Genomic DNA, 57671 nt, shown 5'->3' on the forward strand with positions numbered 1-57671 from the left:
GCGCCTCGATCAGAAATCGACTCGAGTACGCGACAAAAGATCCGTCGCGACGGATCTGCTGATCGAGTTCCCGGAGCCGGTCCAGATACTGCGCGACGGTGAATCCCGGAACCATCCAGATCACCTTGCGTAAGAAGTAGACAACGGCGCCGATATCGAAGAATTCCATGCGCAGACGCTCGAAACGAAGGTCGACGACGGTGAGCCCGGCCGAAATCGCGTCGGCGCTTTCGTCCTCGTAGTGCCGTCCGCGACGAGCCTGCGGCTGAGGACCGAGGAAGAACTCGACGAGTTCGAACACGCTGGCGTGACCGACATGTTGAGCGAAGTACGTTCCTCCCGGTTCGAGTACCCGAGCGATCTCGGCCCACCACACCGTCGCAGGGTGTCGACTGGTCACCAGATCGAAAGCCGAATCGGCAAACGGTAGCGGTGGCTCGTCCGGATCCGCGACCACCACCACACCTCGGGGACGCAGAAGCGCGGTGGCCTTGGTTACGTTCGGTGGCCAGGATTCGGTTGCCGCCATCACCGGCGGGAGTGTCGGTGCAGCGGCGAGGACTTCGCCGCCGCCGGTCTGGATGTCCAGCGCAGCGCCGGCACCACCGAGACGTTCACCCATCAACCTCTGATACCCCCACGACGGACGCTGCTCCGTGGCGCGCCCGTCGAGCCACGAGAAGTCCCACCCGTCGACGGAGGCGGATTCGGCTTCGGCGACAAGTTCCTCGAAACTTCGTGACGTCCTCTCAGGCGTTCCTTGCGACATCACATCATCATCGTCGCGGAGCGTCGACGGTGCCAGTTTTTTACGGCTACTTCGGGGTGGCACCGAGCATCGGTGCGAGTTGTGTGGCAATCGGGTTCAGGTTGAGCTTGTCCGGGTCCACCTTGGGCTTGCTGTCCCACGGTTGCGAGGTGTTCGGGTCGGCGAACGCGATGCGGTTGGCGCTCCGAACTCCCGTTTCGCTGCCCTGGGGTGCCTGGCAGTTGGCGGCTGTGTTCAACGGGAAGTTCTGCGTCGTGTCGTCGAAGTTCGGGTCCTTGCGCTTCATCTCGTCGAGGATCGCCATGGTCCCTTCGTAACCGACGGTGCACGAGAGCGGGTTGTTGGTCTCGAGTACCAAGCCCAGATGTACTGTGCCGTCTCCCGGTGCAACGGTGGGCGCCGCCCCGGCGAGGGCAGGCAGGAAGAGCAGGAAGGGCTGCAGCGAGGGCAGTGTCGGGGCGGCTGCCGCTGCAACGGCGGAGAGGTTGGAGAGGTTGGTCGTGAGCGCGGGGCCGGCTTCGGTGACGAGAGAGCCGACTTGTTCGCTGGCCGGTATGCCGTTGTCGATCACGCGTCGGATGTCGGGGTCGCTGGTGCGCAATTGCGCAGTCAGTGCGTCGAGGTCGGTGCTGAACTGCTTGATCGCCGACGATTGATCGGACTGGGTCGTGAGTACCGTCTGGCTGTCGCGGATCAGTCCGAGGGTCTGGGGAAGGGTGTCGAGGCCCGACTGGGAAATCCCCGACAGCGAGTCGGCAAGTACCTGCAGATCTTCGCCCTTGCCGTTGAATGCCGCGCCGAGTTCCTTCGCGACGGTGTGGAGTGCGTCGACCGGAACGGAGTGCACCAGACCGTTCGCGCTGGTCAAGACGTTCTCGATGGGGATCGGCGTGGTGGTGTCGCCCACGGCGATCACCGAGCCGTCTTCGAGGAACGGGCCCTGGTCGGTATCGGGCTGAAGGTCGACGTACTGTTCACCGATGGCTGAGCGATTGGCCACCACGGCTCGCGCGGATGCGGGAATCTGTGGAGCATTGCTGTCGATCAACAGGTCGACTTCGATTCCGTCGGACGTGAGCGACATGTCGCCGACGCGTCCGACGGGTACACCGCGATAGGTCACTTCGGCGTTGGTGAAGATGCCACCGGACGTCGCCAGTTCGGTTTTGACCGTGTATTGGCCGAATCCCAGAAGATTGTCCAGCCGTACGTATTTCGCTCCGACGTAGATCAAACCCAGGAGTGCAACCACGACGAGTGCGACCAGCTGCCACTTGGCGAGCTTCGACATCACCATGTGGGGACGGCCCTGAACTGATGCGGTGTGTTCATGGTTCGACTCCCGAATGACTAGCCGGGTACGGCTGGTGTTGAGCGAATTGTGTTCACCCGCGAGCATTCTCGGGCGAACCGGAAACTTCCGGCAATTCGTTGTTGGCGATAACTATAAACAAGTCGTCACAGATAGAAAGTCGGCGCTGAGATTTCCGCAGGTCGTCGAAACGTAAGTGGCACAGCTCACTTCAAATGCGTCGATGTGACGTACGTAGCTTTGCGTCCGAATCGGGCTTGACTTCGCCAAACATATCCATAAAAGTAGATGCGTTCCGGTTGGCGAGGAGAAGGGGTGCGGTCCATGGATGCTTTGGCGATCTTCAAGGCGCTGTCCAACCCGACTCGTCTGCAGATCTTGGAGTGGCTCGCGCATCCGGCGAAGTATTTCGACGAGGACTCGTACACGCAACAGGATCTCGGGTTTCATATCGGAGTCTGTGTCGGTGATATTCAGGGGCGGTCGGGACTTGCCCAGTCGGTGATCTCGGGGTACCTGCAGGGCATGAAAGATGTAGGTCTGCTCGAGTCCGAGCGCATCGGGAAGTGGACGTACTACCGACGAAACGAAACCGTGATCGGCGAGTTCAGGGAATTCGTTCGCGAAAAGTTGTAGCGGTCGGATTGCCCTCGACGGCCGGTTTTGCTCAATCAAACATATCTATATATCTAGATATGTATCTGTCTTGTGTGGCGTAGTAGTAAGGAGTGTGTCGTGAAGTCGAAATTGTTGATACCGGTTCTGGCGTTGGGTGTATTCGGAATCATCACTACGGAGATGGGCATTATCGGGGTTCTGCCTCAGGTCAGCGAAAAGTTCGGTATCACCGCGTCCACTGCCGGATGGTTGGTCGGTGTGTTTGCGCTCGTCGTGGCGGTGACCGGTCCGTTCACGACGCTGATCACCTCGGGAATCAACAGGAAAACCGTTCTGTTGGTGGCGATTGCAGTCTTTGCGGTCTCCAACATGGTGTACGCGAGCACGTCGAGTTTCGAGGTGATGTTTGTATTTCGGATCATTCCCGCCGTGGTTCACCCGGTCTTCTTCGCGCTCGCACTCGCGAGTGCAGTTCGACTGGTGCCACCGGAGGAAGCAACTGCAGCTGTGACGAAAGTATTTGCGGGTGTCACAGTAGGATTCGCATTCGGTGTACCGCTGACGTCGTATCTGGCCGAGAACTTCTCGGTGTCCACGGCTTTCGTTTTCGGTGCCGTGGTCAACGTTCTCGCGTTTCTCGGGATTGTCGTACTTCTGCCCTCGGCTCCGGTGACACAACGCCTGTCGTACGGCGCACAGGTCGGGATCCTTCGCCGGCCGCGCGTGTGGTTGACCATCCTTTCCGTCACCTTCGTCTTCGCAGCCATGTTCTCGGTGTACGGATACTTCGCCGAATACCTCGGCGGAGTGACGGGCATGAGCGGATCGTGGATCAGCGCGATGCTCTTGGCTTTCGGTGTCGTGATGATCTTCGGCAACTTCGTCTTCGGGGCGGTGCTCGCCAAGAGTGTGGTGCGCACGGTTGTGGCTTTTCCCTTGCTGTACATCGTCGTCTACGTGATGCTCTATCTGGCAGGCCCGTACTTCGGTGCGATGGTTGTAGCCGTGTTGGTTTGGGGTGTAGTGCATTCCGGTGGTCTGGTGGTTTCGCAGAGTTGGATGGGGCGAGACGCAGTCGACGCGCCTGAATTCGGCAACAGCCTTTTCATCTCGTTCTCCAACTTGGGGATCACGCTCGGAACTGCGGTCGGTGGACTGTTTCTCGCGCATTTCGAAACCCGCCAATTAGTCTGGGCCGGAGTATTGTTCTCGGTCCTGGCACTGGTGACGATCGGTGCTCGACTCTCGCTCGGGCACGTTCACAGCGAGAACGGTGTCAGTGTGCCGGTGTAGATTTTGGGCAGTGGCCGTGTGAACTCGCCGCGCGCACTGGTCGACAGTCCGAGGGTGACCAACGATTGAACCATCGTGACCCCAGCGGCAACGCCGTCGACTACCGGGACACCGAGTTCGTCGGACAAGTCCTGGCACAGGTCCGCCATGCCGGCGCAACCCAGCACGAGGACGTCCGAGTCGTCTTGCTCCAATGCGTCGAAACAGGCTTCCAAGATCACCTTTCGCGCGTCGGGATTACGATCGAGTTCCAGAACCGGAATCTCGCAGGAGTGGATACCCCGGCACCGAGCCTGCATGCCGTACCGGTCCACCAGATCGGCTGCGCGGCCGCGGGTTCGACCGAGGGTGGTCACGATGCTGAATCCGCGTCCCAGGAAACTTGCGTAATTCATTGCCGTTTCGGCAACAGCTACGACGGGGCCCTTGGCCAGCTCTCTGGCTGCATCTAGGCCTGGGTCACCGAAGCAAGCAATGACGTAGCCGTCGACTTCGTTCTTTTCTCCGGCGGCGATCTCGGCCAGGATTCCGGGGATGCTGAGAGCTTCGTCGTAGTGGCTTTCGATCGACGCGGGACCCATCGCAGGGCTGACGGCCTCGACGAATGTGCCCGAGCCCGCGACGGCCCGGGCACATTCCTCGATCTTGGCGGTCATCGCCCACGTGGTGTTGGGGTTGATCACCTTGATTCTCATGACGATCAGTCGACCGTCACAGTGTCGGGAGAAGAAGCATTCCGGACAGCCAGGGAAGTGCGCGTGGCGAGTAGGTAGTAGACGGCAAATCCGAGCCCGCAACCGATGAACCAGCTGTACTGCGCTGCGGTGTACATCCCGGTGAGGTCCTTGCCCAGGACCGGGACCATTGCGACGACGGCTCCCACCACGGTGGCGATCACTGCAGCAGGATTGTATCCCTTGCTGTACCAGTAGGTTCCGGTCGGCGACATGCTGAACAGTTCGTCGACGATCACCTTCTGCTTGCGCACGAGGTAGTAGTCGGCAATCAGGATTCCGAACAGCGGACCGATGAAGGCTCCGAGGGTTTCGAGCGTGTAGTGGATGACGTCGGGATTGTTGTAGAGGTTCCACGGGGTGATGAGGATCGAGCCGATCGCCGCGATCATCCCGCCGGCGCGCCAGCTGATCTTCTGCGGGCTCACGTTGGAGAAGTCGAAGGCGGGGGAAATGAAGTTGGCCACGATGTTGATGCCGATCGTGGCGATGGTGAAGGTGAGTGCGCCGAGGACGATGGCGAAGGTGCTGTCGATTCGTGCCACTGTTGCGACGGGATCGGTGATCAGTTCGCCGTACACCGGCAGTGTCAACGACGCCGTGACGACGACCAACACCGAGAATACGAGGAAGTTCAACGGCAAACCGAGGAAGTTGCCCTTCTTGACTGCAGCGAACGACTTCCCGTAGCGGGAGAAGTCACCGAAGTTGAGCATCGGTCCGGAGAAGTACGAGACAACCAGAGCGATCGCACCGAGCATGACCGGCACGGCGTCGAAACCGGAGTACTTGACGTCGCCGAGTGTGAGATCGACAGCGCTCCAGCCTGCCTGGTAGATGAGGTACCCGCACAGCATGAACATCACGACATACACAGCCGGCCCGCAGAAGTCGATGAAGCGGCGGATCGATTCCATGCCTCGCCAGAAGACGCAGGCCTGAAGTACCCACAGGAGCATGAAACTTCCCCAGCCCAGTGCGGAGAGTCCGGCGAATCCGTAGTCTTCGACGACGGCATACGGTGCGAGTGACGGAAAGAGTTTGATCAGTACGACATCGAGGGCTGCCGAAGCGAGAAATGTTTGAATCCCGTACCAGGCCACGGCAATCAGGCCACGAATGATTGCCGGGATGTTCGCGCCGAGGACACCGAACACGCTGCGGCAGATCACCGGATACGGTACGCCGGTAACTTGGCTGGGCTTGGCGACGAGATTGCAGAAGAAGTAAACGATCGTGATACCGACCAGCAGGGCGACGAGTACTTGCCAGCTGGCCAATCCCAGTGCGAAAAGACTACCGGCAGTGACATATCCGCCGACGCTGTGTACGTCGGACATCCAGAAGGCGAAGATGTTGTACGACGACCAGGTCTGCTTGCGAAGCGGCGCCAGATCCTCGTTGGTCAAGCGAGGGTCGTAGCCCGGTTTGATCAGTCCGCCGCCGACCGGGTGGCCCGCGGCTTCGACGAGGTCGGCCGAGCCGGTTTCCTTTGGGGGAGTTGGGGTAGTGGTCGTTCGGGACGGAAGAATGTCGGTCATGACAGCTCCTGTGCATCAGTGCAGGAAATCAGCGGACAGTGCACGAGCTCTCAGCGTCAGTGATGAAAACTGTGTTGAGAGAAAGGTATCGACGCTGTGTTGCACAGCTATTGCGCAATCGGTATATCTTTCTCGGCCAGTAGGCCGGTGTCTGTCGGCAGAGTCGCGATCACGGTGTTGAGTCGGCGATGATGGATTTCGGAAGCACTCAGAAGAGCGGCTGCGTCCCGACGCAGGAATGCGTCCAGCATCGCGGTGTGATCGGAGTGCAGAACCTGGCGATCGACGCCGGCAACATGGACCATCGGCTGTACAGGTTCGGTGATGTTCCAGGCAGCTTCGAACATGTGCAGAAGTCGAAGCATTTGCGACGGTCGGGTCAGTGCGAGGTGAAAGTTTCGGCTCTCACAGTGATAGGACTGAGAGTCGTCGTAGCGCAACGCGATCTCCAGACGGGAATTCACCTCGACGGCGTGTTCGTGATCCTCTTCGGTGGCCTGCTCGACGGCGACGGCCAATGCAGCTGATTCGAGAGTTTCGCGGACGATGTACATCTCGCGCAGTTCTGCCGGCGTCAACTGAGCAACGGTGTAGCCGAATTGGTGGCGGTGGTCGACCAACGACTCTCCGACCAGGGTCTTCAGCGATTCCCGCACTGGTATTCGGCTGACCCCGAACACATCAGCCACGTCGCCGAGAGGGATCGGGGTACCCGGAGGCGCCGAACCCGACAGAATCACTCGGCGCAGTTCGTCGAGGATCGTTTGTTGTGGACTGCCGGGAGCATCGATTACCAGTTGCGTCAGTAGTACCGATCTACGGCGCGGTGGCATGTCGGTCTCCCTTCTCGTCGCTGCCAGGGTAGAAATCCGTTGTTTCGGGCGCGTGACACCGGCATGGCCGTCGTGAATCGCATCTGTGAGGGGCCGTCATTTCGACTGCGATGACGAAGCACAAGTGAGCGCTGCTCAGGGCGACGAACACGGGGGTAGCGTTGATTTGTAGTGGTTGGCAGAAAGCGAGTCGGTCGATGGCATCCGTTGTGCGATCAGAAGCCGACCAGCGAGTTGTCGGCAACTTGCCCTTGGAGCTGACGAGTTTTGTCGGCCGACGGCGTGAGTTGGCCGAAGCCAGAAGATTGTTCGAGTCGTCCCGTTTATTGACGCTCACCGGTATCGGAGGTGTCGGCAAGACGCGGCTCGCGATCCGGCTTGCGAGTGCGCTCCAGCGGGTGTTCCGAGACGGCGCGTGGTTGGTGGAGTTGGGGGAGCAGACGGATCCAGAACTCCTCGAGGATTACGTCGCCGTGATTTTGGGGGTGCGGCCGGTGTCCTCGTCGGACCCGCTGCACACTGTGATCGACTACTGCTCCGATCGCAGTCTGCTGTTGGTACTCGACAACTGCGAACATCTGGTCGATGCCGTCGCTCTGTTTGCCGGTGCGATCCTACGGCGATGTGCCGGGGTCAAGATCTTGGCGACGAGCAGAGAATCGCTGGGAATGGGCGGTGAGGTGACGATGCGCGTTCCCTCGCTCACCACGCCGCAGCAACAGCCGCGCGAATTCGAGGGACTTGCCCAGTACGAATCCGTGTCGTTGTTCACCGAGCGTGCGGCTTTAGTCGTCCCCGGTTTCACCCTCACTGAGGAGAACAAGCGCGCCGTTGCTCATATCTGTCACGACCTGGATGGACTCCCGCTTCCGATCGAGTTGGCGGCCGCTCGCCTGCGCGGTATGTCGGCGGAGCAGATCATGGATCGGCTCTCGGATCGTTACCGCCTTTTGACTTCTGGTGGACGCGACGTACCGAGTCGTCAGCAGACTCTCCGATTGTCGATCGATTGGAGTTACGACTTGTGCTCGCCTCCGGAGCAGCAGCTGTGGGGTCGGCTGACCGTGTTTTCCGGCGGGTTCGAGCTTGACGCAGCCGAGGGAGTGTGCGGGCAGGATTCGAGTTCGACGGAAGTGCTCGATCTCGTCACTGCGTTGGTCGAGAAGTCCATCCTCATTCGTGAGGAGATCGACGGCACCGTTCGCTATCACCTGCTCGACCTCCTGCGGGAGTACGGACGAGAGAAGGCCGAGTTCTCGAACGACTACGTGGAACTTCGACGGCGCCAACGTGATTGGTTCGAAGCGCTGGTTGCTCGTGCGGAAGCCGAGTGGATCAGTGACCGGCAAGCAGCGTGGATCGCACGGCTGGGTCGTGAACAGCACAACGTCTACGACGCGCTGGAGTTTTCGATTTCCACTGCCGGGGAGGCGCGATCTGCAACGCGAATGGTCGGTGCGTTGTACAGATTCTGGCTTTCTGGTGGATTGCTTGTGCAGGCACGGTATTGGACGGATCGAGCTCTGAATACAGAGGATCGGGAGCTCGACCCGTTCCGCGTTGATGTCTTGGCCATCGACGCTGTGAATCACGCGATGCAGGGGGAACTCGAACGGGCACAAGCGCTGGTCGACGAGAGTTGGCTCCTGGCGAATGCCTTGGCGGACGTACGCTCACGCGGTCTGGCGGCATGGGGTGACGGATACGTCGATACCTTCAGAGGCAACTTCGATACCGCAACGGCCAAGTTGGAATCCGCGTTGACGTTGTTTCGATTGGACGAAAATCTGCTGCATGTGGTGATCGGCCTGGACACCCTGGGGATTGCGTACTTTCTTTCCGGGGCCCTCGATCGCTCGGTGGAGTGCAACGAAGAGACTCTCGCTATCACCGTGCCCGCCAACGAAGTGATGTTCCAGGCTTTTGCGTTGGGAACCCTCGGGCTGGTGGGCTGGCTCCGAGGTGAACTAGATGACGCACGTGATTATTTGACGCGGAGTCTGAGAATTCTCGATGCCCCGATGAACTCGGCGTGGTGTATCGAACCACTGGCGTGGATTGCTGCAGCGCAACGTGATTGGAAGAATTCCGCGGTTCTGCTCGGCGCGGCAGCCATGTATTGGCAGAAGGTCGGGGGTCGGCTGGCGGGCCTGCCGGGTTTGTCGCCTCATCACGACACTGCGGCAGAGACTGCTCGTAGGGCTATGGGTAAGAGTGCTTTCGACAAGTCGTTTCGCAACGGATTTGTGATGTCCGAGGGTGAAGCTGTCGCGTATGCGCTCGACGAGCGCCGCAGTGTTCCGGGTTCATCGTCAACTGAGGCACCTCACCTCACCCGTCGTGAGCAGCAAGTTGCGGAACTCGTTGCGCGGGGCCTGACCAATCGCGCTATCGCGGAACATCTCGTGATCTCGCTTCGCACGGCTCAGGGGCATGTGGAGCATGTGCTGACCAAATTGGGTTTCACCTCCAGAGCGCAGATCGCGGCGTGGTTCGTGTCGACCGAGCAGGAGACCGACTCCCGAGGCTGAGATCGCGGGCAGTGGTGAGCGCTTCTCGGGTGCAGTTCGCGGGGGTAGCGTTGCTTTTGGAGTGGAATCGCAGAAAGCGAGTCGGTCGATGGCATCCGCTGTGCGTGCAGAAGCCGATCATCGGGTTGTCGGCAACTTGCCGTTGGAGTTGACGAGTTTTGTCGGTCGGCGGCGTGAGTTGGCCGATGCCAGAAGATTGTTCGAGTCGTCCCGTTTGTTGACGCTGACCGGCGTTGGGGGCGTGGGCAAGACGCGTCTGGCGATCCGGCTTGCGGGTGCGCTGCAGCGGGTGTTCAGCGACGGTACCTGGTTGGTGGAGTTGGGGGAGTTGTCGGATCCGGATCTGCTCGCGGATTATGTCGCCGTGACTTTGGGGGTGCGGCCGGTTTCGTCGTCTGATCCGCTGCGCGCTTTGATCGACTTTTGTGCCGATCGGAGTCTGCTGTTGGTGTTCGACAACTGTGAACACCTGGTGGATTCGGTTGCCCGGCTTGCCGGGGCGATCTTGCGTCGGTGTGCCGGTGTGAAGATTCTGGCGACGTCGCGAGAGTCTCTGGGTGTGGGCGGTGAGGTGGTGATGCGGGTTCCTTCTCTCACTACGCCGGAACTGCGGGGGCCGCGCGCTTTCGACGGGCTGGCTCGGTACGAGTCTGTTTTGTTGTTCGCAGAAAGAGCTGCGACTGTGGTGCCGGGTTTCGTGTTGACCGAAGGGAACCGGAATGCCGTTGCTCGTATCTGCCACGATCTGGACGGATTGCCGTTGCCGATCGAGTTGGCTGCTGCTCGGCTGCGATCTATGTCGGCGGAGCAGATCATGGATCGGCTTTCTGATCGTTACAGCCTTTTGACTTCCGGTGGGCGTGATGTTCCCAGTCGTCAGCAGACCCTGCGGTTGTCGATCGATTGGAGTTACGACTTGTGCTCACCGCGTGAACAACGGTTGTGGGCGAGGCTGTCGGTGTTCTCGGGTGGGTTCGAGCTTGACGCCGCAGAGGGAGTGTGCGGGCAGGATTCGAGTTCGACGGAAGTGCTCGATCTCGTCACTGCGCTGGTCGAGAAGTCCATCCTCATTCGTGAGGAGATCGACGGCACTGTTCGCTATCACCTGCTCGACCTCCTGCGGGAGTACGGACGTGAGAAGGCCGAGATCTCGAACGACTACGTGGAACTTCGACGGCGCCACCGTGATTGGTTCGAAGCGCTGGTCGTTCGTGCGGAAGCCGAGTGGATCAGCGACCAGCAAGCTGCGTGGATCGCACGGCTGGGTCGTGAACTGCACAACGTCTACGACGCGCTGGAGTTTTCGATCTCGACGCCGGGTCAGACGCGATCAGCGACGCGAATGGTCGCGGCGCTGTACCGATTCTGGGTTCTCGGCGGTCGGATCGCTTCGGCGCGGCACTGGGCGGATCGAACCCTGAGAGCTTCCGATGGGGAGCCGGACACTTATCGCGTGGAAATTCTGTGTATCGACGCCGTAGCGCATGGGATGCAGGGTGACCTCGTCCGGGCGCGCGGACAGGTAGCGGAGAGTTGGCGCCTTGCCGAGGTCGTGGGAGATGTACGCTCTCGAGGCCTGGCTGGATGGGCGGACGGATATGTCGACACGTTCAACGGCGAATTCGACACTGCCGCCAGGAAGTTGGAGGCTGCCGTATCGCTTTTCCAATCAGCTGAGAATCTGGAGCACAAAGTGGCCGGCTTGATTACCCTCGGGCTCGCTTGCATCTTTACCGGCGCGCTGGAGCGGTCGGTGGAGTGTTTCGACGAGTCCCTTGCCATCACCGGACCGCCGCACGAAGTGATGTATCAGGCGTCGGCGCTTAGCAATCTAGGGCTTGTGGACTGGTTTCGAGGTGACCTCGAGCGCGCACGTGACCATTTGGCGCGAAGTCTGCGGGCCACGGCCGCTTCAATGAACTCGGCGTGGTGTATCGAACAGTTGGCGTGGATTGCTGCAGCGCAACGTGATTGGAAGCAATCGGCGGTTCTGCTCGGCGCTGCGGCGATGTACTGGCAGAAGGTCGGGAGTCGGCTCGCGGGGCTTCCGATCTTGTCACCCCACCATGACAAGGCGGCAAACGATGCTCAAAAGGCATTGGGTAAGAGTGCTTTCGACAAGGAGTTTCACCGGGGAATTGTGATGACCGAGGGTGAAGCTGTCGCGTACGCGCTCGACGAGCATCGCAGAGTCCCGGACACATCGTCGACCGAGGCGATTCGACTCACCCGTCGTGAACTGCAGGTTGCGGAACTGGTTGCTCAGGGCCTCACCAACCGCGCTGTCGCAGAGCACCTCGTCATTTCGCCACGCACAGCACAGGGGCACGTGGAGCACGTGCTGACGAAATTGGGTTTCACCTCCAGAGCGCAGATCGCGGCGTGGGTGGTATCGACTGCGCAGGAGCGTGACTCGCGCGAGGTCAATGGTTCAGCAGATCGGAACTGAAGTCCGATTGCAGTTCTCCCCGATTGTCGCCGCACAGGCAGAACACCGGGTACCGCTTACCTAGTTCTCGCCGTTGAAACAATACTCGCAGCGGTCCGGACGCATCCGCGCGCGGGGATTCCGTGAGCAACGTGTACAGCCACGGCCCCTCGTCCAATTCGACGATGGCGAGAACGGTCGTGGGGTCGCCGTGAACCGTTCGCCAGGACACGACAGTGCCGTCTCCGCAACACCGCGTTACGTCCAACCGCGCCCCGCGACACCTGGTGCAGACCGCGCTCGCGGGGGAGAGGATGGCATCACATTCCGCGCAGTGGGGGAGTGTCAAGCATTCGGATCGTGATGAACGGCCCGAATATCGTTGCGATACAAGACTTTTTGTCAAGCTGACGTGATACATGTCAGTAGCGCCGGGCGAGATAGTATGGCATCGAGTCCACGGGTGCGCGTTTGACCGACTCCCCGGACGTCGGGGCGTGAAGGACCTCACCGCCTCCGGCATAGATCCCCACATGTTCCCCGCCGTAGTACAGGACTACGTCACCTGGCTGGAGATCGTCCCGGGAAATCGGAGCTCCGCCGACCGCCTGGTCGTAGGTAGTTCGCGGAATTGAAACGCCCGCTTGTGCATAGGCCCATTGAACGAGGCCGGAGCAGTCGAACGAGTCCGGTCCGGTCGCGCCCCAGACGTACGGTGCGCCGATCTTGGACTCTGCGGCTGCCAATGCGCGGCCTCCATCCGAGGAATCGAAAGCTGACACTTTCGCCGGATTCGTGACGACGGAAACTCCGGCGGTGTTCCAGTCCGGAAGCAAGGGGGTCTGAGCGTTCGCGGTGTCGATACTGACGGCAAGGGTTGTCAGTGAAAGAGCGCCGATGACAAGCGCCCTTCCGAGTGCGTTCTTCGTCGTGCTGGGGCTGGTGAATCGGTGGTGCGACATTTCTCGTGTTGCCTTCGCGTCGGTGCGTCCCGAAGCAGGTATCCGGCTGGGCGTGATCGGGCTTCGGCTTGTGACACACAGCCTGGTTTCGCCTCGACGTGTTCGCGCCGGTCAGTTGGACGGGATGCATACCTGTTTTCGAGTGGCGTGTCGGCAATCGTGACGTCTCGCGAAGTGGCAGAAGAAAGAAGTAGGTACCGATGCAGGTACTACGGTCGTCGCCGCGCCGGTGCGTGCGCGGCAACATCGAGTTCGATACTTCACCCGGAGAAAAACCTCACCTGAACTGGGATTTGATCATGATTGTCTCCGCAAGTCGAACCGATGCATTCATCGAGTGGCGCACCGCCGTGGTCGATTCTCGACCTGTCGACTTCGGCGTCGGTGGGCACGGCGAGACAGTGCTGTTTCTGCACGGTTGGGGGTTGTCCCCTCGCGCCTATGGATCTGCGCTTGCTGCCGTTGTTCACCGGGGATCCAGGGTGATTGCGCCTGCGCTTCCGGGACTTGGCGGTACGGCTGAACTAGACCGAGCCGACCGCAACTTCGAAGGTTATGCGGCGTGGGTGACGCGGTTTCTGGACGCGGCCGGAGTTACCGGTCCGGTGACCGTCGTCGGGCATTCGTTCGGTGGCGGTGTAGCGACAGCAGTGGCGCGGGACTTCCCCACGCGAGTCTCGCGCTTGGTTCTGGTGAACTCGGTTGGTGGTGGCGTGTGGTCGAGTGCTGGTGGTCAGAAGCGCCCGATTCGCGAACGTCCGTGGTGGAACTGGTGTGTGTCGGCGATGGTCGAGGCTGTCGAGTCGGTACACGCTCGCAGAATCCCACAGATTCGACTCGACGAGTTCGCGTTCAACGCGCTTCGCAACGCCCGTGGAGTGTGGCAAACGGGCAACCTCGCGCGGACTGCGGATCTCATCGATGCACTCGAAGAGATCGCAGTCCGCGCGATGCCTGTTGTCGTGTTGTGGGGAGCTGATGATCATGTGATTCCGCGAACGAGTTTTCATGCTGTCTGCGCCGCCTTGGGTGATCCCGAGGTTCGCGAGGTTCCTGGCAATCACAATTGGCTTATCGACGATGCGGAGTTGTTCGGCCAGGTGTTGACGGAATCACAGGCCGGACGAGCTGTCAGTGCACCTGTTCTGTCTCCTTCGTTCGTGTTCTGTTCGACCACGCGGATTGCGCAGTGACCAGGCAGCCGGCGATCAGGGTGATGATCGCGATGACGCGCACGGCGCTGTCCGCGCCGGTGGTGAAGGCACTCAGGACGGCGTCGTGAGCAAGGGGAGTGTCGGCCATCTCGAGTCCGTCTGAGACCGTGCGCGGCGCGGCGCCGTCTCCGTCGCGCATCGATTCGGGCAATGCGCTGATGAAACGGCTGGTCAAGATGGTGCCGATGACGGCGACGCCCAAGGCGCTGCCGAATTCTCGTGCCGTCGCCTGCAGTCCTGAACCGACGCCTGCCTGTTCGAGGGGCAGCGAGTCCGCGATGTCGTGAGTCAATACGGGGAGCGCGGCTGCCGCGCCGATGCCGATGACGACGAGCCACAACGCGTAGGCGAAATAGGGAGTGTGGGCTGTGCTGGTCGACAGCCCGAACATGCCGACCCCGATGAACGCGAACGCTGCCGCCACGGTGATGGTGGAACCCAGACGAGCCGAGATCAGCGGCACGAAGCGAGCACCGAACAGCAGTGGAATGGTCAGCGGTATCACCGCTAGGCCGGTGGTGAGAACGCTGAATCCCTTGGCGTACTGCAGAAATGATGCGTTGACGTAGAACAGTGCGAACAGACCGAAGAACGCGACGGTCATTCCCAGGCATCCCGCGCGCAGCAGAGGAAGGCGGAACAACCGCGGATCCAGCAAGGGTTGCTCGACGCGGAGCTCGACGATGATCCATGCCGCATAAAGCGCCGCCGACGCGACGAATGCTGAGATCACCGTGATACTGCCCCAACCACTTTCGGGTCCTTCGATGACACCGACCAGCAACCCGAACGTCGCCGCCGTCAGCAAGACGGTTCCGACAGGGTCGAGACCGCGGTGATTTCGAGGGGTGCGAGGAGCGAGATAGGCGACTGCGGCAGCACCTGCCAACGCGATGGGTACGACGGCGACGAACAACCAGCGCCAGGACCCGGTCTGCAGAAGCGCGCCACCACCGACATTCCCTGCCACGCCGCCGAATCCGGTCGACGATGCCCAAATGGCAATTGCGCGAGGACGCTTCTGTGGGGGAGTCGCGTGCATGAGGATTGCGAGGCTGTTCGACAGAACACAGGCGGCTCCGACTCCGGTGACGCAGCGGCCGATCAGCATCACCGCCACTGTGGGGGAACTCGCGGACACGGCGGCGCCTGCTGCGAAGAGGATCAACCCGATGGTCAGCACCCCTTTGCGTCCGAAGCGATCACCGAGTGCCCCGCAGGGGATCACCAGACAGGCGAAGACCGTGACGTAGGAATCGACGATCCATAGAAGCTGCGTCGAGGAAGGATGCAGAGACCCGGACGTCAGGAGCGGAACTGCCAGGTTGATGGCAGCGACGAACGCAATAACGAGGACGGTGACCGCGCACAACGTTGCGAGCACCAATCCTTGTCGCGCGTCCGAGTTCGCCCGACTCTCCGTCGGTATCGAAGTATTTGTGGACAAGACGCACCTCTTTGCGGAAATTTGTTCTATTGCGGGAGTTGTTGATCGACAGCCAATTCGGCTACTGAAACGACAGTAGGGATCTCGGTAACGTGCGTCTACTGCAAAGATTGCAGTAGATAGTTGCGTATGGTGCAACTATGGCGATGGATATGGACCTCAATCTTTTGAGAGTGTTCGACGCTCTGGTGGCGGAGGGCAGTGTCACCGGCGCGGCCGAGCGATTGAACTTGTCGATACCGGCAACCAGTAGGGCTTTGGAGCGTCTCCGGCGTGCGATGGATGACCCGATCTTTGTTCGTGCCGGGCGTGGGTTGGTACCGACGCCCTTTGCGTTGCGTGCAGCACCTCAGGTCCGATCGCTCCTGGAAGGGGCGCAAGGCCTGTTGATCGACCGCAAGAACTTCGAACCAGCAGAGCTCGAGCGGACTTTCGTGATCCGAATCAACGAGGGCACGGCGGCCAGCCTCACCCCGGCTCTGGTCAGGCGTTTCGCGGCGGAAGCGCCGAACGCTGTAATCCGTTGTGTCGGAGAGGGAAACGAGGACGTCGACTCGCTGCGGAACGGTTCGGTCGATCTCGATATCGGCGCTGATCCGTTGCCGTCCTCTGATGTGTGCAGTGAGATTCTCTACCGAGAGGGTCATGTGGGCTTGGTATCGAAGTCGTCGCCGTTGGCCCGCACGGCTCAGCCGACACTCGCGCAGTTGTGTGAGCATCCACATGTCTCGACATCCAGACGTGGCCGGACACACGGACCGATCGACGACGCGTTGTCCGCAGTCGGAATGCGCCGGCGGGTGATCGCGGTGGTTGCCTCGCCCGTTGCGGCGGCGCTGATGGCGGCCGACAGCGATCTCGTTGCACTGGTGCCGGAAAGGCTTGCCCGATACTTTGCCGCTCGCCTCGATGTCGCCTGGTTTGCGGTGCCGACCGAACTACCGGCCGTCACCATCCACCAACAGTGGCACGGTCGGCTGGACCACGATCCAGCACACAAATGGCTGCGCGAACAAGTACGTGAGGCAAGCGTCTAGCTGGATTCGGCAGATGTTCTGTACTCTCGCAGTCATGCAACAGCGGAGCACGGGAACGGTGACACGGTCACTGTTGCTGCTTCTGCTGCCGTTCATCGCTCTTCTCGCCGTGCCTCCGCTTGGATCGTCGGGTAGCGCCGCGGTGCTGGGAACTGCGATTGCCGTCTTCGTGGTCGCAGCCCTCGCAACGTCGTCGAAGTACGAACTTCTGCAGCTGTGCGCGGTTTCGGCCACTGGCCCCTCTGATGACGAACGCTGCCTGCGTGGCGCTTTCCGCAGGCAGAGCAGCCCGGACGCGCCCGGCCGTCCACAGCCTCGAGCTCCGGGAATCGGTCTGTAGATCGGCCGTCGGCGGGTGTGAACTCGTCGTAGGTCGGTCAGACGTCTTGCGTCCACGACCATTCCCGCGCTCTCATCTCTCTGAGCGTGCCTCTCGGTGAGGTTCATTCGTCATGCTCGATTTTGTCTACTACCCCGTGTCCGGAATCCTCTGGTTCTGGCACAAGGTCTTTTCACTGATCTCCGGATCACCCGACAACGGCGTCGTATGGGCGTTGTCGGTCGTATTTCTGGTCTTCACGCTCAAGGCTTTGCTGTTCAAACCCTTCGTCAAGCAGGTCCGCACCCAACTGGTGATGCAGAAGCTGCAACCTCAGATCAAGGCGTTGCAGAAGAAGTATTCGGGTGACCGGCAGAAACTCACTGTCGAGATGGCCAAGCTGCAGAAGGAACACAACTACAGTCCGTTGCTCGGCTGTCTGCCGATGCTCGTTCAGGCACCGGTGTTCATCGGCCTTTATCACGTCCTGCGATCGTTCAATCGGACTGGAGCGGCATCGCACGTCCCGTTTCTGAGCCCGACCGAACCGATGTCGGTGGCGGACAACGCGAATACGGCCAACTACTTCTTCAGTGCCTCGGACGTGCAGTCGTTTCTCGACGCCAAACTGTTCGGCGCGCCGTTGTCCGCCATGATTTCGAGTCCGGCGGCGCAACTGGAGGCGTTCGGCGACGTCAGCCGTATCTCCATCATTCTGGTTGCCGTACCGCTGATGATCTTCGCCGCCGTCGCTACACATTTCACGTCGCGGGCGTCCATCGCGCGCCAAGTGGACACCGGAACCGTCAACCCTCAAACAGCGATCATGAACAAGCTCGCATTGTGGGTGTTTCCGGTGGGTGTGATCGCTTTCGGTGCTTTCGCGCCCGTGGCGATCCTGCTGTATTTCGTGAGTAACAACTGCTGGACGCTGGGACAACAGCATTTGGTCTACGGCCGGATCGCGGCGGAGCAGAAGGAAGCTGAATCGTCGCCGACACCCGGAGTGACTGCGCCCCCGTCGCCCAGGGTGGCTGCAGCACCGCCGCTGCCGGGTGCAAAGCCGATCCGCGCCAAACGCAAGCGATGACAGAAAATCGACCCCTCCCTACCGGCGGGTAAGGCACGTACGCTGGAATACATGACCAAATGGACCGCAGAAGACGTAGTCGATCAGACCGGCCGCACATTTGTCGTCACGGGGGCGAACAGCGGACTGGGTGAGGTAGTCGCACGGGCGCTTGGCAAAGCCGGGGCCGACGTCGTCCTCGCCTGTCGTGACACCACGAAGGCCGACGCCGTAGCCGCCGAGATCGGACCCAACGCGGTTGTCCGTAAATTGGACCTCTCGGATCTGTCGTCGGTACGAGCCTTTGCCGACGCAACGGAGAAGGTTGACGTCCTGGTGAACAACGCCGGCGTGATGGCGGTTCCGTTTCGCCGGACTGTCGACGGATTCGAAATGCAGATCGGCACAAACCATCTCGGGCACTTCGCGTTGACCGGATTGCTGAAGGACAAGCTCACCGACCGTGTCGTGACGATGTCCAGTGCCCTGCATCAGCTCGGAACTGTCGATCTGGACGATCTCAATTTCGAGCGTCGGAAGTACAACCGCTGGTTGGCCTACGGGCAGTCCAAGCTTGCCAATTTGTTGTTCACGTACGAACTTCAACGCAGGCTTGCGGCCTCGGGATCTTCGCTCAAAGCGCTTGCTTCGCATCCGGGATACGCGTCGACGAACCTGCAGGGGCACACCGAGTCGATCCAGGACAAGCTGATGGGAATCGGCAATTCGATCTTCGCGCAGTCTGCGGAGATGGGTGCCCTTCCCGAACTGTGGGCGGCAACCGCGCCGGATGCCTTCGGCGGCAGTTACATCGGACCGGACGGTCCGTTCGAGCAGCGAGGTTATCCGAAGGTCGTGGGGTCGAACAAGAAGTCACACGATTCGAAGACAGCCTCGGGTTTATGGACACTGTCGGAGAAGTTGACCGGAGTCTCGTTCGGGATCTGATTCAGATATGAAGGTGGCCGCGAACTTCGAGAAGTTCGCGGCCACCTTCATATTCGTTCGAGCCAGATGTTGTTCGGGTTACAGCGTGACAACCATCTTGCCGGTGTTCGCGCCGCGCATCAGGTCGATGAAAGCCTGCGGTGCATTCTCCAGGCCTTCGACGATGGTCTCGTCCCACTGAATCTTGTTGTCGGCGAGCCACCCTGCCATGTGGGTGCGGAACTCGCCACCGAGGTGACGGTAGCCGCCCACGAGGAATCCGCGCAGTGTGAGCTGCTTGCCGATCACCAGTGCCAGGTTGTGGGGAGCGGTGGGCTTCTCGGTGGTGTTGTACTGAGCGATGGCTCCGCACAAGGCAATCCGGCCACCCTGGTTCATGGCATCGATGGCGGCTTCGAGATGCTCGCCACCGACGTTGTCGAAGTACACGTCGATGCCCTCAGGGGCGGCAGCGGCGAGCAGTTCGGTGATCGGGCCGTCGTGGTAGTCGAATGCCGCATCGAATCCGAGTTCGAGAAGTCGGGCAACCTTCGCCGGTGAACCGGCGCTGCCGATTACTCGCTTCGCTCCAAGCAACTTGGCGATCTGACCGACGAGCGATCCGACGGCACCGGCTGCGCCGGAGACGAATACGGTATCGCCTTCCTTGAACTCCGCAACCGCGGTGAGGCCGGCATACGCGGTGAGGCCAGTCATGCCGAGGACACCCAGGTAGGCCGTCGCCGGCGCGATGGACGTGTCGGCCGGAGTCACTGCGGATCCGTCGAGGATGGCGTATTCACGCCATCCGAGGCCGTGGACGACAACGTCGCCCACAGCGCGATCAGCCGACTTGGATTCGACGACCTCGCCGACAGCACCACCGTCGAGCGGCGCACCGACCTGGAACGGCGGAAGGTAGGACTTCACGTCGTTCATTCGGCCGCGCATATACGGGTCGACGGAGATGGCGATGTTGCGGACCAGGATCTGGCCGTCTTCGAGTTCGGGGAGTTCTACTTCGGCGGTGGCGAAGTTCTCCGAGGTGGGCCAACCGTTCGGGCGTGAAGCGAGACGGATTTCCCGGCTGACAGTGGTGGTGCTCATTCGTCGTCCTTACTTACTTCGAGGGTGACCTCGATGTTGCCGCGAGTTGCATTGGAGTACGGGCACACCTGGTGCGCCTTCTCCGTCAGCTCGACGGCCTGATCATGGGGCAGATGGGGGAGTGAAACCTCCAGCGTCACAGCGAGTCCGAAGCCTCCTGCGCCGTTGGGGCCGATGCCGACCCGCGCACCGACTGCGGAATCAGCCACGTTGGCCTTCTCGGCGCGGGCGACCATCTGCAGAGCGGAGTGGAAGCATGCTGCGTATCCGGCGGCAAAGAGCTGCTCGGGGTTGGTGCCTTCGCCACTGCCACCCATTTCCTTGGGAATGGCGAGGCCGAGATCGAGGCGTCCGTCCGAGGTGCGAGCGTGACCGTTGCGGCCTTCGCCGGTGGCAAGTGCTTCTGCGGTGTAGACGATGTTCATGACTTCTTCTTTCCGTCGGAGTGGGCGTTGGATGCTTGAAGTGACTCACCGAGACGAGTGAGAACGTCTCGGAGTTCGGTGAGTTCGTCGTTACTCAGACCAGTGGCGCCTGCGAGCTTGGCCGGGATGTCCTCGGCCTTGCTACGCAAGGTGGAACCCGCCTCGGTCAGGTGAATCTCGACGCGACGCTCGTCCGTGGTGAGGCGTCGGCGCTCGATGAATCCCAGACCCTCCAGCCTCTTGAGCAGCGGCGACAGAGTTCCGGTATCGAGATCGAGTGCCTCACAGATCTCACGCACGCCCCGGCCGTCTCGTTCCCAGAGTGTCAACAGGACGAGGTACTGGGGGTACGTGATTCCCAGGTCGTCGAGCATTGCCCGGTACGCGGCCGTAGTGGCCCGCGACGCCGAATAGAGGGCGAAGCAGACCTGGCGTTCGAGAGCGAGTGGGTTGGTCACGAGAACAACTGTAGCGCACAGTTAAGTTGTGCACAACAAAGAAGTGTCAAATAGATCCGTGGATGCGCAGCCGTCTGGCTACGACGTCGACAGAATCTCGGATACGCACCCGAGGAAGGTGAACACTGCCTGGGCCGCGGGTGCTGGAAATCGGGTGCGCACTGCCAGCCCGTCGTGGGTGCGTGAGAACCAGAACTGAACGTCGTCGGCGCTCGACACGCGACTGAGTTGCTGCGGATTGATCGGCGCAGGTTGTGAGTCGCCGGGCCGTGATTCGCGGGGGCGAGATCCACCGGGCATGGTCCGGTAGTCGGCGTAGGACACCGAGAAGATGTCTCGGCGAGTGGGCGAAACCTCGGGTCCCAAGCTCCTCAACACTTGTCTCGACGACACGGACGACAGTGAAAGTGACTCGTGGAAAGCGAGATTGACTGCCCGAGCCGTGCTGTGAAGATCATCCATGCTCGTCACGGTGATGGGTGCATTGGCCACCAGCCAGCCGAAGGTGTGGTTGTGCCGCGGTTCCCGACGCGTGTGAACAGGGAACAGAAGGCGTGTGTCTCTCTTGTCGGTCAATTGTGTTGTGGCCAAACCGATCGACGCAAGAATCGCACCGAACGACGAGTGTCGATGATCGGCGCAGTTCTGGTCGAACAGCTCTGCTTCGTCGGCGTCGAGGAGCATTCGGGTGTCTGTGCCCTGGGGCGACATGGTCCCGGCGGGCAGCCCCAGATCTACGGGAAAATGGGGAGTGTCACCCCCGCAAGATCGAAGGAAAGACCGCCACCCCGAAATGCGGTGGTCGCCGGGCTCTGGATCCGCGGTTGCCGATTCACGGAAGCAGTAGTTGAGGAAACTCCCGGGCTCGGGCAAGAGATCTGACGCGATCGGATTACGGTCCGCCCGCGTGTATTCACGATACAGAGTGCTGATCTCGGTAATTGCGATGCTCATGGACCAGCCGTCGCAGATGGCATGGTCGAATCCGCAGATCACTGTCGACTGGTCCTCGCGGGTGATGGCCCCGAGAAAGTAGGCGGGAAACGCAAAAGGATTGCACCATCGATCCAAGCGCTCGCCCAAGAGTTCTCGCACCTGTTCCGGCGTTCGCGCGTCCGCCACTGTTTCCTCACGGAGGCGCAGATCGACGACATCGGCGACGTCGACGAACAGCGCCGAGGATTCATCCGCTTCTTCGGCCTGGGAGAACGAGCACGACAGGGCGTCGTGACGGGACGTCCATTCCTCGAAGCTGGCCCGGAGTGCGTCCGTGTCGATCGGGCCGGGAACGTCGAAAGTGGCAGCGAGCCAAGTCGTATCGCCGCGGCTCCCGGCAAGATGCAGCTGCTGATTCGAGGTCGGTGGAACCGGATATGTCGATCCGGTGGAGATTTCGCTCGGCGTCCACTGCAGGATGCGGCCCGGCCGTGCCTCGAACCTGTCGAGAAAGGTGATGTGCATCAGGCGGTCTCCACTTCCTGACGTGCATCCGCCTGACGAACGACACGGTAGTCGCCGGTATCGGCGACCGTTCTCAGGACGTTGCGGAGGTGTCGAAGGTACCGATCCACCGATGTGTGCGCTTGCTCGGTATCGGGAAAACTGACCATCACGTACGTACGGTCTTCCTTCCGGTTGATCCACATCGACAGATCACCCGTCGTTCCTGGCCCACCGAGTGCGCGCGCTTCGAGTTCGTCGTGGTGCTCGGCACCTGGAATCAGGCGCATGTCGATGTACGACACCATCGGCGGGACCGAGGTTCCGCCGATGTCGGATCCGGTCAACTTCGACACCTGGGCGATCACCGAGTGAATGGACACGTCCGCGAGTCCCTTCACGGCTGCGCGAGCAGCGTGAGCAAGGGGGAGTGCATCGGTGAAGGTGGTGACACCACTCAGCGTGAACGAGACCGGGACGAGATTGATGAACCAGCCTTGAGAAAACAGGTATCTCGGATCGGAACGAGTACCGACTGCGTTGAGCGCGAAGTAGTTCGCTCTGTCAGAAACTTCGATCTCGGTGAGGGCGAGGGCTGCGAAGATCCCCGTGGAGAATCCGACGCCATTGGACTTGCACAGCGCTGCGAACGCGGCTGACTCGTCGCTGTCGAGAACGTCGATATGTGTGCGGGTCGACCGGGTCTGTTCGCCCTGCGCGACGCCGAGGTCGAGGGGGAACGTCGGGAGTTGTCCGGCGTTGGCGGCGAGAATCGAAATCCATTGCTGCACAGGTTCTGCGGATAGGTCGAGGTTCTTCGCCGCTGCCCGTTCTTCGCCGCTGTACTCGACGTAGCTGCCGGGAGCGGGAAGTTGAGCGTCGATGCCGGCGCTTTCGGCGATGTACAGCGCACGAAGTTCTTCGACGCCCAGCATCAGCGACAGGCCGTCGGTGTGCGAGTGATCGACGCCGTAGTAGATGGTGAAACCGGCGCCGGTGCCGTGCTCGACGGCGCCACTGGTGAACGAAGGCCATTGCAGTGGGCTGGTATCGCCTGCGAAACTTCGGCTGACATGCTCGCGAACCGCATCGCTCGTGTTCAGGGAACCGACGCTGTGCGGCGCGAGTTCGATCGTCGATTCATCCACCACGTGACGGTCGATGACCCCGCTGCCGCCAGGATCTTCGGATGGTCTCACCTCGAACCAACTGTGAAGTGTGTTGTGCCGCAAGACAAATGCCTGGACAGCCCGACGCAGTGCCTCCCGATCGAGATCACCGGGCAGAGTGAACGTGAATCCGATCCACGGTGACCAGTCGACGCCTTGTGCGCGCTTGTGATCGGCGGTACGAATGTGTCCCTCTTGGAGGAACGAGAGAGGTTGGTCGCTCAGTGGTGCTCGAGATGCTGCCGTCAGGGACTGCTCAGTAGGCCTGAACTCGGTGAGCGTCCCGGCTTTCGGTGCCCAGAGATCGATGGGTGTCATTTCCATGAGAGTTCTCCTCGATCGGTGCAGCGGTATTGATCGGTACGGCGGTATTGATCGGTACAGCGGTGTTGGTCGGAGGTGAGCATGTGTCGGTCGAGAAGGCAAAGTCCTCCATTTCGCGGCGTAGGAGTCCCGCGAACTGATGGATGTGGCGGCTTGTGCGCGCGTTGCCTGGGTGGCGTATGGCCAGATTGAGCCCTTCGGGAGTCCGTGTGAGCCAGATGTAGACGTCGGTTCCCGAATGATCGCGACTACGAAGGCCTCTGGTCTGCCAGCTCGTCCATTGCTCGGCACCAGGAACGTGACGAACGTCCATGTACGAGAGCACGAACGGCAGGTGCTGCGGGGAGTCGATCAGCTCGCACACTTTCGAATACGGCAGGGCCGCTGCGGGACGGACGCGTCGCATCTCCGTGCCGGCAACCTTGGCCAGATCGCTCACGGTTGCTGCGGGGGTAATCGGAATCCTCACCGGCACAACACCGATGAACCATCCCAGCGACGCGGCCCATCGAAGCTCCGAACGGGTGTGTTGCGGCACCACGACGCGGAATTCGTCTGCACCGGTGAGATCGCCGGTCACCTTGGCCGCGCACGCGAGTATCGCGGCCAGGAATCCTTGGTTGCTGCGCTTGCTCGCTTCTGCCAGGCGTTCGGCTCCCCGGGCGCTCAGAAGCCAGGCGGACAGGCTCTGCTGAGGGACTCGGCGTCCGGCGACCGGTTCGGGCAGCGCTGGAAAGAGCGGAGCCTCGCCCTGCGCGTAGAACTCGCGCCACGTCTGCACCGCAGGGTGAGAGCAGTCCGCGTGTCCCACGAGATCTCGTTCCCTGGTGCCGAAGTCGATGTAGCTTCCGGTCTCCGGCGGCGAGGAAGGGCTTCCCTCGCTCGCCGAACGGTAGATCGTCTGCAGTTCGTGCGCGGTCAACGCCACCGAATATCCGTCCAGCAGAGCATGATCAGCGGCAAAGACCACGGTGAAATGGTTGGGACCTTCAATTGTCGCGAACTGGTATGCAGGCCAGACAAGTGGATCGGTCGACCGGTCGAGCAGTTGCTGCAGATGCGTGAAGACGGACATCGAGGACGCAAGATGTCCGACTTCGTTACCCAGAACTCGGACGTCTCCAGGACCCGCGGTGCGTCGGACTATCGCTTCGCCCTCCATGGCGACTCGTGTTCGGAGCACTTCGTGGCGATCGATCCAGTGATCGAGAGTGGCCGCCCAGATCCTTCGGTCGAGTCGGTCGTGGATGCGAAACGAGGTACCCAGCCACGACGGAGTGCATCCGTCGTGGTGATGGTGCGCCTGCCGTTTCGCCTGCTCGGCATGTTTCAAGTGTGCCTCGTGTATGTAGCTGGCGGGACGCTGGTCGACAGGCCACAGTTCGGGCGGATTCACTGCGGCAGGAGTCCACTCGGTGACGGTCCCAGGAGGTAGGGGATAGTCGGCAAGTTCCGTGAATTCCATTGGGAAACCTGATCTCTCGAGATGGCGAAAGGTGGGGATCGTGAACGGGGCGGATGTTTGTAACCGAGAGTGACAGATGATTAGTCAAGGCAAGTAGAACGCGACCTGAGGCTCCGCGCAACTGCTTCGGTCCGGGATGTGACGAGGAACATTCTGCTCGTTATTTCGGACAATTCGAATACTGGACATCCGGTTTACTGCCCTGGTCACCTGTCAGTTGATCGATCAATCACTCTGGGGTGAAACAAATTTCAACAGACCGTTGTGAACTCCGTCGGACGGCGAAGAATGTGCGCATACGAATGTCGGAATATGTTTGTGTGTAGCAATTTTCGTAAGGGTTTGACTGTATCTCTTTTAATTGCAACAGGGTTCGTGTACAGCCGTCGTGCCCGTTCGGCGCGCGGATTGTTCACCGAGTATTGACATGCTCGGCATCTGCCGGTCGTATGCAGACGGTATTTGTAAGCGATGACTGATCCGATGGAATACGACCTGGTTGTGATCGGCTCCGGCCCGGGTGGTCAGAAGGCTGCCATCGCGGCGGCCAAGCTGGGTAAACGGGTAGCGATGGTCGAGAAGGGCAACATGCTCGGGGGAGTGTGCGTCAACACCGGCACCATTCCGTCGAAGACGTTGCGCGAGGCGGTTCTCTACCTCACCGGGATGAACCAACGCGAACTGTACGGCGCAAGTTACCGCGTCAAGGAGAACATCACTCCGGCCGACCTGCTGGCGCGAACCCAGCATGTCATCACCAAAGAAATCGAAGTCGTGCGATCTCAGCTCCTGCGTAACCGCGTCGAATTGTTGGTAGGGGTCGGCTCGTTCGTCGACGAGCACACCATCCTCGTCGAGGACGCCTCGCGCGGAGACAAGATGACGATCACGGCAAAATTCGTTGTGATCGCGACCGGAACGTTGCCTGCCCGCCCGGCGGGGGTGTCCTTCGACAGTCACCGGGTGCTCGACTCCGACGGAATCCTCGATCTGACCTCCATCCCGACCACCATGGTCGTGGTGGGCGCGGGAGTGATCGGTATCGAGTACGCGTCGATGTTCGCGGCACTCGGCACCAAGGTCACCGTCGTCGAGAAGAGAACGTCGATGCTGGACTTCTGTGACCCCGAGGTCATCGAGTCGCTTCGGTTCCATTTACGCGATCTGGCGGTCACTTTCCGATTCGGTGAAGAAGTGACGGCCGTCGACGTCGGAGCGAACGGAACGCTTACGACGCTGCGCAGCGGCAAGCAGATTCCCGCCGAGACCGTGATGTACTCGGCGGGACGGCAAGGCCTCACGGCGCCACTCGCGCTGGAGAACGCCGGGCTCGAAGCCGACGAACGTGGCCGCATCTACGTCGACGACAATTTCCGCACCAAGGTCGAACACATCTACGCCGTCGGTGACGTCATCGGCTTCCCGGCGTTGGCGGCGACGTCGATGGATCAAGGTCGACTCGCGGCCTACCACGCCTTCGACGAACCAGGCGCGAAGCTGATGGATCTGCAGCCGATCGGCATCTACTCGATTCCCGAGGTGTCGTACGTAGGCGCCACCGAGGTCGATCTGACCAAGGAATCGGTGCCGTACGAGGTCGGGGTTTCCCGCTACCGTGAACTCGCGCGCGGGCAGATCGCAGGCGACACCTACGGGATGCTCAAGATCCTGGTGTCGACGGATGACCTGAAACTGCTCGGCGTTCATATCTTCGGCTCGGGTGCAACGGATCTCGTGCATATCGGCCAAGCGGTGATGGGGTGCGGCGGGACCGTCGAATACCTTGTCGACGCCGTCTTCAACTATCCGACACTGTCCGAGGCGTACAAGGTGGCGGCGCTCGACGTCATGAACAAGATCAGGGCTCTCAAGCAATTCCACTAGGGGTCGGGGTGTCCCCAGGTACCGGTCAGGGTCGGTCGGTGTACTTCTCGGGTAGCACTTGTTCGAATACCTGAGGGTGATGTCAGGCCTGGGAAAATAGGGCAGGGTCTATCTCTATGACCATTGCCCATGAACTTCGTGTGGAATTTCGATGCTGATCGGACTGATTGCCGCGATCGTGGCGTGCGTCGGATACGGCGTGGCGTCGGTGTTGCAGGCGTACGGCGCGCGCAAGTCGGCAGCGGCCGCCGAGCAGCGAGGCGAGGCCGGACACGTGACGGCGACGGGTGGCCCGACCTTGCGTTCGACGTTCGCCGCAGCGCTGACGGCGTCGTTCATCCTGGGCACCGTGCTCGATGCGGTCGGATTCGCCGGTAGTGCCATCTCCGCGCGGCTCATTCCACTGTTCTTGTCGCAGACAGTGGTCAGTGCCAATCTCGTCATCACGGCAGTGCTGGGGACCGTGGTCCTGGGCATCCAGTTGCATCGTCGCGACTGGTTCGCGATCGCCGCGGTGATCGGATCGCTCCTGCTGCTCGGTTTGTCTTCGGGTCACGCGGGCGGCGGGAGTTCCAACGACGTCGTCCACTGGGGTGTCCTGGTGGGCTCGGCGTTGATCTTGTCGATCGGTATCGGTTTGATCCGATGGTTGGGCTCACGCGCAGCAGTTGTCGCCGGGTTGATCTCGGGTGTGTTGTTTGGCTGTCTGGCCATTGCCGTACGCGTGGTCTACGGAATCGATCCGTTCGAAATCGGCACGATGCTCCGCGATCCGGCCGGCTGGGCAATCCTCGTCTCGGGCCTGGGCGGTTTCTATCTGCACACGGTGGCGTTGCAACTGGGATCCGTCAACGGAGCGACAGCGGCACTGGTTGTCGGCGAGACGGTCGTTCCGGGAATCGTCGGCGTCGTGGTGCTCGGCGACGCGTCGAGACCTGGCCTGGAATGGCTTGCCATCGTCGGATTCGTCGGAGCGATCGCGGGCGCCGTCGCCGTAGCCGTCTTCGGCGCGGCGAGCCACGAGGGGAAACCTGCCGAAGAAGTGACCGTCTGATGCGATAGCGAATGCGGTGCTGTTCGATCGGTCGAGCGGTAACGGAAGCCGCGTTCTTGCGGATAGTTCCAGTGCGCGACCGATGCCTCGCATACGTTGTGCGGTCACAGGCACCGGGTCGTAGACCGGAGGAAAGTAATGAGCAGCTTGGATATTCAACGTTGGTCGAACGACTTCACTGCGCTGACCAAAGTCATTTCGGAAGGCATCGAGCAGTTTGTTCTCCGGTTCATTTCCAGCTGAAGTGATCTGAGCTCGCTGCCTGGCAAGGAGTTATTGATCTCCACCGCGGTTCGGAGGCCGAATCGTGATGAAGCAGAGGTTCTTACGGGGTCTGGGAGGCCTGGGCGGGGGCGAGCAGGTAGGAGAACACGTACGTAACTGCGGCGATGACCGCCAGTACGATCAAGGACGTCGGGAACCCTGCGGCATCTCGCACCGGGGCACCTGAAGCGGTGACGGCCGCCATGAACACTCCGATTACCAACAATGTCACGGCCAAGGCCGAGCACGCAGCGAACCGATGCTTCCAGCAGCAGACTGTGCGCGCCGGCCATGTGTGGCTTGTTCTCAGGGCGCAGCGCCCGCCTACAACAGCGCTCGAGCCAACAATCAGCCCGACCAGCGCTCCGATGAAAGCGGGTATGAACAGTCCTACCCAGGACCAGGCTCCATCACCGATTATCGGGATCATCAAGGCAACACCTGTGACCGCGCCTGTGAGCGCAGCCAGACTCAGTTCCTTGTCGACCCAGCTCATGGAACAACTAGAACACAGGCGCGTTCCCGAGGCTGTGGAGTATTTCGGATTCAGGGGCTGAAGAACTCGAGTCGACGGTGCAGCCGTGCGATCGACGGGTCCCCGATCGTGCGCCTGCCATCGGTACGAGCTTGGCTCGGAGTCATCCCGTAGAAGTCTTTGAACGCGCGCGCCAATTGGGATTTCGAGGTGAAGCCACATCGCAGGGCCAACGCGTCGATCGTTTCGTTCGACATCTTGGCTCTGGTCAACTCGCGGTAGACGAGTTCGAGACGCTTGCGCCGTATGACAAGAGCGATTCCGCCGTCGGATGCGAATGCGCGGTAGAGCTGTGCTCGGGAGACCGACAATGCTGCGCACATGCTCGTCGGGCCGAGCCAGGTCTCCGAGAGATGCTCGGCGATGTAGGCGTACGCACGATCGCGGAGAGAGTGATCGGGCCGCGGCGACAGATCAGGTTCGGCGATACCCAAACTGACACGAAGGAGGGAAGCGACGACGTCCTCGTAGCCGGCCGTAGCATCGGGATCGAGATGCGGTAGCGCGAGTACGACCGATTGCATGCACTGAGCGAGCACGACGGCAGGAACTCCGCGCAGTACCGTCCCGTGTAGAGAACGACCCTTCGACTCCGCTTCGACGAGGGAGCGCGGTGCCAGGAGTGTGATGGTGCGTCCGGTCGCCTCGGTTTCGACGTCAGCAGTCCAGGTTCGCCCGAGGTCGAAGAACGCGATGTCCCCCGGGCGGGCGACAAAATCCACTCCGTCGGCGTCACCACTGACCTGTCCGCCGAGAACGACCTGGATCATGTACTGATCGTCGAGTCCGCTCTCGGCGATCACAACTTTGCTGCGGTGGTACTTCTGCGCGTTGAAGGTCGTTTCACCGATCAGCGAGGTCCCGATAGGCAGGGCGGAGATCGAGCCTTGGAGGGGCGTGTCGGCGCCTATCTGCTCGGTGACGAAGAACGGACGCGTGACGACACGCCAGAAGTCGTTGGCGTCCGCAGGGTCCACCGATCGAGTCGACACGCGAATGCGGGCGGAATTCATCGGCACGCGGGCATGATATGTCAGATCCCGCAGGTCGCAGTCACTCTCCCGCAAATAAATGTCAATAGTGACCGAGCCCACGTAATGAGACAAATCGGGCGTATTTGTGAGACGGCCAGTGCTCGCGTGTCGCGGTGATTCTGTCTATGTTGTTCGTTATGGGTGGACAGGTTGGGAGTTCGATGCTCGAACGAAATCTCGAGTTCGGCGGGGATCGACTGCTCGTTTGTCGGCCATCATGACATCCACTTCGAATCGGTCGCAGCTATCTCGAGCAAAGCGAAATCCTCGAGGAAGGGGCACGCTGCAAAGACGGCTCGCCGGGCGTGGAGCCACGGCGATTCGTCCTCGTCTGCTCGGGTTGATGGAACGCTCGGCGGGCTTGACGGTCATCGATTCGCCGCGGGGGTTCGGGAAGACGGACCTCGCCGCGTTGTGGCTCACGACTCTCGGGCACATGCCCATCAGACCAGTTGTCTGGGTACCGGCGCCATCGAATCGGATGACCCCCCTCGAGTACTGGAACACTGCGCTCGCAGTGATTCAAGATTCTCTGGAATCACTCGAGGCCCCGCCACGAATGCGCGAGGATCCGGTGGGGGCAATCGAATCACTACTCGACTCGTCGCCCACCCCATTCGTGTTGGTGTTCAACCGCATCGACCTGGTTGAGGGTGACGAGGTGGGACGCCGAATCGTGGATCTGATCGTGCGGCTTCCCGGATTGAAAGTAATCGTCACGCTGCAGGATCGGTCTGCGACGGACTTACTCGAGGACGTCCGCGTGGACGAGTACCTGTGCGCGAACGACCTCAGGTACACGCTCGACGAGTCCACAGTTCTGTTCGCGGAGGCAGGGATCCACCTTCCCTCGGGCATCGTCCATTCGATCTGCGAGCGTGTTGCCGGCGTTCCTGTGCTGATGAAGGTTGCTCTGAGTGCGGTTGCGGGGCTGAGTGAACCGAGTCGTGGGCGCGAACGCGTTCAGCAGCGAGTGGACCAGGCGATCCACGCGTACGTCAGTCGGACCGCTCCTCGATCGGGCAAGTCGCTCGAGTTGTTCGACTTCGCGACCACGATCGCCGCCGCCCGCACCGTCACACCAGAGATCGCTCGTGTCTTGTCCGACGATCTTGACGTGGAGGGCAAACTGGACTTGCTCGAGTCTTTCGGTCTGATCTTTCGGGGCGGTCTCGAGGGAGAAGAATCCTGGTACTTTGCGCCGTCAGTTCGACTGGCATTCATGCAGATACGGACCGAACAAGGGGATGGATTCGACGATCCCTTCAAGATTCTCGTCGATCACGCTCTCGGGACTTCGGATATAGCCGGTGCCGTTCACTACGCCTTGGACGGACGCCATTGGACCAGGGTGCTCGACATACTCGAGCGTCACTGGGCCGATCTTCTGGTCGATCACACCGGATTGGTCCGGACTGCGTTGCAATCCATACCCGGCGACGTGCTCAGTTCGAACTCTTCGATTCTGGTGGGCCGTGACCTGCTCGAATCACGCCTGCGGCCGCAGTTGGTCAACGGCGATTCGTTGCCGACGGAACCGGCGGAATTGCGTGCGATAGGTGGTAGTTCGCATGCGCACAGCTTGTTGAACGTCGGGACGGTCCAATCGGTTGTGCTGAGAACATCCGGTAAGTACCAACGCTCTACCGAGATCACGCGCAAGTTGGCTCACGTCGTGTACGGACTCGGCGACGAGTCGTTGGGCGCGTTGGGGTCTCAACTGCCCGCCCTGCGCCTGATCTGGGGTGTTTCGCATCAACTGACCGGTGACCTCGGTGATGCCGCGGTGGAATTGCGACTCGCCTATCAGGGTGCGATGGAACACGGTCCGGAGTTCGTCCTGCGGCACGCCGCTGGCAATGCCGCGCTCAACTCCGCGCTGATCGGGGACGTCGCGCACGCGACAGACTGGCTTCACCTCGAAAGCACACACCCGGACGTTTCGGGATGGTTGGGACCGCCCTCGCACATGGGGGGAGCGATCGCGCGGGCACTGGTGGCGTGCGATCGCGTGGACCTGAATGCCGGCGCTGCCGCGATGGACGCGCTCGCCGAGATCACACCGCCGGGCGACCTGTGGGCGTTCGCGGCCTACACTTACACCAGATTTGCACTGCTGCAATCGGATCCGTTCTCGGGGCTGATTTCGCTCCAGCGCGCAGTGGCAACGCACGGGCACGTGAATCCGTGTGAACGATCACTCGGTGACGCACTTCTCACCGCGGCGCGTATCGATCTTCTGTTGGCGTCCGGGGAGGGTACCAAGGCGCTGGAGGAATCAGTCGCTGCGCCGCATACGTTTGCTGTTGTCACGGTTTCTGTCGCTCGTGCGCATCTCCTGACGGGGGCTCCGTCACAGGCATTGGAATTGTGTCGCGAAATCGACTGGAGCGAGCAGTATCTCACGAGGTTTCGGCTCGAGTCCCTGCTGATCGAATGCGCTGCGCTGTGCGAACTGGGCAGAATCCCCGCTGCCGCCAGTCCGTGGGAGGAGGCTCGCGGACTACTCGAAACCTCAGGTGTCCTGTCGGCGCTGGCGACCATACCGCGTGATCTGATCAGGCAACTGGAAGAGCGGGCCGAGGGCCCGAGCAGTGCCGTCGCAAGCTTTCTCGAATCCGAAGTGCCGCAGATGTATCCGGCGGCTATCGTTCAAGTCCAATTGACGAAGCGGGAGATGGACGTTCTCGTGGAACTGGGTCTCGGCATTCCGATCGGCGAGATAGCGCGAAAGTTGTTCGTATCCAACAACACATTGAAGAGTCACCTGCGAGCCCTGTATCGCAAACTCGGTGCGCATTCCCGCGAAGAGGCCGTCGCGGCAGCGCACCGACACAACCTCCTCGGCAGTGGGCAGGACTGATCGACGTCAGTGCAAATTGCGCTCGGAGTAGATCTTCATCGCGTCACGGACCAGCGAAGCGGTGCCTTCTCCGTACTTGTCGTAGTTTGCAGTGAAGCGGGGATCGTCGACGTACATCTGGCCGAGTCCGGTGAAGGCGTCGGCGCTGGGAGTCCTTCCCTGCCAACCGATTTTTATCCACTCGAACTGTCTCTGGGTAATCGTCTGGACGTCGTCGCTTTCCGCGGGTAGGCCCGCTGTCAGTGCTTTTCCGAATGCCGCTGCGATGTCAGCTTGAGCTTGCAGATGTGCTTTCCGGTCCTGCTCGGACATCGACCGCCACCAGTTGTCGCCGCTGGTATAGGCGTCCTTGCCCCAACGCTCGATGACCTCGTCCTTGTATCGGGTGTGGTCGAACCCGTCGAAAACATCTTCCGGCATGAGTGATTCACCTTTCTTCGTCTTGTTCAACGTCCTGTTGACCGATTCGATCTGTCTCGAGATCCGCGTGCGCTCTTGCTCGAGGAGTTCGAGGTGCGTACGCAGCGCGGCGGCCGTGTCGCGTTCACCGGTGAGGACTTCGGCGATGGCCGGCAATCCGAGTCCGAGTTCCCGAAGCAGCAGGATGCGTTGCAGTCGCACCAGGGCGTCTTCGTCGTAGAAGCGGTAGCCGTTGGCGCCGATGCGGCTTGGTTCCAGGAGTCCGAGATCGCCGTAGTGGCGCAGCGTTCTGCTGGTGGTACCGGCGGATTTGGCGAGTTCTTGGATGGACCATTCGCTCACGTGGAGTTCCTACTCTCGGATCGGTTGTGCTCATTCAGCATGCAAGTTGACGTTGCGTCAATGTCAAGAAAGTTCTCGGTGTGCATTGTCGGGAACGTTTTATGTCCGTTTCGCCGTATCGCCACGAACGGGTCTCCAACTGATTGATTCGATGACCTAGGTCACGTGATTTGGCTCACAAATTGCCAATTTGAATAGTTGAACAAGCCTCTGTTGACGCTTTCACATACCTCGACCACGATCATCTGAACAGATCGAGTTACGCGGTTGTTGAAAATGCACGGTAGTTGAAATGCACTGCAGACGGAACGGTGGTCCACGATGACTGAACTGGTGTCGGGCGTAGCCCAGGCCAAGCCCTATGACCTCGATGATCGGTACCGGTCGGGATCGGGACCGGTGTTGCTGACCGGTGTTCAGGCAATCGCACGCGGTTTCGTCGAGCAGCACGTTCGCGACATCCGGGCTGGTAAGCGTATTGCCACTTTTGTCTCCGGTTACCAGGGCAGCCCCCTCGGCGGCGTCGACAAGATGCTCCACGGCATGCCCAAGGTTCTCGCGGAACACGACATCACCTTCATCCCCGGCTTCAACGAGGAGCTCGCTGCCACCGCGGTATGGGGAAGCCAGACGGATCTCCCGGCCGGAACCGCGACCCACGACGGCGTGACCGGCGTCTGGTACGGCAAGGGCCCCGGCGTCGACCGCGCTACCGACACCATTCGCCACGCCAACATGTACGGCGTGAACCCCAAGGGCGGCGTCGTCCTGCTGGTGGGCGACGACCCGGCGTCGAAGTCCTCCACGGTTCCGGCCGTCAGCGAGCGCTCGCTTGCCGCGATGGGTGTGCCGGTTCTCTTTCCGCGCAATGCCGAAGAGATCATCACGATGGGTATGCACGCCGTTGCACTCTCGCGGGTGTCCGGTTGCGTAGTAGCGCTGAAGATCGTCGCCGACGTCGCCGACGGTGCCTGGACGATCGACGGCAGCATCGCGGACTTCGACATCGTGGTTCCGGAAGTGCAGTTCGAGGGCAAGCCCTTCGTCTACAAGCAGCGTCAGATGGCTGCGCCGCCGGACAGTGTCATCGCCGAGGCCGATCTGTACGGCCCGCGATGGGATCTTGTTCACGCGTACGGAACTGCCAACAACCTCGATGTGATCGAGGTCAACCCCTCCGGTGCGAAGATCGGTATCGCCGCCACCGGTACAACTTTCGACTCCGTCCGCCAAGCTCTGGCAGACCTCGGCGTCGATGATGCGGCGCTGCACCGCGCCGGGATCCGTCTCCTTCGCATCGGAATGTGCTACCCCGTCGTGGGCGAGAAGATCAGGGAGTTCGCCGAAGGTCTCGAGCAGATCGTCGTGGTCGAGGACAAGACCGCGTTCATCGAAGCTCAGATCCGGGAAGTCCTGTACGGCACCGACGATGCTCCTCGCATCATCGGCAAGCGTGACGGCCAGGGCCGTCTGCTCATGCCTGCCAGTGGTGAACTGACCGCAGGCCGGCTGCTCGCCCCGTTGCGGCGCGTACTGAAGCCGCACGTCGAGCTCAAGCGCACCCTCCCGGCACCGCTGTCACTGAACGTGCTCTCCGCCAAGCGAACCGCGTACTTCTGCAGTGGGTGCCCCCACAACCGTTCCACCGCTATCCCCGAGGGTTCAATCGGCGGCGGCGGAATCGGTTGCCACACACTCGTCACCATGTCCGGCCGTGAGGACAGCGCTGTCACCGGCCTGACGCAGATGGGCGGCGAGGGCAGCCAGTGGATCGGGCAGGCACCGTTCACCGACGTGCCTCACCTGTTCCAGAACATCGGCGACGGCACCTTCTTCCACTCCGGTCAGTTGGCTGTCCAGGCATGCATCGCCGCAGGCGTGAACATCACCTACAAGTTGCTCTACAACGAAGTAGTGGCGATGACCGGTGCACAGGACGCAGAAGGTGCCCTCTCCGTTGCTCAACTCAGCCACAAGCTGACCACCGAGGGCGTCAAGCAGATCATCATCTGCGCCGACGAGCCTTCGCGCCACAACAAGCGCGCCCTGGCCAAGGGCACCAAGCTCTGGCACCGCGATCGCCTCGACGAGGCTCAGAAGGAGCTTCGCGAGATCAAGGGCGTCACCGTACTGATCTACGACCAGCACTGTGCGGCCGACGCTCGTCGCCAGCGCAAGCGTGGCACGCTGCCCACTCGCAACACTCGCGTCGTCATCAACGAGGCAGTGTGCGAGGGCTGCGGTGACTGCGGTGTGAAGTCGAACTGCCTCTCGGTCCAGCCTGTGGACACCGAGTACGGTCGCAAGACGAAGATCGACCAGACGTCCTGCAACACGGACTACACCTGCATGGACGGCGATTGCCCCTCATTCGTGACCGTCGAACTGGTGCCGGGCAAGAAGGCTCCCAAGGCCGCACGTCCCGTCCCGCCCGTCGTCGCAGATCCCGATTTCGGACCGCTCACCAGCACGCAGAACGTGTTCCTCGCGGGCATCGGCGGCACCGGTATCGTGACCGTCAACCAGGTGCTCGCAACGGCGGCACTGCGCGCCGGCCTCGAGGTGGAGAGCCTTGACCAGATCGGCCTGAGCCAGAAGGCCGGACCGGTTGTCTCGCACTTGCGTTTCAGCTCCAGCGCGCTCGAGCCGTCCAACCGCCTCACCCCGGGCAGCGCGGATTGCATCGTCGCCTTCGACCTGCTGACCGCGACGGACAACAAGAACCTCGACTACGGCAACGCCGAGAAGACGGTCTCCATCGCATCGACGTCGCAGACGCCGACCGGAGACATGGTCTACGACAAGGCTGTTCGCTACCCCGAGGAGACGTCACTCCTCGCCCGTCTCGACAAGGTGTCGCGCACCCTGCGCTCGTTCGACGCACTCGCCGCGGCACAGGAGTTGTTCGGTAACACCGCAGCCGCCAACTTCCTGCTGATCGGTGCTGCCTACCAGAGCGGTGGACTTCGTCTGCCGGCCGAGGCCATCGAAGAAGCGATCGGCATCAACGGCGTTGCCGTGGACGCGAACATCGCGGCATTCCGTTGGGGCCGTGCAGCAATTGCCGACACTGCAGCGTTCTCGGCCGTCACCACGCCGACCAAGTCCGTCCGCGAACCCGTTGTCGCACCGGCTCACATGTTCGCCGGAACCACCTTCACCGGTGAAACCCTGCGACTGGTCGAACTGCGTGCGGCACAGCTCATCGAGTTCCAGTCCGTCAAGATCGCCCAGCGCTACATCGATCAGGTTCAGGCAGTCTGGACTGCTGAACGTGCCGCAACCGAGCGGACCGATTTCAGTGAAGCGGTCGCCCGCGGCCTGTTCAAGTTCACCGCGTACAAGGACGAGTACGAAGTTGCTCGCATGCTGGTCGATCCTGCCTTCATCGAAGACGTCAAGTCGCAGGTGCCGGCCGGGGAGAACCTGACCTACAAGCTCCACCCCCCGATCCTCCGAGTGATGGGCCGCAAGAAGAAGATCGGCCTCGGGCCCAAGTCGCATGTTGCACTGAAGGTTCTGGCCAAGGGCAAGAAGCTGCGCGGTACCAAGCTCGATCCCTTCGGCTACATGCACGTCCGCAAGGTCGAGCGTGAACTGCTCGCCGAGTACGAGGCCATGATCGCTGATCTCTCTCGTACGCTCGCAACCGACGGATACGATCGCGCCGTCGAGATCGCGGCGCTGCCGGACGTGGTTCGCGGCTACGAGGACATCAAGCTCGGCAACATCGAGCTGTACAAGACTCGCCTGCGCGAACTCGGTGTCGGTGAGTAGGAGCGTCAGCGAGTAGATCGAAGAAGACTGTGCCCCAGCGACCGTTGTCGCTGGGGCACAGTTGTATTCAGAGCTGTATCGTACGGAAACGGGTTCAGGAGGGCGGGAACTGGCCGTCGGCAACCACGGCGCTGCCGTTCCACGTGAAGTTCACTATGTTCGGTCCGCCTTGGGGACAGCAGAATGCGTCGTCGTCCAGCAGCCAACGGTATTGGACGGATACCGAATCCTTGTTGCTGTCGATGACGTGTGTGTACGAGTACGGCTTGCTGGTAGCCGTGCCCAGGTATGTTCCGTCGTGGAAGAACAGGACGTGTGACTGGTAAGTCGCATCGCCCACGCCGTCACCATCGACCGAAACCCAGAGCAGGTCAGGACAATTACCGATCTGCTCCTCGCTCGCGGATCTCGGTATCCAGCTGCCGCCGTTGACGTCGGTTCCCAAGGTGCCGATTGCGTCCGTGACGACCGGGGAGTCGACGTCGACACAGGGACCTGAAGCCGGGACTGCAGACGTCGTCGCCGGCACGGATTCGCTTGCTGGGGTGCCCGATTGCGGCGGGGGAGAACTCGTCACCGTCGTCCCGGATTCGTTTGCCGTCGAGGTCGCCGACGCCGTTGAGCTTGACGCTGCTGAACTAGCCGCCGCCTCGGGTGTTCCTTCGGTCGACCCGCAACCGGCGACCATCAGGGCAGTGGCCGTCACCAGTGCCGAGACAGCGACGGCGGCCGAAATCGGAGCTTTCCTGCGCATGCGTCCTCCAGAGAGTGTGGGTTCACGTGTTCAAGTCCCTCCCTCGTTCTGTCGCCGGGCCGCATGCGTGCGTTATCGAACAACTGATAACGATCAGCTATCGGGCTTCGGTGTTGACGGCTTCGGTGTTTGTGGCTCGAGCGGAGTCGTATCGCACGGATCCGGCAACCACGGTCATCGCGATTTCCGTGGTCAGGAGAGAATCGACCCCTTCGGCGAACGGATCTTGTTTCAGTACGACAAAATCGGCTGCTTTTCCCCGAACCAGTTGGCCGGTCACATCTTCCCACCGGCACGAGTAGGCAGCGTCGCGGGTTGCGTGAGCCAGCGCGTCCGCGAGGGGGAGTGCGTACCCCGGCAGGTTGGGTGCCAGTGACGGATCGATTGCGGATCGACGGGTGGTGGCGATGAACATGTTCGGCAGCGGCGGGTGGGGCGCCGTCGGAGCGTCCGAACCCAACGCCAGAACCGCTCCGGCCTCGGTGAATTCGGGCCAGGGGTACGCGCGATTCACCCGGTAGTCGCCGAGCATCGCCTGCCAGTTCTCTTGGATAGCAGGGTCAGCGTGAACCGGTTGCATCGAGGCGATGATTCCCAGGCGGGCAAGCCTTTCGACGTTGTCCCGGGTGATGGACTCCAAGTGTTCCATTCGGTGCCTGCGGGGAATGTCTCCGTTGGCGGCGATCGCGTACTCGAGTGCCGTCAATCCGATCTCCGACGCCTCGTCGCCGATCGCGTGCATCGCGATCTGCAGGCCTGCGGCGTCAGCGGCTGTCACGACGGGGATCAAGGACTCGAGATCCCAGATGGGCTCGGCGTTGGTGCCGTCAGAGTACGGCTCTTTCATTGCGGCAGTGCAGCTGTCGATCACACCGTCGATGATGATCTTGATTCCGGCGATACGGAGCCACGGACCTTGGACGCGCTCGTGGAGTTCGATCACGTCGTGAACTTGTCGGACGTTGTCAGCCTCGTTGTCCTCGCGGGTCATCAGCCAGTGAGCCGCGACGCGCAGCGGCAATGTGCCGTCTCCTGCATCCAATGCTCTTTCCAGCGAAGCTAATTCGTCCGCGCCGAGAGCCATGTCGACCGCGCCGGTCACGCCGTCCTCGAGATAGTGGCGGAACGCGAGCGCGAGGGCGGCGTCCCGGTCCTCGTCGGATGCGAGCTCCGCCAGTTTCGGCCAGACGTAGAGCATCATGGCGGTCTCGTACAGCATTCCGGTGGCTTCTCCGGTGTCCGGATCCCGGCCGATACGACCGCCGATCGGATCGGGCGTGTCCGCGTCGATGCCGAGTTCTCGCAGTGCTGCAGTGTTCACCCAGACCGAATGTACGTCGTTGGCGTCGAGGTACACCGGGCGATCGGGCACGACGGCGTCGATCATCTCTCGCGTCGGGTGCCCTCCATCCAGCGCGGAGAACAACCAACTGCGACCCAGCAGGCGTGGTGCGTCCGGGTTCGATTCCGCGAATTGCTTGATGCTGGACTGAATGTCGGCGAGATCGGTGGCATCACGCAGATCCAACTTCTGCAGCGCGAATCCCATCATGACCAAATGTGTATGGGCGTCGACGAAACCGGGTAGCACGACGGCGCCTTGGAGATCGATCACCTCGGCGTCGGGAGCCAGGATATCGGCATAGACGGTTTCGCCCACGAATCTGAGCTTGTGGTTCTCGACGACTATCGATTCGGCCCATCCGTCGTCGGCAGCCGTGAAGATCTTTCCGTTGCGGTAGTGAGTGAAGCTGTCATTCATGACTTCTACGTGATCCTTACGCGATGACGGTAGTAGTGATGGCGGCGCTGTGGTGACGATACGCACCCTCGGTACGTGCGGAGAGTCGGGAAACCAAGGCGAACGGGACTAATAGAACGAAGCTGATCCCGGAGATGATGACTCCGAAGGTCGGATACCCGAGGCTGGCCGTCACCGAAGTGCCGAACAGCGGCGCGAACGCGGAGCCGATGAGGTAGGTGCCCAGTAGTGGGGCCGACCATCGGCCGGCGGCGTCGAGCGCGGCCGAGATGGCAACCAAGACGATGAACGTGGCCGCGTAGACAGTGTTCCAGGCGATGACCAGTACCAGGTAGATCGTGGGATCGGTGGTGAGGCTGGCAGACAGCTTCAGGATTGCCCCGAGTATCAGTAGCACGGAGATCGATACTGTCCGACTGACCCGAGAACCCAACGCGGTCAAAGTAACAGCCGCGAGCACGCCACCCGCCGTTGATGCGCTCAGCGCGAGACTCATTTGTTGATCCGAGAGTCCGGCGTGCTCGGAACCCATGATGCCGAGTACTGCCCACAGTGAGTCTTCGCTGATCGCCCAGACTGCAAGCATCGCGAGAAATGCGGTTCCGGCAAAAGTGAGTCGTTTCGCGCTTACCCCGGCGGGGAGAGTGGTGGTCGTCTTGGCGGACTTCGCCGTCTCCGGCGACTCTTTCACCGGGGATGACGGCAACCAGGTGACCGTTGCTGCGGTAGCCAGTGCCAGGACTGCGACGATGCCGAATGCGTTGGTCATGTGTGTGCCGAGGATGGGTATGAGAGCGAGGACGGCTGTGACGACGACACGGTTCACGAGGCCGCTGATGCTTGACGCCCGGTCCGGGTTCGTGAGCGCGGCCAGTGCCGCTCCACCAACGGATGCAGATCCGCCAGCGCCGATGCCGCCCACGATGATCGCGGTACACGCGATCATCGTGGACGGTGCGATGGCCGCAACGCCGAATGCGGCCGCCATTGCCATCAGGCTGACGCGGCCGAGGAGATGACGATGCCGACCCGATGCGATACGAGTGGTGGCGAGGCAGGTGAACGCGCAGACCAGCAGCGATGCGGTCAGGACGGCACCGGCGGCGGATTCGGTGACACCGAGGTCCTCGACCATTGCCACGATCATCAGGGGGATGAGGTTCGCGGTGATGAATCCCATGACACCGATGCTGAAGACGGCAATACCGCGGTTGGCGGTGAGTGGAACCCGGTCGGACTGCGTAATCGCAGAAGTGTTGATTGGCACTAGGGCAACCCCATGTCCTGAAGGGGGTGGCGGAACCGACCCCTGATGGCGTGATGCGAGTCACTTAATGAATGTGATTCGTTAAGTATGGGGATGGGCCCTGCCTCGGTCAAGAGGTATAACGAATTTGATTCGTTAATTGTATGTTTCGGGATACCGCCTCCCGCAAAGTGGCGTCGCCGGTCTGTTTCTTGTTGTGAGGCTTATGCTTCCGCAATGGCTGAGATTGCGGAACGCACCCGCTACTTCGAGCGCTACGTCACTTTCGTCGACGCGATTGTCGCCATTGCGATCACGCTGCTCGTCCTGCCGCTGGTCGAACTCACCAGTGACCACCACGGCACCACGTCGGAACTCCTGCGCGATCACGCTGCGCAGTTCTATTCGTTCGCCCTGAGCTTTCTGGTGATCTTCCGTCTCTGGTGGTCGCAGCATCGGCTGCTTCGTTTCGTGGTCGACGGAGACAAGGTGGTTGTGCGCGGGCTGGGGTTGTGGGTGATGACCATCGTGTTCTTGCCGTTCCCGACTGCGCTCGTTGCAGCGCCGTCGCAGGATCTCGGAACCAGGGCTCTCTACATCGGGACAATGGCAGCCAGTGCTGCGTGCCTGGCGGTGGTCGCGTGGGGTCTGGTTCGCAACCCTTCGTTGAGCGAAGAGAATGCGAAGCCGCATTTCACCGCTGAAATCGTCACTTTCCTGATCATGGTGGTGGCGCTGCTCGTCAGTGTGCTCGTTCCGGTGACGTCGTACTTCCCGCTGTTTCTTCTCCTGCTGTCGACGCCGATCGAGAAGCTGTGGAACCGAGTGGCGGCGAAATGGAGTCGCGGTGAAGGTGAGATGAGCTAGTCGGCGCGAGCGGTCATCGCGGATTTCTTGGCTTTGTTTCCGCAGATGTTCATCGAGCACCAGCGTCGGTTGTTGCCGCGGCTGGTGTCGACGTAGAGGCCGGTGCACCCGTCGCCCTGGCAGACTTTGACGCGGTCGCGGTCGGGTCCACCGAGCACCGCGATCGCGTCGGCAGCCACTATCGACAAAGCGTCGCGGATCGGATTGTCTCCGGCTGATTTCCAGAGGGCCCGGCCACTCTCGAGGACGAGGTGGGCATCACCGAGTTCGGATGCGGTGTTGACGATCCCGACATCGGCGCGTGAGGCGCGGCGGTCCTCGCATACGGCGGTTCCGATGCGATGAATGGCCTCACGTAAATCCTGCGCGCCGCGGAGGTCGTCTTCTGTCGCGGTTGCTGGGGTGTCCATCAGATCGTTGGCGCGTAACCATAATTCGAGTCGCTGCGGGCTCGTGAGTCGTTCGAACCTCGAGCCGTTCCGATTGGTGAGGGTGGCGGTGAAGCGAAAGGCGAGCGTGTCGTTGTCGAGTCGAAACACGTCCCGAGCGGATTGATCAGCTCCTGCTTCGTTCACTTTCATCCTCCTTTGTAGCGAACCATCTCAACCGGTTCGACAGCAACTGTACCTGTGTGAGAGTGTTGAACCGTCTTAGATGGTTCAACATTTTCGAGAGGGAAATCCATGACTTCTGTTTCCGTGGTCGGTTTGGGTGCGATGGGTCGTCCCATCGCTCGAAATCTGATGGGTGCAGGCTTCGACGTGACGGTGTGGAATCGCAGCCCTGAAGCGGTAGCCGAATTGGTCGCGGAAGGGGCGACCGGCGCGAAAACCGTTGCCGAGGCATTCCAGTCCGGTGTTGTGCTGTCGATGTTGGCGGATGATTCGGCCGTGTCTGCGGCCATTCTGGATCCCGCCGTACTCGCATCCGTTCCGACTGGAACCGTGCACGTCAACATGGCCACCGTCAGCGTCGGCCTTGCCAAGCGCGCCGCAGCACTGCACGCCGAGTACGGCATCGGGTACATCGCGGCGCCGGTATTCGGACGCGTTTCTGTTGCTCAGGCTGGCCAGTTGAACATCATCGCCGGCGGCGACAGTTCCCTCCTCGAGCGAGTGCGACCCTTCCTCGACGTCATCGGGGCTCGCACGTGGCCACAAGGTGAGCGTCCGGAGCAGGCCAACATCGTCAAGATCATCGGCAACTACCTCATCCTTGCCGCGATTCAATCCTTGGGTGAGGCAATCACATTGGGGGAGAGGTCAGGTGTGGACGGAAGCCAACTCGTAGAACTGCTGACCTCGACGATCTTCCCGGGGCCGGTCTACTCCAGCTACGGAAACCTCGTCGCGACGCGTCAGTACGAGCCTGCAGGATTCACCACCACTCTGGGCCTCAAGGATTTGAGGCTTGCGCTCGACGCCGCCGACAGCGTCGATCTGGATTTGCCGTTCGGCGGCGTACTTCGAGGCGTGCTCGCTCAGGCTCTGGCGAACGGTCAGGGCGAGATGGACTGGGCGTCGATTGCAGAACTGGTCCGTTCCGGCCAGTCGGGTGAAGGCAGTCCCGAAACACCGACGAGGTGAGCGCGAACTCGGACGGGACTGCGACTTCGGCACTGGCGGAGACCGATTCCGTCCGGACGCTACCGCTGGCCGGGTTGTCGGCACTCGCAATGGCAGGTTTCATAGCAATCACAACCGAAACCATGCCGGCCGGACTACTGGTGCAGATCGGGTCAGGGCTGGCCGTATCTGTCTCCGGCGCCGGGCAATTGGTCACTGCATACGCGTTGGGCTCGGTCGTCGGGGCGGTACCACTGATCGCATTGACCCGAGGACTGCGACGGCGTGCTGTCCTGGTGTCGGCGACTGTTGGATTCGGTGTCTTCAATCTGGTGACAGCGCTGTCGTCGAATCTTGTTCTCACCTTGGGTGTTCGGTTGCTGGCGGGCATGGCAGCAGGTGTGGTGTGGGGGTTGCTTGCGGGGTACGCACGCAGGATGGCGCCCCCTCATCTGCAGGGGCGGGCCGTTGCGGTTGCCTCCGTCGGACAGTCGATCGCGCTGGCAATCGGCGTTCCGATGGGTGCGTGGCTCGGGACCCTGGCCGATTGGCGCGTAGTCTTCGCCGTGATGTCGGTTGCTGCGCTACTTCTGGTCGTGTGGATACTCACGGTGATGCCGGACTTTCCCGGGCAACAAGCGGATCGGCAGCTGTCGGTGCGGAAAGTCCTGGTCCTGCCGGGCGTACGAGCGATTCTGTTTGTCGCGTTCTTGTGGATCTTCGCGCACAACATCGTGTACACGTATCTGGCGGCGTTTCTGGATCGCATCGGTTTCGGCGATCGGTTGGGAATCGTTTTGTTCGTGTTCGGACTTTTCGCCTTCGTGGGCATCGGTGTGGTCGGGGTGTTTGTCGACCGGGCCCTTCGAAGTCTCACCGTGCTGAGCTTGGTGGTCTTTGCCGCAGCTTTGACGGCGTTGGGCGTCGGCGGTGACAGCTTCGCAGTGATCGCACTCAGCGTTGCGGTATGGGGCGTGGCATTCGGAGGCGCTCCCACTCTCCTTCAGACTGCGCTCGCCGACACGACGGGCGACGCTGTGGACACTGCGCAATCGGTTTTCGTGACGATCTTCAATGCGGCGATCGCAGCGGGCGGCGTCGTGGGCGGGCTGATCTTGGCGGACGGGGGTGCGGGAGCGTTGCCGTTGGTTTCGCTGGTGCTGATCGTCGTCGGTGTTCTTGTGGTCAGTATCCGACAATTCGGACATAGCTTGTGATTCACTTCACGCATGCGAAAGTCATTGCTGGTGGTTGCTCTCGTTGCTACGTGGTTTGTCGCCGGAGCGATGCCCGCGGGGGCTGCGGATGCGAACTGGTCCGGTGATTACTCGCTCAAGCGTTTCGCCGCGACCAAGACGGGCACAAGTCTGGCCGCCAGCCAGTGGGAGCCGGATTTCTCCGATACATACACGTTCGAGACGGATTGCTCGAGCGGAGTCTGTATCGCCACAGTGGTCGGCGGTCCGGCTCCCGCCAATCCGACGTTGCCGCAGCCTGCGCGATACACCTGGGACGGAACCAGTTGGGTGCACCCCTATGACTGGGAGTGGGATTGCTACCAGGGGGAAGGCGTGCCCAAGGTGTGGGCACCGGCGCACTCCGAGGCGTATTACACACCTCAGCCCGATGGCAGTCTGAAAGGTTCGTGGCGTACCGACATCGCGAGTGGTCCCTGCGAGGGATCGGTGATCATGCACGTCGAGGCGTACCCGGTCGGTCGATCTACCGGATCCTTCGGTAGTTGAGAACGATCTGTGGCCCGAAGGTGTTGAAACAAATCTGAGCCCGCGGGAATTGATCGAGCCCCATGCACGTTAATTGAGTCAGTAACGCTCAACTTTCTGCAAGGAGGCTTCGGAATGCCAGCATTCTTCGGGCCCGAGGGTCCCGGTCGCATCGATATTTCCCGGCTCATGAGCAGGGCCACCCAGCAACTCATGGCTGACGCTGCACGTGTAGCGGCTGCTCGCGGTGATTCGGATCTCGATGCACTGCACGTTCTCCGCGTCATGGCGGAGCAGGATCCGGTCCGCACGCTCATGCAGCGCGCCGGAGCCGACCCGAAATCCGTGGTCGACGCCGTCGATCTGCGGCTGCCACAAGGCCGTGAGCAGGGGGCCTACTCTGCTCCTGCGCTCAGCAGCGCCGTGAAAACCGCTCTGCTCGAGGCTCATCAACTGGCCCGAGCCCTGGGATCGACGTACATCGATCCCGAACACCTCTTCATCGCATTGGCTGGTGACCCCGATCATGTTCCGGGTCGTCTGCTCGCTTCGGCCGGCATCACGCCGGAGAAGCTGCAGGCAGCGGTTCAGAATCCTGCAGCCGGTCCAGTCGAAGACGAGTCCACCACACCGACGCTCGACAAGTACGGCGTCGATCTCACCGATCGCGCACGCAACGGCGGCGTCGATCCGGTGATCGGCCGCGCCGACGAGATCGAACAGACCATCGAGATCCTCTCCCGCCGCACCAAGAACAACCCCGTCCTGGTGGGTGAAGCAGGCGTCGGCAAGACTGCCATCGTCGAAGGTCTCGCCCAGCGCATCGTCGACGGGGATGTCCCGGAATCGTTGGTGGGCAAGAGGATAGTCCAGCTCGAACTCTCGAGCATGGTCTCGGGTACTCGCTACCGCGGAGACTTCGAGGAACGGCTGACCAAGGTGATCGACGAGATCACCGCACACAAGGACGAGCTGATCGTCTTCATCGACGAGATGCACACCATCGCCGGTGCCGGAGGCGGCGCCGAAGGTGCGATGGATGCCGGAAACATCCTCAAGCCCAAGCTCGCTCGCGGTGAACTGCACATCGTCGGCGCCACCACGCTCGACGAATACCGCAAGAACATCGAGAAGGATCCCGCGCTCGAGCGGCGCTTCCAGCCCGTACAGGTCGGAGAGCCGTCGATCGAGGACGCGATCGCCATCTTGAGCGGACTGCGCAGTCGGTACGAGGATCACCACAAGGTCCACTACACCGACGAGGCGATCACCGCTGCGGTGGAGCTGTCGGCACGTTACATCGGCGACAGGTTCTTGCCGGACAAGGCAATCGACTTGATCGACCAGGCCGGCGCCAGGCTTCGTTTGAAGACTGCCACGGTGGACACCGCTGCTCTGCAGCAACGTCTCGAGCAGCTCGAGAGCGACAAGGAGAAAGCCGTCGCCGACGAATTGTACGAGAAGGCGTCGACCCTGCGTGACGAGATCAACGGCGTCGCAAAGCGTCTCGAGAAGGCAGGGTCCTCGGTTCCTTCCGAGGAAACTCCGGATGTGACTGCTGAACAGATCGCCGAAGTTGTCGCCCGTGCCACGGGTATTCCGGCCAGTCAGATGACTCAAGCAGAGAAAGATCGCCTGCGCCGTCTGGAAGAGGAACTGCACGGTCGTGTCATCGGGCAAGATGACGCCGTTCGCGCAATCGCGCGTGCGGTGCGTCGTAGCCGGACCGGTATGAGCGATCCGGATCGTCCCGTCGGTAGCTTCCTGTTCCTCGGACCTACCGGTGTCGGCAAGACGGAGCTCGCAAAAGCTCTGGCTGCCACACTCTTCGGTGACGAGAACAAGATGCTGCGCTTCGACATGAGTGAGTTCGGTGAGAGGCATACGGTAAGCCGATTGGTCGGTGCTCCTCCCGGATATGTCGGCTACGGCGAGGCCGGACAGCTCACGGAACAGGTGCGTCGTAACCCGTACTCGGTGATCCTGCTCGACGAGATTGAAAAGGCACACCCGGACGTGTTCAACACCTTGCTCCAGGTGCTCGACGACGGGCGTCTGACCGACGGCCAGGGTCGGACGGTGGACTTCAAGAACACCGTCGTGATCATGACCAGCAATCTCGGCTCGGACATCATTTCGAGCAAGTCCGGTGGACTGGGCTTCACCACAGGTGATGCAGAGTCGGCGGAGAAGCCACTGCGCGACCGCGTGATGGCCAGGTTGCGCGAATCGATGCGGCCGGAGTTCCTCAACCGCATCGACGAGATAGTGATCTTCCGCAAGCTCGACACCGAGCAACTGCACCGGATCACTGATCTGTTGCTCGACGACAGCCGGAAGCGGTTGCAGTCCAAGGGCATCGACATCGAGTTCACCGCCGACGCAGTGGACTGGATTGCCGAGCACGGGCATCAACCCGAGTTCGGGGCTCGCCCGTTGCGTCGTTCGATTCAGCGTGTGGTCGACGACAAGATCGCCGACATGCTGCTCGATGATCTCCTCGAAGAGGGCGGCAGTATCACCGTCGCGGTTGACGAGGGTGAGTTGGTGTTCAGCTAGGAGGGGCGCAGCCCCCGTGAGCGGTTAGGGAGTCTCTGGACTCCCTAATCGCTCACAGGCGCGCAGCGCCCAAAATCTCCGCCGCCAGGGCGTCGTTGTGCCGGAAAAACCCCGCATTGGTACGGGGACGAGGGAAAGCCGCCGACCAGTTGTGGCCTGCAACCCACGGCCCGGCCGCGAAGCGGCGAGGATGAGCTGTGTTGTCCTGGTCGAGAATTCGTGAAGTACCGTCGACGGCGAGCTTCGCCGAACTGTCGACGGTCGCACGAAGTTCGACTGCCTCGCCCCGACCGTGAAGCGTCCGCAGGAGCGAGTCACCGCTCGCGCTGATGGACGCAACCGGCAAGCGTGCTTCGACGAGGGTGTTCGCGGCCACGATGTCGGTGTGCGACGCACTGCGAGCGACAAAGATCCCAGCCCCCGTTGCCGGGTCGATTTCGGTGGAGAACGCTGAATCCGGCCCGAGGAACTGGACGATGCCGGCCTCGTTGAGCGCGATCAACTGTTCCAGTCGCTCGGGTGGCGGACCACTGGCGATGAAGCTGAAGAACGAATGAAGCCAACCCTCGACGTCCTTGGCGACGGATTCGGCCGGGATTCTGCCGCGCCGCAGCAATTCTCCGACAGTCATGTACGTCGACAGCAGCGCTGAGAAGACAGCCGCGTCGGCGCTGAAATACGGGTCCGACCTCCGCGCGACGTCTGCCGAGATGTACTCGTTGATCCGGGATTGGACCTCGGCAAGTCCGTCGTAGCGCTCACCGCCGAGTGGGCGGTTCAGTCGCTCGAGATCGATACGGTCTTCCGGCTTCGGAACTGCGTTCTCGACCAGTTCCTGCAATCGAGACGATCCCCAAGCCAGCGAGGCGAATTCGGCGTCGAACTCCTCCCAGGTGCCCACCGTCCGATCCGGGTGCGACGCGAACAGTTCGTGATAGTGGGCGCCTGCCAATTCTTTCGACGCCAGCGGCCAGATGTCGTTTCGGAAATCCAACGGCCCGTCGCCGGGCACAAGATCAGCGGTGAAGAACCGAGGTAGCGGTGGCCGCGCGTCGGCGATCGAGTACGAAATCTTGGAGTGGTACGGCACGCCTCGACGAGATCCGGCGTACAACAGAGGTTCCCGACCCGAGGGAGTGTAAGTGAGGGTGCCGTCCTCACCGCGTTCGAAGACGCCGCCGCGGCTCTCGGCGAGGAGAACCATCCAGTCGATGAAAGCCAGCCCGAGTCCGGCGATCAGAACCGGTTCGCGTTCGGGAATGACATCGGCGTCGAGGTCGGCGGTGTATCCCGGACCTACGTAGGTCAACCCGTGCTCGGACGCGAAGCTGGTCAGCGCGGTTTCACGCGGGGCAGCCAACGCATCGGGGTGCCCTTGCGCGAGAAGGACGGCCGTCGCTTCGATGACAACTCCGTCGTTCAGATGAACCGTCTGTATCTCGCCGACGTTCACGATGTCGACCACGGATCGTCGATGAACCCGAACGTCGACGTGCGCTGGTGCAGAGTCGACCGCAGTCTGGAACACCCAGTTCAGGTATCGGCTCTGCAGTGACCTCGATGCAAACGACGACGGGCTGATCATCGGAACTTCTGCCGCGATTTCGGGGAATTCGGCAAGTTCAGCCGAGTGCTCGGCGACCCATTCCGCGAGGGTCGGACCCGGCAGAACCGGGCCGGTCACGGCGGTGGTCTCGTCGGTGAACATCGTGACGTCCGCGGTTGTCGAATTCATCCACAGAAGCGGCGCCTGGCTGCCTCGCCAAATGCGGCCGGCGCCTGCCGGATACGGGTCCACGACGTGAATGTCGATCGGTATGGGATCGGCGTTCACCGATTCGTGAGCGAGGATTCGCTCGAGTACGCCGGTCCCGCGGGGGCCACCGCCCACGATCACGACGACAGTTGCTGTCCCCACTGAGGTACGGGGTCGATCGCCTGGCACGAGTCCTCCATCGGACCTGGCAGAAAGCACCCGCACCTCAGCAGAGGGGGTTGCTGCGACGTCACGGAGCCAGGACTCTCGATCGCTCTGGATGGTTAGTCCAGCTTATCTTCGGAGAATCGTGAGGCAAGGAATTCCGGACATCAGATCAGCGTGAATCAAACAGTTGTCAATCGTTATCTTTCGGTTTGCGTTGCCGGCAGGATCCGAGCGTGAACATCCCCGAAGCCGATTCGTGATCCCCCGACGCCGGGAGCGGTGGCTGAGATGGCGATGGTGTCGCCGTCTTCGAGAAAGGTTCGAGTCTCGGAGCCCACGGTCACGGGTTCCTTGCCACCCCAGGTCAGTTCGATGAAGGCGCCGCGCTGATCCTTGTCCGGTCCGGAAATGGTTCCGGATGCAAAGAGATCGCCGGTGCTCGCTGCTGCGCCGTTGATAGTGGTGTGCGCGAGCATCTGCGCCGGCGACCAGTACATCTGGGCGTAGGGCGGCCGGGAGACGACGTGACCGTTCCATTCGACGGCCAGATCGATGTCCAACCCCCACTTCTCCTCGCCGCGCAGGTAAGAGAGAGGTTCGGGGTCCTGCACCGGCGTATCGATTCGGGCAGCTTCGAGCGCCAGTAACGGGACAACCCACGCAGAGATGGACGTCGCGAAGCTCTTCCCGAGATTCGGGCCGAGAGGGACGTATTCCCACGCCTGGATGTCCCGGGCGGACCAGTCGTTCACGACGACGGCGCCGAAGACGTGCTCGGCAAAGTCGTCCGGGGTGATGGAATCGCCCATCTTCGAGGGAGTTCCGACGATGAAGCCCATTTCGGCCTCGATGTCGAGGCGGCGGGACGGTCCGAAATCCGGGTTTTCCTGATCGGGTGACTTGCGCTGTCCGCAGGGGCGAACGATATCGGTGCCGGAGACGACGATGGTGCTCGAGCGCCCGTGGTATCCGACCGGAAGGTGCTTCCAGTTCGGCATCAAGGGGGCAGCGTCGGGTCGGAACAGGCGTCCGAGGTTGGTCGCATGATTTTCCGACGCGTAGAAATCCACGTAGTCGGCCACCGCGATCGGCAAGTGCATTGTGACTGAGTCGACGGGAAACACTGCTTCCGAGTCTATTTCGCCGGTCGCTAGATCCGTGATCCGATTACGCACCGATACCCACTGATCTCGGCCCAGCGCCATGAACGCATTCAGACTCGGTTCGGCGAAGACGGAATCTCCCAGTGTCGCTGCGAGATCGACCACCGAGTCGGCGACCCGAACACCAACACGCGGTGATCCTCCGGCGGGGGAGAAGATGCCGTATGGCAGATTGTCGATCCCGAACAACGAGTCGGCGGGAATGTCGATGGTCGTGACGGTCATACGAGTGTTCCTTCGGTTTTGTCGGAGCGGACGATCAATCCGAGACCTTCGAGTTCGGTGAGAGGGTCCGAAATGCTACAGGTCCCGAACGAGAGGAAGCGGCGACGCACCTCGCCGGCCTCGTCCGCGGTCAGTTCGGCCAGGGCTTGCGCGATCGATTCGCCATCGCGTTGCGCCAGAGCAGCAACAACTTCCGAGCGGTCGGCGCCCCGCCTCACAGCGTTGACGGCCACCATGATGTTGAGGAAGCCGTGCTGCTCGAAACCTGTCTCCGGATCGGTATTGCGCACGCCGTGATGCAGTCCCGCGGTCGCCTTGAACGGGATACCCGCTCGGACAACGGATATCACGGCATCGGCGAGCTCGTCCTCGTCCGGGTACGCTTCGGCGACAATTCCTCCGGTGCGAAACTTCGCGGAGTACCCGGCGGTTTCGAGCGCCGTCAGAAAGTCCACGCGTCGATCACCGCGGGGTACCTCGACAAAAATGTCCAGGTCGGGATGAGCGGCATGGACGGGAGCGAGTTCCTCGAAGGCGGCTTCGGCGTCCAACCCGTCAGGAATTCCCACTTCGACGGCGGCGACGCTGACACCGGGGATAGCGAGCGCGTTCGACAGTGCCGCCGCCGTATCGGCTGGACCGGCCGGCACAGTCAGACTCAGCGTCACCGGGTTGTCAGCTGAAACGTACGCGGCCAGTTCGCTCAATCGCGGCGCGGGAAAGACGAAGGGCCCGACCAGTGCGTCATAGTCCGCCTGCTGGTAGGCCGCGTGGGCCGGAACTGCCTCGGCGAGAGGAGCATTGCCGGGTGGGAAGAGTGCTGCGTCGTCGCACAGGCCGCGCAGGAGTGGGGAGATGATCGTCATTGCTTAGGCCCCCGCCCTGCCCAACTCCAGGCGTACGCTTCGTCTTCACAGGCCAAGGCTCCCTCACCCAATTCGAGGGGCCGGAACGTATCGACCATCACGGCCAGCTCGTCGAAGAACTCGGCGCCGATGCTTCGCTCGTATGCGCCGGGTTGTGGGCCGTGGGCGTGGCCGCCGGGATGAATCGATATCGAACCCTGCCCGATGCCGGAACCCTTGCGTGCCTCGTAGTCACCGCCGCAGTAGAACATGATCTCGTCCGAGTCGACGTTCGAGTGGTAGTACGGCACGGGGATCGACAGGGGGTGGTAGTCGACCTTGCGGGGCACGAAGTTGCAGATCACGAAGTTGTTCCCCTCGAATGCCTGGTGCGCGGGCGGCGGCTGGTGAACACGGCCCGTGATCGGCTCGTAGTCGGAGATGTTGAAGGTGTACGGGTACAGGCATCCGTCCCAACCGACGACATCGAAAGGGTGCGTGGGATAAACCATTCGGGTGCCGACGATGCCCGCCGACGTGCGGTGCTTGACCAGTACCTCGATGTCGGTGCCTTCGGCGATCATGGGCGCGGTCGGTCCGTGCAGGTCTCGTTCACAGAACGGTGCGTTCTCGAGTAGCTGGCCGAAGCGGGAAAGATAGCGCTTGGGCGGGACGATGTGACTGTTCGCTTCGATGGCGTAGGCACGAAGTGGTTTGTCACCCTTGGGGATCCATCGATGCGTTGTGGACATCGGGATCAGGACGTAGTCACCTTCACAGGCCTCGAGTGTGCCGAAGACAGTCTCGACGGTCGCCTCGCCAGATTCGATGTAGACCATCTCGTCGCCGATTGCATTGCGGTACAGGGGAGATGGCGCCGCCGCAACGACGTAGAACAGTCGCACGTCGGCATTTCCGAGGATGAGACGACGGCCGGTTACCACGTCGGTCTCGTTCCAGGTGCTTTCGGGAAACAGTGTGTGGAGTTTCAGATGGCGCGGTTTGAGGGGATGGTTGGGGGTTGTGCTCTGATCGCGCAGTTCCCAGACCGTTGCGTCGACGATGGCCGACGGGATCTCGCGGTGGTAGAGCAACGAAGAATCCGAGGAGAAACCTTCCTCGCCCATCAGCTCTTCGTAGTAGAGGTTGCCGGACTCGTCACGGTGTTGGGTGTGACGCTTCGGTGGGATGTTGCCGAGTTGTCGATAGAACGCCATGACGGAGCTCCTTCTGTGCTGTTCTGCCTGGCTCACCTCCACCAGATAGTAAATACATTAACTAAAATGATGTGATGGGCGCAACCCTCCAAGGGGGTTCGGGTCTATGTCAGTTACGTCCGCGTACGTCGAACTGGCTGCGGTTGGTGATCAGTTTGTCCAGGAGCATGACAAGAATTCGCTGTTCGGCCTCGCTCAGGACGCTGACCCAGGCGTGTTCGCGTTCGTTCTGCTCGCGAAACGCTTCGACCATGGCTTCTCGGCCGTTGTCGGTCAGGTACAGCTGGACCGAACGGCCGTCGTTCTCGGTGGGCCGGCGATCGATCAATCCGTCTGCCAGCAGCGACTTGGACAGATTGGAGACCGCTGCCCTACTCATTCCGGTGAGCTCGGCGGCAGCCTTCGGCTCGATCGGACCGGCCAGCCAGGTGACGAACAACAGTCGGAAGGAGGACCATGACCAGCCTCGAGGGCGGTGGATCGACGACTCGAGATCGTACGTGACGACGTTGGAGGCTCGGTTGAGCGTCAGGAGAACCTCGGTGGCGAGCTGATCGCGAAAGCCGTGTTCGGTGGCCAGCTTTTTGTTGGCCAGTTCGATGAACGACCAGAAATTGAGTTCGCCGACGGTTGACTGGTCATCGGTTGTCCGGTCATTCATGGACTAACCCTAGCGCGATCGGCAGGTGATTAATCTATGTACTAGATTTCGGGGTTCTGATGAAACTTCGCAACCTGGCACTGCGGTCGAGGTTCTGAACTATCGTGACGCGCGTGACTGTGCGCAGCGACGAGTTTCCCCTGGATACCGACCTCATGTCGGTGGGGCAACTCGAGCGGAGACGACGATTGACCACGGCGGTGGTCGAGATGCTTGCAGCGATGCCGTCGGATCGAATCCAGATGAAAGAAGTGTCGGAGCGTTCAGGCGTGGCGCTAGGCACTCTCTATCGCTACTTTCCGACCAAACAGCAACTTCTTGCTGCGGCGATGACGGCGTGGAGCGGGCTCGAATCGGCTCGTCGTCCTGAGGAGTCGCGAACAGGCGGCGAAGAGAGCAATGCGTACGAACGGGTTCTGGCACTTCATCGCCGCGAGATGAAGGCATTCGAGCGTAGGCCTCACTTCGCTCGACTCGAGATCGAACTCCATTCGTCCTCGGATCAGTTCGTGATCGAGTCGTTGGATCAGCGCGCGGCTGCCCATCGGAGAATGCTGTTCGAATTGATGGACGGTATTCCGGCCGAGACGGCGCGGGTTGCGGCCGTGGCAATGGGCGGCACGATGTTGACGGCCCTTGCACTGTGGACCAGTGGCCGGATCGGATTCGCAGAGGCCCAGCGGAACGTCGAAGACGTCATCGGACTGGTACTTCGCTGAACGGTGTCACTCTAGAATTCAGTTCTTGTTTCTGTCGCTGTGAATGCGAATCATCGCTGCAGCTTTGTGAAAACGAAGACGCAGGGAGCGTCCTTACCTAGAATTCACTTACAAAACTGCCGGGATGTCCGATCCAAGGATCGACGTGTCCGTGAACTGTGAAAGTGAGTCGCAATGAAGCGCTCGTACCGAGCTCGCTCTCGAATCTGGATGGTTGTCCTGGCGTCGGCGACACTGGTGGTGACCGGGTGCGCCGGTAGCAGCCAAGGTACGACCACGGATGCATCGGACGTGACGGTCGGAGTTGTCGGTGACCAGAACAACGGGGGAGAGCCGCGCTCGGGTGGCACCGTGTCGTTTGCCACCTACAACGGGATCAGCAGTCTCGATCCGGCTGACCGTCAGGACGGCGGCGCTACCGGTGGTAGCGAAATGGCGGCCATCTACGACCTTCTGATGCGCTTCGATACGGCGGCGGGCGAATACGTTCCCCACTTGGCGCAGTCTTTGTCGGCCAACGGCGACAACACGGTGTGGACACTGAAATTGCGCGACGGCGTCACCTTCAGCGACGGCACTCCGATGGACAGTGCGGCAGTCCTGTGGAGTATCGATCACTATCTGCAGAAGAAGGGAACTCACGCGCTGGTGTGGAAGACCACTGTGCGCGAGACGAATTCACCGGATCCGAGTACGGTCGTCTTCACATTGGCGCAGCCGTGGGACGAGTTCCCGATCATGTTCACCACCGGTCCCGGCATGATCGTCGCGCCCTCGTCGATGGCTACCGGCACGTTCACCCCGATCGGGGCAGGTCCGTTCACCGTCGAGAAGTTCGCCTCCCAGGACGAATTGGTGCTCGCTGCCCGTCCGACGTACTGGGACGGGGCACCGTACCTCGAGAAGTTGCGCTTTCCGGCAATCGTCAACGAGAAGAGCAAACTAGAGGGATTGCACACCGACGGAATTCAGGTCGCTTATCTGAAGTCTCCCGATTTCATACACGAGGCTTTCGAAGCCGGTGATCCCGGATTTGTGTACTCGGCCAGCATGGCCGGCGTTCTGGCAATCAATCAGCGCGACGATCGGGCAGCGAAGGACGAGCGCGTGCGTAAGGCGATTGTCGCTGCGGTGGACCCGACTACGTTCAACGAGCGAGTTCAGGGCGGCTTCGGCGAACCCGGCACCGACATGTTCGCGTCGTGGTCGCAGTGGCACGGATCGGTGGCCGGGAACGGCTTCGACCCCGAGGCGGCGAAGAAGTATCTCGCCGAGGCGAAGGCCGACGGTTACGACGGAAAACTGACGTACGTCGGTATGAACGATCCGGCGACGCAGCGCAGCGCACTGACGTTTCAGTCGCTCTTGCAGGCAGTGGGTTTCACGGTCGACATCACCTACGCAACCAGCATCAACGATCTGATTTCCATGCTGTACGCGAAGCATGACTACGACGTGTCCTACTTCGCGTTCAACGTGCTGGAAGAGTCACCGTTCGTGCGTATGTACGGCAACCTGTTCAGCGAATCGCCGTCGAACATTCTCGGCTACAAGAACGATCGGATGGACGAGTTGCTCGGCAAGCTGCAAACAGCGTCGGGCGAGGATGAGCGGCGAGCCGTCATCGACGATATTCAAACCGTGGTCAACGAGACGGCGCCGATGGCCGTGGTCAACTCCGGCAAGGTTTTCATCCCGTGGCGCGAGAACGTGCACGGAGTGATGCCGAGTGCGGACGGGATTCTGCTCTTCGGCAACACGTGGTTGAGCTGACCCCCGTGCGCCTTTTTGGTAGTGCCCACTACCAAAAAGGCGCACCGGGGCTTCGCCCCTAAAGCTCCGCTCGTACCACCTTCGCGGCTTCGACGAGGTTACGCAGTGACGCCTCGACCTCGACGGAACCGCGAGTCTTCAAACCGCAGTCCGGGTTGACCCACAACCGCTCGACCGGAACAGCTTTGAGTGCCTCACGCAGTGATTCGGCAATTTCGTCGACGCTCGGCACCCGCGGCGAGTGGATGTCGTAGACTCCGGGGCCGACGCCGAGATCGAACCCGACCGAACTGAGATCGTCGAGGACCTCCATGTGTGAGCGTGCCGCCTCGATGGACGTGACGTCCGCGTCGAGGCCGGCGATGGCGCCGATCACCGCTCCGAACTCGGAGTAGCACAGGTGCGTGTGGATCGCGGTGGAATCCGCGACGCCCGAGGTGGCCAACCGGAAGGCGCCGACCGACCAGTCCAGGTAGGCGCGCTGATCCTCGGCACGCAGTGGGAGTAGTTCTCGCAGAGCCGGTTCGTCGACCTGGATGATGCCGATTCCGGCGGCCTGCAGATCGACGGTCTCGTCTCGAATGGCCAGTGCGACTTGATTTGCCGAGTCGGCGAGGGGTTGGTCGTCGCGGACGAACGACCAGGCCAGAATGGTGACGGGTCCGGTGAGCATGCCCTTGACCGGCTTGTCGGTCAGGGACTGTGCGTACGTGATCCAGTCGACGGTCATCTGCTTCGCGCGCGAGACGTCGCCGTACAGAATCGGCGGACGCACGCAGCGGGTGCCGTACGACTGGACCCAACCGTTGGCGGTGGCGAAGAATCCGTCCAACTGCTCCGCGAAGTACTGGACCATGTCGTTGCGTTCCGGCTCACCGTGAACAAGCACGTCCAGGTCCAGCTTTTCCTGGAGCGCAACAACTTCGGCAATTTCGGCGCGCATACGGTTGACGTACTCGGCTTCGTCGATCTCGCCCTTGCGCAGTGCTGCGCGAGCGATGCGGATCTTCGAGGTTTGCGGGTACGAACCGATGGTCGTCGTGGGCAGCGGCGGCAGAGAAAGCAGCTCGTC

At 61.4% G+C, this 57671-nt stretch carries 47 protein-coding genes (2 of these 47 only partly in view); 20 read left to right on the top strand and 27 right to left on the bottom strand.

Annotation, left to right across the window (positions count from 1 at the left end):
* Together QMA15_RS00600 and QMA15_RS00605 are read right to left on the bottom strand one after the other, a co-directional pair.
* A protein-coding gene (locus tag QMA15_RS00600; protein WP_019745049.1) for a class I SAM-dependent methyltransferase crosses the window boundary here: on the bottom strand, positions 1 to 769 show its 5' portion. It extends 8 nt beyond the left edge of the window; 769 of the gene's 777 nt are visible here — the first part of the coding sequence; its start codon is at positions 767 to 769; its stop codon lies beyond the left edge, outside the window.
* Between the two features lie 46 nt (positions 770 to 815).
* Positions 816 to 2063, bottom strand: a complete 1248-nt coding sequence (locus tag QMA15_RS00605) for an MlaD family protein (RefSeq protein ID WP_029536948.1) — start codon at positions 2061 to 2063, stop codon at positions 816 to 818.
* A 342-nt stretch (positions 2064 to 2405) separates the two neighbouring features.
* On the opposite strand from QMA15_RS00605, the gene QMA15_RS00610 reads away from it, so the two are divergent.
* A complete protein-coding gene (locus QMA15_RS00610) occupies positions 2406 to 2717 on the top strand; it encodes a metalloregulator ArsR/SmtB family transcription factor (RefSeq protein ID WP_021345375.1) in 312 nt (103 codons plus the stop codon).
* 99 nt (positions 2718 to 2816) lie between these two features.
* On the top strand, positions 2817 to 3992 hold the full coding sequence (locus QMA15_RS00615) for an MFS transporter (protein ID WP_031333776.1): 1176 nt from the start codon (positions 2817 to 2819) through the stop codon (positions 3990 to 3992).
* Here QMA15_RS00615 and QMA15_RS00620 read toward each other — a convergent pair.
* The 3 genes from QMA15_RS00620 to QMA15_RS00630 all read right to left on the bottom strand — a co-directional run bounded on the left by QMA15_RS00620 (position 3959) and on the right by QMA15_RS00630 (position 7100).
* On the bottom strand, positions 3959 to 4687 hold the full coding sequence (locus tag QMA15_RS00620; protein WP_279163565.1) for an aspartate/glutamate racemase family protein: 729 nt from the start codon (positions 4685 to 4687) through the stop codon (positions 3959 to 3961). The genes QMA15_RS00615 and QMA15_RS00620 overlap by 34 nt on opposite strands.
* A gap of 5 nt (positions 4688 to 4692) precedes the next feature.
* The gene (locus QMA15_RS00625) at positions 4693 to 6267 is read right to left on the bottom strand and encodes an NCS1 family nucleobase:cation symporter-1 (RefSeq protein WP_070795779.1); all 1575 of its coding nucleotides are present in this window, start codon (positions 6265 to 6267) and stop codon (positions 4693 to 4695) included.
* Positions 6268 to 6374: 107 nt separating this feature from the next.
* The gene (locus QMA15_RS00630; RefSeq protein WP_020908886.1) at positions 6375 to 7100 is read right to left on the bottom strand and encodes a GntR family transcriptional regulator; all 726 of its coding nucleotides are present in this window, start codon (positions 7098 to 7100) and stop codon (positions 6375 to 6377) included.
* A gap of 197 nt (positions 7101 to 7297) precedes the next feature.
* On the opposite strand from QMA15_RS00630, the gene QMA15_RS00635 reads away from it, so the two are divergent.
* Both QMA15_RS00635 and QMA15_RS00640 read left to right on the top strand, forming a co-directional pair.
* The gene (locus QMA15_RS00635; RefSeq protein WP_279163566.1) at positions 7298 to 9631 is read left to right on the top strand and encodes a LuxR C-terminal-related transcriptional regulator; all 2334 of its coding nucleotides are present in this window, start codon (positions 7298 to 7300) and stop codon (positions 9629 to 9631) included.
* A gap of 88 nt (positions 9632 to 9719) precedes the next feature.
* The gene (locus tag QMA15_RS00640; RefSeq protein ID WP_279163567.1) at positions 9720 to 12080 is read left to right on the top strand and encodes a LuxR C-terminal-related transcriptional regulator; all 2361 of its coding nucleotides are present in this window, start codon (positions 9720 to 9722) and stop codon (positions 12078 to 12080) included.
* Here the strand turns inward: QMA15_RS00640 and QMA15_RS00645 are convergent.
* Both QMA15_RS00645 and QMA15_RS00650 read right to left on the bottom strand, forming a co-directional pair.
* Complete coding sequence (locus QMA15_RS00645) at positions 12055 to 12291, bottom strand: hypothetical protein (protein WP_084324907.1); 237 nt, start codon at positions 12289 to 12291, stop codon at positions 12055 to 12057. The genes QMA15_RS00640 and QMA15_RS00645 overlap by 26 nt on opposite strands.
* 190 nt (positions 12292 to 12481) lie before the next feature.
* On the bottom strand, positions 12482 to 13021 hold the full coding sequence (locus QMA15_RS00650) for a C40 family peptidase (protein ID WP_279163568.1): 540 nt from the start codon (positions 13019 to 13021) through the stop codon (positions 12482 to 12484).
* Positions 13022 to 13320: 299 nt separating this feature from the next.
* Between QMA15_RS00650 and QMA15_RS00655 the strand changes: the two genes are divergently transcribed.
* Entirely contained in the window at positions 13321 to 14214 is an 894-nt protein-coding gene (locus tag QMA15_RS00655) for an alpha/beta fold hydrolase (RefSeq protein ID WP_279163569.1), read from the top strand.
* On the opposite strand, the gene QMA15_RS00660 is transcribed toward QMA15_RS00655, so the two are convergent.
* On the bottom strand, positions 14153 to 15619 hold the full coding sequence (locus QMA15_RS00660; RefSeq protein ID WP_279163570.1) for an MFS transporter: 1467 nt from the start codon (positions 15617 to 15619) through the stop codon (positions 14153 to 14155). The two genes, QMA15_RS00655 and QMA15_RS00660, sit on opposite strands and share 62 nt — an antisense overlap.
* A 203-nt stretch (positions 15620 to 15822) precedes the next feature.
* Between QMA15_RS00660 and QMA15_RS00665 the strand changes: the two genes are divergently transcribed.
* The 4 genes from QMA15_RS00665 to QMA15_RS00680 all read left to right on the top strand — a co-directional run bounded on the left by QMA15_RS00665 (position 15823) and on the right by QMA15_RS00680 (position 19055).
* Positions 15823 to 16719 (top strand): LysR family transcriptional regulator, encoded by an 897-nt coding sequence (locus tag QMA15_RS00665; protein ID WP_197941092.1) that lies wholly within the window; start codon positions 15823 to 15825, stop codon positions 16717 to 16719.
* Positions 16720 to 16753: 34 nt separating this feature from the next.
* Positions 16754 to 17059 carry a DUF6412 domain-containing protein gene (locus QMA15_RS00670; protein WP_029256089.1) on the top strand — a complete coding sequence of 102 codons (306 nt, stop codon included), beginning with the start codon at positions 16754 to 16756 and terminating at the stop codon, positions 17057 to 17059.
* Between the two features lie 112 nt (positions 17060 to 17171).
* Positions 17172 to 18128: a membrane protein insertase YidC gene (gene yidC, locus QMA15_RS00675; protein WP_020908879.1), complete on the top strand. Its 957-nt coding sequence runs from the start codon at positions 17172 to 17174 to the stop codon at positions 18126 to 18128.
* Between the two features lie 51 nt (positions 18129 to 18179).
* Positions 18180 to 19055, top strand: a complete 876-nt coding sequence (locus QMA15_RS00680; RefSeq protein ID WP_020970568.1) for an oxidoreductase — start codon at positions 18180 to 18182, stop codon at positions 19053 to 19055.
* A 78-nt stretch (positions 19056 to 19133) separates the two neighbouring features.
* Here QMA15_RS00680 and QMA15_RS00685 read toward each other — a convergent pair whose 3' ends face one another.
* From QMA15_RS00685 to QMA15_RS00710, 6 genes are all read right to left on the bottom strand, one after another.
* On the bottom strand, positions 19134 to 20141 hold the full coding sequence (locus QMA15_RS00685) for an NADP-dependent oxidoreductase (RefSeq protein WP_279163571.1): 1008 nt from the start codon (positions 20139 to 20141) through the stop codon (positions 19134 to 19136).
* The gene (locus QMA15_RS00690; RefSeq protein WP_003939720.1) at positions 20138 to 20566 is read right to left on the bottom strand and encodes an organic hydroperoxide resistance protein; all 429 of its coding nucleotides are present in this window, start codon (positions 20564 to 20566) and stop codon (positions 20138 to 20140) included. The genes QMA15_RS00685 and QMA15_RS00690 overlap by 4 nt, the downstream gene beginning before the upstream one ends.
* Positions 20563 to 21024 (bottom strand): MarR family transcriptional regulator, encoded by a 462-nt coding sequence (locus QMA15_RS00695; RefSeq protein ID WP_003940568.1) that lies wholly within the window; start codon positions 21022 to 21024, stop codon positions 20563 to 20565. Before QMA15_RS00695 ends, QMA15_RS00690 begins: the two co-directional genes overlap by 4 nt.
* Before the next feature lie 78 nt (positions 21025 to 21102).
* Positions 21103 to 22485, bottom strand: a complete 1383-nt coding sequence (locus tag QMA15_RS00700; protein ID WP_279163572.1) for a condensation domain-containing protein — start codon at positions 22483 to 22485, stop codon at positions 21103 to 21105.
* Positions 22485 to 23957 carry a condensation domain-containing protein gene (locus QMA15_RS00705; protein WP_279163573.1) on the bottom strand — a complete coding sequence of 491 codons (1473 nt, stop codon included), beginning with the start codon at positions 23955 to 23957 and terminating at the stop codon, positions 22485 to 22487. Before QMA15_RS00705 ends, QMA15_RS00700 begins: the two co-directional genes overlap by 1 nt.
* The gene (locus QMA15_RS00710; RefSeq protein WP_279163574.1) at positions 23890 to 25422 is read right to left on the bottom strand and encodes a condensation domain-containing protein; all 1533 of its coding nucleotides are present in this window, start codon (positions 25420 to 25422) and stop codon (positions 23890 to 23892) included. Before QMA15_RS00710 ends, QMA15_RS00705 begins: the two co-directional genes overlap by 68 nt.
* Before the next feature lie 471 nt (positions 25423 to 25893).
* Here QMA15_RS00710 and sthA point away from each other — a divergent pair, with 471 nt between their 5' ends.
* Both sthA and QMA15_RS00720 read left to right on the top strand, forming a co-directional pair.
* Positions 25894 to 27306: a Si-specific NAD(P)(+) transhydrogenase gene (sthA, locus tag QMA15_RS00715; protein ID WP_007733953.1), complete on the top strand. Its 1413-nt coding sequence runs from the start codon at positions 25894 to 25896 to the stop codon at positions 27304 to 27306.
* A gap of 151 nt (positions 27307 to 27457) precedes the next feature.
* A complete protein-coding gene (locus tag QMA15_RS00720) occupies positions 27458 to 28360 on the top strand; it encodes a hypothetical protein (RefSeq protein ID WP_019745033.1) in 903 nt (300 codons plus the stop codon).
* 325 nt (positions 28361 to 28685) lie between these two features.
* Here the strand turns inward: QMA15_RS00720 and QMA15_RS00725 are convergent, their stop codons facing one another.
* Positions 28686 to 29120 (bottom strand): hypothetical protein, encoded by a 435-nt coding sequence (locus tag QMA15_RS00725; RefSeq protein WP_134999105.1) that lies wholly within the window; start codon positions 29118 to 29120, stop codon positions 28686 to 28688.
* 50 nt (positions 29121 to 29170) lie between these two features.
* A complete protein-coding gene (locus tag QMA15_RS00730) occupies positions 29171 to 30172 on the bottom strand; it encodes a helix-turn-helix domain-containing protein (protein ID WP_290283636.1) in 1002 nt (333 codons plus the stop codon).
* Between the two features lie 364 nt (positions 30173 to 30536).
* Between QMA15_RS00730 and QMA15_RS00735 the strand changes: the two genes are divergently transcribed.
* Entirely contained in the window at positions 30537 to 33056 is a 2520-nt protein-coding gene (locus QMA15_RS00735) for a LuxR C-terminal-related transcriptional regulator (protein ID WP_279163575.1), read from the top strand.
* A 6-nt stretch (positions 33057 to 33062) separates the two neighbouring features.
* Here the strand turns inward: QMA15_RS00735 and QMA15_RS00740 are convergent, their stop codons facing one another.
* The gene (locus QMA15_RS00740) at positions 33063 to 33818 is read right to left on the bottom strand and encodes a MerR family transcriptional regulator (RefSeq protein ID WP_019745027.1); all 756 of its coding nucleotides are present in this window, start codon (positions 33816 to 33818) and stop codon (positions 33063 to 33065) included.
* Positions 33819 to 34139: 321 nt separating this feature from the next.
* On the opposite strand from QMA15_RS00740, the gene QMA15_RS00745 reads away from it, so the two are divergent.
* Entirely contained in the window at positions 34140 to 37595 is a 3456-nt protein-coding gene (locus QMA15_RS00745) for an indolepyruvate ferredoxin oxidoreductase family protein (protein ID WP_279163576.1), read from the top strand.
* Between the two features lie 94 nt (positions 37596 to 37689).
* On the opposite strand, the gene QMA15_RS00750 is transcribed toward QMA15_RS00745, so the two are convergent.
* From QMA15_RS00750 to QMA15_RS00760, 3 genes are all read right to left on the bottom strand, one after another.
* Positions 37690 to 38349, bottom strand: a complete 660-nt coding sequence (locus QMA15_RS00750) for an LppP/LprE family lipoprotein (protein ID WP_279163577.1) — start codon at positions 38347 to 38349, stop codon at positions 37690 to 37692.
* Positions 38350 to 38446: 97 nt separating this feature from the next.
* Positions 38447 to 40111 (bottom strand): amidohydrolase, encoded by a 1665-nt coding sequence (locus QMA15_RS00755; protein ID WP_279163578.1) that lies wholly within the window; start codon positions 40109 to 40111, stop codon positions 38447 to 38449.
* A gap of 16 nt (positions 40112 to 40127) precedes the next feature.
* The gene (locus QMA15_RS00760) at positions 40128 to 41378 is read right to left on the bottom strand and encodes an MFS transporter (RefSeq protein ID WP_021345348.1); all 1251 of its coding nucleotides are present in this window, start codon (positions 41376 to 41378) and stop codon (positions 40128 to 40130) included.
* A 216-nt stretch (positions 41379 to 41594) separates the two neighbouring features.
* Here QMA15_RS00760 and QMA15_RS00765 point away from each other — a divergent pair, with 216 nt between their 5' ends.
* Entirely contained in the window at positions 41595 to 42224 is a 630-nt protein-coding gene (locus QMA15_RS00765) for a TMEM175 family protein (protein ID WP_019745022.1), read from the top strand.
* Here the strand turns inward: QMA15_RS00765 and QMA15_RS00770 are convergent.
* Complete coding sequence (locus tag QMA15_RS00770; RefSeq protein ID WP_279163579.1) at positions 42221 to 42805, bottom strand: ABATE domain-containing protein; 585 nt, start codon at positions 42803 to 42805, stop codon at positions 42221 to 42223. The genes QMA15_RS00765 and QMA15_RS00770 overlap by 4 nt on opposite strands.
* Before the next feature lie 102 nt (positions 42806 to 42907).
* Between QMA15_RS00770 and QMA15_RS00775 the strand changes: the two genes are divergently transcribed.
* The 4 genes from QMA15_RS00775 to QMA15_RS00790 all read left to right on the top strand — a co-directional run bounded on the left by QMA15_RS00775 (position 42908) and on the right by QMA15_RS00790 (position 48072).
* Positions 42908 to 43810, top strand: a complete 903-nt coding sequence (locus QMA15_RS00775) for an NAD(P)-dependent oxidoreductase (RefSeq protein ID WP_279163580.1) — start codon at positions 42908 to 42910, stop codon at positions 43808 to 43810.
* A complete protein-coding gene (locus tag QMA15_RS00780; RefSeq protein ID WP_279163581.1) occupies positions 43807 to 45006 on the top strand; it encodes an MFS transporter in 1200 nt (399 codons plus the stop codon). The genes QMA15_RS00775 and QMA15_RS00780 overlap by 4 nt, the downstream gene beginning before the upstream one ends.
* Positions 45007 to 45018: 12 nt before the next feature.
* Positions 45019 to 45534: a hypothetical protein gene (locus QMA15_RS00785; protein ID WP_019745018.1), complete on the top strand. Its 516-nt coding sequence runs from the start codon at positions 45019 to 45021 to the stop codon at positions 45532 to 45534.
* A gap of 114 nt (positions 45535 to 45648) precedes the next feature.
* The gene (locus QMA15_RS00790; protein WP_019745017.1) at positions 45649 to 48072 is read left to right on the top strand and encodes an ATP-dependent Clp protease ATP-binding subunit; all 2424 of its coding nucleotides are present in this window, start codon (positions 45649 to 45651) and stop codon (positions 48070 to 48072) included.
* A gap of 52 nt (positions 48073 to 48124) precedes the next feature.
* On the opposite strand, the gene QMA15_RS00795 is transcribed toward QMA15_RS00790, so the two are convergent.
* From QMA15_RS00795 to QMA15_RS00815, 5 genes are all read right to left on the bottom strand, one after another.
* Complete coding sequence (locus QMA15_RS00795) at positions 48125 to 49990, bottom strand: FAD/NAD(P)-binding domain-containing protein (RefSeq protein ID WP_279163582.1); 1866 nt, start codon at positions 49988 to 49990, stop codon at positions 48125 to 48127.
* Between the two features lie 203 nt (positions 49991 to 50193).
* Positions 50194 to 51384: a fumarylacetoacetase gene (gene fahA / locus QMA15_RS00800; protein ID WP_279163583.1), complete on the bottom strand. Its 1191-nt coding sequence runs from the start codon at positions 51382 to 51384 to the stop codon at positions 50194 to 50196.
* On the bottom strand, positions 51381 to 52250 hold the full coding sequence (locus QMA15_RS00805; protein ID WP_019745014.1) for a hypothetical protein: 870 nt from the start codon (positions 52248 to 52250) through the stop codon (positions 51381 to 51383). The genes fahA and QMA15_RS00805 overlap by 4 nt, the downstream gene beginning before the upstream one ends.
* Entirely contained in the window at positions 52247 to 53446 is a 1200-nt protein-coding gene (locus tag QMA15_RS00810) for a homogentisate 1,2-dioxygenase (protein WP_279163584.1), read from the bottom strand. The genes QMA15_RS00805 and QMA15_RS00810 overlap by 4 nt, the downstream gene beginning before the upstream one ends.
* Before the next feature lie 109 nt (positions 53447 to 53555).
* Positions 53556 to 54107, bottom strand: a complete 552-nt coding sequence (locus QMA15_RS00815; RefSeq protein ID WP_279163585.1) for a MarR family transcriptional regulator — start codon at positions 54105 to 54107, stop codon at positions 53556 to 53558.
* Between the two features lie 104 nt (positions 54108 to 54211).
* On the opposite strand from QMA15_RS00815, the gene QMA15_RS00820 reads away from it, so the two are divergent.
* Positions 54212 to 54826 (top strand): TetR/AcrR family transcriptional regulator, encoded by a 615-nt coding sequence (locus QMA15_RS00820; protein WP_041815189.1) that lies wholly within the window; start codon positions 54212 to 54214, stop codon positions 54824 to 54826.
* A 174-nt stretch (positions 54827 to 55000) separates the two neighbouring features.
* Positions 55001 to 56599: an ABC transporter substrate-binding protein gene (locus QMA15_RS00825; protein WP_279163586.1), complete on the top strand. Its 1599-nt coding sequence runs from the start codon at positions 55001 to 55003 to the stop codon at positions 56597 to 56599.
* A gap of 58 nt (positions 56600 to 56657) precedes the next feature.
* On the opposite strand, the gene metE is transcribed toward QMA15_RS00825, so the two are convergent.
* Positions 56658 to 57671: the end of a 5-methyltetrahydropteroyltriglutamate--homocysteine S-methyltransferase gene (metE, locus tag QMA15_RS00830; RefSeq protein ID WP_279163587.1), read on the bottom strand. 1251 nt of this gene lie beyond the right edge of the window; 1014 of the gene's 2265 nt are visible here — the last part of the coding sequence; its start codon lies beyond the right edge, outside the window — the gene reads right to left on this strand; the stop codon is at positions 56658 to 56660.

It is taken from the genome of Rhodococcus sp. APC 3903, from assembly GCF_030407755.1.
Classification (GTDB): Bacteria; Actinomycetota; Actinomycetes; order Mycobacteriales; family Mycobacteriaceae; genus Rhodococcus_F; species Rhodococcus_F erythropolis.

Coding starts and splice junctions, on each gene's coding strand:
- QMA15_RS00610 (WP_021345375.1), top strand. CDS start 2,406: ATGGATGCTTTGGCGATCTTCAAGGCGCTGTCCAACCCGACTCGTCTG.
- QMA15_RS00620 (WP_279163565.1), bottom strand. CDS start 4,687: ATGAGAATCAAGGTGATCAACCCCAACACCACGTGGGCGATGACCGCC.
- QMA15_RS00625 (WP_070795779.1), bottom strand. CDS start 6,267: ATGACCGACATTCTTCCGTCCCGAACGACCACTACCCCAACTCCCCCA.
- QMA15_RS00630 (WP_020908886.1), bottom strand. CDS start 7,100: ATGCCACCGCGCCGTAGATCGGTACTACTGACGCAACTGGTAATCGAT.
- QMA15_RS00635 (WP_279163566.1), top strand. CDS start 7,298: ATGGCATCCGTTGTGCGATCAGAAGCCGACCAGCGAGTTGTCGGCAAC.
- QMA15_RS00640 (WP_279163567.1), top strand. CDS start 9,720: ATGGCATCCGCTGTGCGTGCAGAAGCCGATCATCGGGTTGTCGGCAAC.
- QMA15_RS00650 (WP_279163568.1), bottom strand. CDS start 13,021: ATGTCGCACCACCGATTCACCAGCCCCAGCACGACGAAGAACGCACTC.
- QMA15_RS00655 (WP_279163569.1), top strand. CDS start 13,321: ATGATTGTCTCCGCAAGTCGAACCGATGCATTCATCGAGTGGCGCACC.
- QMA15_RS00665 (WP_197941092.1), top strand. CDS start 15,823: ATGGCGATGGATATGGACCTCAATCTTTTGAGAGTGTTCGACGCTCTG.
- QMA15_RS00670 (WP_029256089.1), top strand. CDS start 16,754: ATGCAACAGCGGAGCACGGGAACGGTGACACGGTCACTGTTGCTGCTT.
- yidC (WP_020908879.1), top strand. CDS start 17,172: ATGCTCGATTTTGTCTACTACCCCGTGTCCGGAATCCTCTGGTTCTGG.
- QMA15_RS00680 (WP_020970568.1), top strand. CDS start 18,180: ATGACCAAATGGACCGCAGAAGACGTAGTCGATCAGACCGGCCGCACA.
- QMA15_RS00685 (WP_279163571.1), bottom strand. CDS start 20,141: ATGAGCACCACCACTGTCAGCCGGGAAATCCGTCTCGCTTCACGCCCG.
- QMA15_RS00690 (WP_003939720.1), bottom strand. CDS start 20,566: ATGAACATCGTCTACACCGCAGAAGCACTTGCCACCGGCGAAGGCCGC.
- QMA15_RS00700 (WP_279163572.1), bottom strand. CDS start 22,485: ATGCACATCACCTTTCTCGACAGGTTCGAGGCACGGCCGGGCCGCATC.
- QMA15_RS00705 (WP_279163573.1), bottom strand. CDS start 23,957: ATGGAAATGACACCCATCGATCTCTGGGCACCGAAAGCCGGGACGCTC.
- QMA15_RS00710 (WP_279163574.1), bottom strand. CDS start 25,422: ATGGAATTCACGGAACTTGCCGACTATCCCCTACCTCCTGGGACCGTC.
- sthA (WP_007733953.1), top strand. CDS start 25,894: ATGACTGATCCGATGGAATACGACCTGGTTGTGATCGGCTCCGGCCCG.
- QMA15_RS00720 (WP_019745033.1), top strand. CDS start 27,458: ATGCTGATCGGACTGATTGCCGCGATCGTGGCGTGCGTCGGATACGGC.
- QMA15_RS00725 (WP_134999105.1), bottom strand. CDS start 29,120: ATGAGCTGGGTCGACAAGGAACTGAGTCTGGCTGCGCTCACAGGCGCG.
- QMA15_RS00730 (WP_290283636.1), bottom strand. CDS start 30,172: ATGAATTCCGCCCGCATTCGCGTGTCGACTCGATCGGTGGACCCTGCG.
- QMA15_RS00735 (WP_279163575.1), top strand. CDS start 30,537: ATGGAACGCTCGGCGGGCTTGACGGTCATCGATTCGCCGCGGGGGTTC.
- QMA15_RS00745 (WP_279163576.1), top strand. CDS start 34,140: ATGACTGAACTGGTGTCGGGCGTAGCCCAGGCCAAGCCCTATGACCTC.
- QMA15_RS00750 (WP_279163577.1), bottom strand. CDS start 38,349: ATGCGCAGGAAAGCTCCGATTTCGGCCGCCGTCGCTGTCTCGGCACTG.
- QMA15_RS00755 (WP_279163578.1), bottom strand. CDS start 40,111: ATGAATGACAGCTTCACTCACTACCGCAACGGAAAGATCTTCACGGCT.
- QMA15_RS00765 (WP_019745022.1), top strand. CDS start 41,595: ATGGCTGAGATTGCGGAACGCACCCGCTACTTCGAGCGCTACGTCACT.
- QMA15_RS00770 (WP_279163579.1), bottom strand. CDS start 42,805: ATGAAAGTGAACGAAGCAGGAGCTGATCAATCCGCTCGGGACGTGTTT.
- QMA15_RS00775 (WP_279163580.1), top strand. CDS start 42,908: ATGACTTCTGTTTCCGTGGTCGGTTTGGGTGCGATGGGTCGTCCCATC.
- QMA15_RS00785 (WP_019745018.1), top strand. CDS start 45,019: ATGCGAAAGTCATTGCTGGTGGTTGCTCTCGTTGCTACGTGGTTTGTC.
- QMA15_RS00790 (WP_019745017.1), top strand. CDS start 45,649: ATGCCAGCATTCTTCGGGCCCGAGGGTCCCGGTCGCATCGATATTTCC.
- fahA (WP_279163583.1), bottom strand. CDS start 51,384: ATGACCGTCACGACCATCGACATTCCCGCCGACTCGTTGTTCGGGATC.
- QMA15_RS00805 (WP_019745014.1), bottom strand. CDS start 52,250: ATGACGATCATCTCCCCACTCCTGCGCGGCCTGTGCGACGACGCAGCA.
- QMA15_RS00810 (WP_279163584.1), bottom strand. CDS start 53,446: ATGGCGTTCTATCGACAACTCGGCAACATCCCACCGAAGCGTCACACC.
- QMA15_RS00815 (WP_279163585.1), bottom strand. CDS start 54,107: ATGAATGACCGGACAACCGATGACCAGTCAACCGTCGGCGAACTCAAT.
- QMA15_RS00825 (WP_279163586.1), top strand. CDS start 55,001: ATGAAGCGCTCGTACCGAGCTCGCTCTCGAATCTGGATGGTTGTCCTG.